Here is a 56,370-nt window from a genome sequence, read left to right on the forward strand (position 1 = left end):
GCGGGGCTCCCCCCCCGGCGCGGCCCCCCCCCCCCCCGCCGCCCCCGCCCCCCCCCCGGCGTTCAGGTGCGGCGGGGCTTCAGTGGCCCGGGCCCTGCTCCTTCAGACGGCGGAAGGACTCCTCGATCTCCGTCTCGGCCTCGGTGCGGCCGACCCAGTTGGCGCCCTCGACGGACTTGCCGGGCTCGAGGTCCTTGTAGACCTCGAAGAAGTGCTGGATCTCCAGCCGGTCGAACTCGCTGACGTGGTGAATGTCACGCAGGTGCTCCACACGCGGGTCCGACGCGGGCACGCACAGCACCTTGTCGTCGCCGCCGGCCTCGTCCGTCATGCGGAACATGCCGATCGCCCGGCACGTGATGAGGCAGCCGGGGAAGGTCGGCTCGTCCAGGATGACCAGCGCGTCCAGCGGGTCGCCGTCCTGGCCGAGGGTGTTCTCGATGAAGCCGTAGTCGGCCGGGTAACTGGTCGAGGTGAAGAGCCTGCGGTCCAGGCGGATACGACCGGTCTCGTGGTCCACCTCGTACTTGTTCCGCGAACCCTTCGGGATCTCGATCGTGACGTCGAACTCCAAGGCCCTACTCCTCCATGATCAGCGCATACTGCGGGTGATTAAGTGTCTCCCACGCATGTGGGTGGTCGCGAAAGGGGCTGGTCGGGGGTGCCGCACGGCAAGACGTGGCAGGTCGTGGCGGGGTCGGCCGCGATAGGTCTGGCGGTGGCGGCCGGGGCGGTGGCCGCGGCAGGCCCGTGGGACGCAGGCCAGCGTACGGCCGAGCGCGAGCACGCGGCCGGCCGGGACCACGTCGTGGCCTCGGGACCGCGCACCGCCGCGCCCACGCCCCGGATCACCCCGCCCGCGCCGTCCGCCGCTCCCGTACTGGCCCCGGTGCGCGCCGCCGCGCCCGGTACGGGCAAGGGCTCGTCCGCCGGTACGCCGCCGGACCCGGCCGCCCTCAAGGCCCTCCTCGACCCGCTGATGAACGCCGACGGGCTCGGCACCGTACGCACCGGGACCGTCATCGACGTGGCCACCGGGACCGTCGTGTACGACCACCGGGCCGGTACGCCGTCCACCCCCGCCTCCACCACCAAGCTCGCCACCGCGACGGCCGCGCTCGGCATGCTCGGGCCCGGCCGCCGCCTCACCACGACCGTGGTGGTCACCGCGGCCGGCCGGGTCGTCCTGGTCGGCGGCGGCGACCCGACCCTCGAACTCGGCGGGCTCGCCGACGACACCGCCGCCGCGCTCAAGGCGCGCGGCACCACGTCCGTACGGCTCGGCTACGACACGTCCCTGTTCAGCGGCACCGCGCTCCACCCCATCGGGCCCAACGAGAACCTCGCGCCGGTCACCGCGCTCATGGTCCGCGAGGGGCGGCTCGACCACAGTTCGAGCGGGCCCGCGCAGCGCGCCGACGATCCGGCCGAGTCGGCCGCCGACGCCTTCGCGGACCTGCTGCGGGACCGGGGGATCAGGGTCAAGGGCGAGGCGGCGCCCGCCAGCGGGCACGGGGGTACGCGGCTGGCGGCCCATCAGTCCGCGCCGCTGTCGGAGCTGGTGGAGCGGATGCTGACCGACAGCGACAACGACGTGGCCGAGGCGCTGGCCCGGCATGTGGCCCGCGCGCTCGGGCGGCCCGCCAGTTTCGCCGGGGCGGCGAGCGCCATTCCCGACGCCCTGCGGCGGCTCGGGGTGCCGCTCGCCGGTGCCGCCTTCCACGACGGGAGCGGACTCGACGGGGACGACGCGCTGTCGGCCACCACGCTGGCCCGGATTCTCGCGCTCGCGGCGAGTCCCGCGCATCCCGAGATGCGGTCGGTCCTGACCGGGCTGCCGGTCGCCGGTTTCACCGGCACGCTCGCCGACCGCTTCCGGGGCGGTGGGGGCGCCGGGGTGGTCCACGCCAAGACCGGGACGCTCACCGGGACCAACACGATCGCCGGCACCGCCGTGTCCCCCGCGGGGCGCCTCCTCGCCTTCGCGTTCCTCACCCACGGCACGGATTCGCCTGGCGGCGCGCAGAAAGCCCTCGACCACCTGGCCGCCGCCCTCACCACCCACCCCTAGCCCGCACCCCCGATGTCCTCAATCGCCGGACGGGCTCGAAGAAACGGGGTTGGGGCACTGGCGGGAGTCCTCAATCGCCGGACGGGCTTGAAGAAGCGGGCGCGGGCCACGGGCCGATGTCCTCAATCGCCGGACGGGCTGAACCATTGTTTTTGGCGCGACCGCCAGGCGCTGGCTTTGGCCTTGAACGACGTCTCCGGGTGGGGTGCCCCCCGGCAGGGGGAAGGGCGGGTGGGTGGGGGGAACAGCCCCGCCGGCGTTTGAGGCGGCGTTAGCCGGAGGGGCTGAAGCCGTATTTCGGGGGGCGGCCGGAGGGGGAACCTGTTGGTGGGGGAGCCCAAAGGGGGAGCGGCAACGTACCGTGAAGGCATGACGAGCATCGGTGGAAGCGAGATGGTCGACTGGAACCTCGCCGTGGCGACCGCGCAGCGGTTGACGCGGCCGGGGCCTGAGGTGAGCCGGGACGAGGCTCGGGCCATCGTGGCGGAGCTGCGGGCGCACGCGCAGGAGTCGGAGGCGCACGTCAGGGAGTTCACCCGGATGTACGGGGACGCGGAGGTGCCACCGCACGGCACCCCGGTGCTCATCGTGGACCGGGCGGGCTGGGTGAAGGCCAACGTGGCCGGGTTCCGGGAGGTGATGAAGCCCCTGCTCGGAAAGATGCAGGCGCGCCGCCCCGGCGGCCCCGGCGGAGTCGTGCTCGGCACGGTCGGCGGCAAGGTGACCGGCGTCGAGGTCGGCATGCTGCTGAGCTTCCTGTCCTCGCGGGTGCTCGGCCAGTACGAGACCTTCGCGCCGCCGAGCCGCGACATGCCCGCGGGACCGGTCAAGCCGGGCCCCGGCGAGTCCCGCGCCGGACGGCTGCTGCTGGTCGCGCCGAACATCGTGCACGTCGAGCGCGAGCTGGACGTCGACCCGCACGACTTCCGCCTGTGGGTGTGCCTGCACGAGGAGACGCACCGTACCCAGTTCTCCGCGGTGCCGTGGCTGCGCGACCACATCGAGGGCGAGATCCAGGCGTTCCTCGGCGAGACCGAACTGGACGCCTCGACGGTGATCGAGCGGGTCAGGGAGGCCGTGCAGTCCTTCACCGGCTCCGGCGGCGGCAAGGAAGAAGACGCCGACAAGGACCGCGACGAGGACCGCAGCCTGGTCGACCTGGTGCAGACCCCCTCCCAGCGGGAGATCCTGGCCCGGCTGACCGCCGTGATGTCGCTGCTCGAAGGCCACGCGGACTTCGTGATGGACGGCGTGGGGCCCGAGGTCGTGGCGACCGTCGCCGAGATCCGGGAGAAGTTCAGCCAGCGCAGGGCCAGCGGCGCGGGCCGCCTGGACCAGGCGCTGCGCAAGCTCCTCGGCCTGGACGCCAAGCTCCGCCAGTACCGCGACGGCGAGCGCTTCGTCCGGGCGGTCGTCGACGAGGTCGGCATGGACGGCTTCAACCGGGTGTGGACCTCGCCCAACACGCTGCCCACCAAGGCGGAGATCGCCAAACCCGCCGAGTGGGTCGCGCGGGTGCACAGCCGTAGCGAATCGTGAGGGCGTAACCGCTCATGAAGGCCGTGTCCGCCCTCGGGTTCACCCGTCCGAGGGACCGTAGGCGCAGGGTAGCGCGTGCGATGCTCGGGTAAGCCCCGAGCTTCTGTCACCATCTGGATACCCTGCGTCACTTCGGCGCTTTCCTCATAGCCTCCTCAGGAGGGAAACCGGACATGGGACCCCACCCCACGGTCGCGGCGATACGCCTGGCGGTCCGCCGCGTCCTGCACGACGTCCTCACCGCGTCCACCGACCCGCACCCGTTGGTGCTCGCCGCGTGCAGCGGCGGAGCCGACTCCATGGCGCTGGCCGCCGCCCTCGCTTTCGAAGCACCCCGGCTCGGCGTGCGCGCCGGAGCCGTCACCGTCGACCACGGCCTCCAGGCGGGCTCCGCCGGCCGCGCCCAAGAGGTCGCCGGGCGGCTGCGCGGCCTCGGCCTCGACCCGGTCGACGCGATCGGCGTCACCGTCGGCCGCCAGGGCGGTCCCGAAGCCGCCGCCAGAGACGCCCGGTACGCGGCGCTCGACTCCGCCGCCGAATCGCACGGCGCCGCCGCCGTCCTGCTCGGCCACACACGTGACGACCAGGCAGAAACGGTGCTCCTGGGCCTCGCCCGCGGCTCCGGCACCCGCTCGCTGGCCGGAATGGCCGCGGTCTCCGGTACCGGCGGCCGGTACCGGCGGCCCTTCCTGCTGCTGGACCGCGACACCGTACGCAAGGGCTGTCTCGCCCAGGGCATCACCGTGTGGGAGGACCCGCACAACCACGACCCCGCGTACACCCGCTCCCGCGTCAGACACGAAGCCCTGCCCGTCCTGGAGAAGTCCCTCGGCAAAGGCGTCGTCGAGGCGCTGGCCCGCACCGCGCAGCTCTCCAGGGACGACGCCGACGCGCTGGACCAGTGGGCCGCGGACGCCGAGGCCGACGCGGCGGGCGACGACGGCAGCCTGGACGCGCTGCGGCTGCACGGCCTGCCCGCCGCCGTACGCCGCCGCGTCCTGCGCCGCGCCGCCATCGCCGCCGGCTCGCCCCCCGGCTTCCTCTTCGCCCGGCACATCGAGGAGGTCGACCGGCTGGTCACCGGCTGGCACGGACAGAAAGCCCTCAACCTGCCGGGCGGCGTCGCCGTTCTCAGGGCCAATGGCAGACTGGTGTTCTCGCCGTCGTAGAGCTGCCGTCGCCCAGCGACCCGGGAGCCGACTACTTGAGGGACATACCGCGCAGTGAACGAGAACGACATGGGCGCCGATCTTGAGAAAGTGCTCATCTCCAAGCCAGAGATCGACGCGAAGCTCAGCGAGCTCGCCGCGCAGATCGACCGGGACTACGCGGGCAAGGACCTGCTGATCGTCGGTGTCCTCAAGGGCGCCGTGATGGTGATGGCGGACCTCGCACGGGCGCTGTCGAGCAACGTGACGATGGACTGGATGGCGGTGTCCTCCTACGGCGCCGGCACCAAGTCCTCGGGTGTGGTGCGCATCCTCAAGGACCTGGACACCGACATCGCGGGCCGTGACGTCCTGATCGTCGAGGACATCATCGACTCCGGGCTGACGCTGTCCTGGCTGATCAGCAACCTGGGCTCGCGCGGCCCCGCCTCCCTGGAGGTCTGCACGCTGCTGCGCAAGCCCGAGGCGGCCAAGGTCCAGCTCGACGTGAAGTACACCGGGTTCGACATCCCCAACGAGTTCGTGGTCGGATACGGCCTGGACTATGCGGAGAAGTACCGCAATCTCCCGTTCGTGGGCACACTCGCCCCGCACGTATACGGTGGCTGACTCCCGTCGGCCCGCCGCCGGCGGTGCGGCGCGGCACAGTCATGACGTCGGCCACACCCCGTTCGGCCCCGGGAACCCCTGTCGGTTTCCCGCCGTTGGAGCAGGGGAAGGCGGGATTGTTAACGGTCGGCGGCAACCTCGGGTGACAATGCTGGGGTACCGTCCGAAGGTCGGGTCATACACCGGCATGCACGCGCGGCCAGCAGGCGGCGGTGCCTCACTGTGGCAGGAGGGACGGGGCGACTTCGCCCCGCATGGATGGACGTGAAGCGCTATTTCCGTGGGCCAGTCATGTGGATCGTGCTGGCTGTCCTCGCCGTGGTCGTGTTGATGCAGGTCGTCGGGTCCGGCGGCGGCTACAAGACGGTGGATACCGGCGAGGTTCTACATGCGATCGAATCAAACCAGGCCAAGTCCGCCGAGCTGACGACAGGCGACGACAACTCCATCAAGATCCAGCTCAGGGACGGATCCAAGGTCGAGGGCAGCTCCAAGGTCCGCGCCAGCTACATCGGCAACCAGGGCTCGGCCATCGCCGCGGAGCTGCAGAACATCGTCGACGGCAAGGTGAAGGGGACCACCCTTCCCGACGGTTACACCGTCTCGCCGTCGAAGCAGAACGCTTTCGTCGGCATTCTGCTGTCGCTGCTCCCGTTCGTCCTCATCGTCGTGGTCTTCCTGTTCCTGATGAACCAGATGCAGGGCGGCGGCTCGCGCGTCATGCAGTTCGGCAAGTCCAAGGCGAAGCTGATCACCAAGGACACGCCGAAGACGACGTTCTCCGACGTGGCCGGCTGCGACGAGGCGGTGGAGGAGCTCCAGGAGATCAAGGAATTCCTCCAGGAGCCCGCGAAGTTCCAGGCCGTCGGCGCCAAGATCCCCAAGGGCGTGCTGCTGTACGGCCGTCCGGGTACCGGCAAGACCCTGCTGGCCCGCGCTGTCGCGGGTGAGGCGGGCGTGCCGTTCTACTCGATCTCCGGCTCCGACTTCGTCGAGATGTTCGTGGGTGTCGGCGCCAGCCGCGTCCGCGACCTGTTCGAGCAGGCCAAGGCGAACGCCCCGGCCATCGTCTTCGTCGACGAGATCGACGCCGTCGGCCGGCACCGCGGTGCGGGTCTGGGCGGCGGTCACGACGAGCGCGAGCAGACCCTCAACCAGCTCCTGGTCGAGATGGACGGCTTCGACGTGAAGGGCGGCGTGATCCTCATCGCCGCCACGAACCGGCCCGACATCCTGGACCCGGCGCTGCTGCGTCCCGGCCGTTTCGACCGGCAGATCGCGGTCGACCCGCCGGACCTCCAGGGGCGCGTGGAGATCCTCAGCGTGCACCAGAAGGGCAAGCCGGTCGCACCGGACGTCGACCTCATGGCCGTCGCCCGCCGCACCCCCGGCTTCACCGGCGCCGACCTGAGCAATGTGCTCAACGAGGCGGCGCTGCTGACCGCGCGCAGCAACAAGAAGGTCATCGACAACGCCACGCTGGACGAGGCGATCGACCGCGTCGTGGCCGGTCCGCAGAAGCGCACCCGGATCATGTCGGACAAGGAGAAGAAGATCACCGCGTACCACGAGGGCGGACACGCCCTGGTCGCGGCGGCCTCGCCGAACTCCGACCCGGTCCACAAGGTGACGATCCTGTCCCGCGGCCGCGCGCTGGGCTACACGATGGTGCTGCCCGACGAGGACAAGTACTCCACGACGCGCAACGAGATGCTCGACCAGCTCGCCTACATGATGGGCGGCCGGGCGGCGGAGGAACTGGTCTTCCACGACCCGACCACCGGCGCGTCGAACGACATCGAGAAGGCCACCGCGACCGCCCGTGCCATGGTCACGCAGTACGGCATGACCGAGCGGCTGGGCGCGATCAAGTTCGGTTCCAGCGACTCGGAGCCGTTCCTCGGCCGTGAGATGGGTCACCAGCGCGACTACTCGGAAGAGGTCGCCGGGCTGGTGGACGAGGAAGTCAAGAAGCTCATCGAGACGGCGCACAACGAGGCGTGGGAGATCCTGGTCGAGAACCGGGACGTCCTGGACAACCTCGTTCTGAACCTGCTGGAGAAGGAGACCCTGAACAAGGAGCAGATCGCCGAGATCTTCGCTCCGATCGTCAGGCGTCCCCCGCGTCCGGCCTGGACGGGCTCCGCCCGTCGTACGCCGTCCACCCGGCCGCCGGTGCTCTCTCCCAAGGAGCTGGCACTGACCAACGGCTCGCAGCCGGCCAACGGCATCACGACGGGTTCGGTCAGCACGACCAAGCCCGTCGCGGAGCCGGTCGACCGTCCCGAGGACGGCACGCCGGAGAGCTGACCGGCGCGAGCCGGTCAGGCACGAGAACAGGCAGTCCGGGCCGGACCCGGAATGCAGGCAGTGGCCCCAGGGTTTTAACCTTGGGGCCATTGCCGTTTTTGGGCCAGCTTTCCCACTTCGCCGAACTTCGGAGGAACGAGGCATCATGACCGACCCCGTGACGATCGACGGCGAGGGTTCGATCGGCGAGTTCGACGAGAAGCGGGCCGAGGCCGCGGTGCGCGAGCTGCTGTACGCGGTCGGCGAGGACCCCGACCGGGAGGGCCTGCGGGAGACCCCGGCGCGGGTGGCGCGCGCGTACAAGGAGATATTCGCCGGGCTCTGGCAGACGCCGGAGGACGTGCTGACCACCACCTTCGACCTCGGGCACGACGAGATGGTGCTGGTGAAGGACATCGAGGTGATGTCGTCCTGCGAGCACCACCTGGTGCCGTTCGTCGGCGTCGCGCACGTCGGCTACATCCCGGCCGTCAGCGGCAAGATCACCGGCCTGTCCAAGCTGGCCCGGCTGGTCGACGTGTACGCCCGCCGCCCGCAGGTGCAGGAGCGGCTGACCACGCAGGTCGCCGACGCCCTGATGCGCATCCTGGAACCGCGCGGGGTGATCGTGGTCATCGAGTGCGAGCACATGTGCATGACGATGCGCGGGGTCCGCAAGCAGGGCGCCAAGACCATCACCTCCGCCGTACGCGGCCAGCTCCGCGACCCCGCGACCCGCGCGGAGGCGATGAGCCTGATCCTCGGGCGCGGCTGACCGGGCACGCGGCTGACCGGGCACGGGCTGCCTCTGAGCGCGGGCCTGCTCGGGCACGGGCCTGGCGGCCCCGGTAGGCACGGTGCGCTACCGGGCCGCCGTAGCCGTTACGTAGACGCGCCGTAGCTGTCACAGTTGCGTTGCCCGCGAAGGAACCCACAGACAGGGTTTCGCGTCCTACTGGGCGCCACTCACTCGCTCGTACTGGACCCTGGTGAAGCATGTCCGCTGACCGTGCCTGTGCCCCGCGTTCGCGCCGCTGGCGGCTGCGACCCTCCGCCGTCCCGGGGATCATCGGCAGCGCCGCCGCGGTCATCGGGCTGCTGGACGTGGTCTCCGCGGTCTTCCCGGCCTTCCGCAACGGCCGGATGCACCACATGGCCGCGGTCTTCCCCGGCACCGTCAGCTCGCTCGCCGCCGCCACCGCGGTCGTCACCGGCGTCCTGCTGCTGATGCTCGCGCACGCGCTCAAGCGCGGGAAGGTCCGCGCCTGGTGGGCGGCCGTCGTGCTGCTGCCGGTCGGCGCGGCCACCCAGCTCGTCTACCGGCACTCGATCTTCGGCGCGCTGGTCTCGCTCGGCCTGCTGTGGGTGCTGATCTCCTACCGCGACGAGTTCACCGCGCTGTCCGACCCGCGCACCCGCTGGCGGGCCCTGCTGAACTTCGTCGGCCTCAGCACCGTCGCCTTCTCCCTCGGCCTGGTCATCACCAGCGCCCACCCGTCCTCCGAGCGCGGCAACCCCGGCTTCCTCGACCGCTGCGAGCACGTCCTGCTCGGCCTGTTCGGCTTCGAGGGACCCGTCACGTACACCAGCGACCGGGTCAACGACCTGGTCGGCTACTCGCTGGGCGGCCTCGGCCTGCTCATCGCGATCTCCACCGCCTTCCTCGCGCTGCGCCCCGGACGCCCGGTCGCCGAGCTGAGCGAGGCCGACGAGGACCGGCTGCGCGCGCTGCTGGCCCGGCACGGCGCCCGCGACTCGCTCGGCCACTTCGCGCTGCGCCGCGACAAGTCCGTGGTCTTCTCGCCCAGCGGCAAGGCCGCCGTCTGCTACCGCGTGGTGTCCGGCGTCATGCTCGCCAGCGGCGACCCGATCGGCGACGTCGAGGCGTGGCCCGGCGCCATCGAGCAGTACATGGAGCTGGCCCGCGCGCACGCCTGGCTGCCCGCCGTCGTCGGGTGCAGCGAGACCGGCGGCGAGGTGTGGACCCGCGAGACCGGCCTGGACGCCCTGGAGCTGGGCGACGAGGCGATCGTCACCACCTCCGCCTTCACCCTCCAGGGCCGCGCCATGCGCAATGTCCGCCAGATGGTCAAGCGCATCGAGCGGTCCGGATACGTGTGCCGGGTACGCCGGGTCCGGGACCTCAGCGAGGACGAGAAGCACCGCGTACGGCTGGCCGCGGACGCCTGGCGCGGCACCGACACCGAGCGCGGCTTCTCCATGGCGCTCGGCCGCTTCGGCGAGGATCTGGACGGGGACTGCGTGGTCGTCACCGCGCACAAGGACCGCGAGCCCGGCGCCCCGCACCCCGAACTGGGCGACCTGCGGGCCGTGCTGCACTTCGTGCCCTGGGGCGCGGACGGCATGTCCCTGGAGCTGATGCGCCGCGACCGGGCCGCCGACCCCGGCCTGAACGAACTGCTGATCGTCGCCGCGCTCCAGGAGGCGCCCGCCCTCGGCATTGCCCGCGTGTCGCTGAACTTCGCGATGTTCCGCTCCGCGCTGGCCCGAGGCGAGCGGATCGGCGCGGGCCCGGTGCTGCGCGGCTGGCGCGGTCTGCTGGTGTTCCTGTCCCGCTGGTTCCAGATCGAGTCGCTGTACAAGTTCAACGCGAAGTTCCAGCCCGAGTGGGTGCCGCGCTTCCTGGTCTTCCCCAACTCCCGTGACCTGCCCAGGATCGGCTTCGCCATCATGCAGGCCGAGGGCTTCGTCACGCTGTCCCTTCCGCTGCCCGACGCCGTCCAGCGTTTCCTGCCCGGGCGCGCCACCCGCCCCCCGCACCGGCACAAGCCCGGCTACGCGACGTCGGTGGACGCGACCGAGCGGAGTGCGGTGGCGTAGGGCGTAGCCCCTACGCTGGGCGCATGAGTACGTTGCTGGGCCGCGTCAGGCCCGTCGGACTGCCGGAGTGGGACCGCTGCGCGGTCATGGGCGTGGTGAACGTCACGCCCGACTCGTTCTCCGACGGCGGGCGGTGGTTCGACCCGGAGCTGGCCGTCAAGCACGGCCTCGATCTCGTGGCGCAGGGCGCCGACATGGTGGACGTGGGCGGCGAGTCCACCCGGCCCGGCGCCAAGCGGGTCGACGAGGCGGAGGAGTTGCGCCGGGTCGTGCCGGTGGTGCGGGAGCTGGCCGCGGCCGGGGTGCTGGTCAGCGTCGACACGATGCGCGGCTCGGTCGCCGAGCAGGCGGTCGCCGCGGGCGCCCGGCTGGTCAACGACGTGAGCGGCGGCCTCGCCGACCCCGCGATGGTCCCCGCGGTCGCCGCCGCCGGGGTGCCGTTCGTCGTCATGCACTGGCGCGGCCAGAGCATCGACATGAACAACCGGGCCGTCTACGCCGACGTGCTCGGCGAGGTCGTCACCGAACTGCGCGCGGGCCTGGACCGGGCGGTGGCCGGCGGCATCGACCCCGGCCTGGTGATCCTCGACCCGGGCCTGGGCTTCGCGAAGACCGCGGACCACGACCTGACGCTGCTGGCCCACCTGAGCGCGCTGCGCGAACTGGGCCGTCCGCTGCTGGTCGCCGCCTCCCGTAAGCGGTTCCTCGGCCGCATCCTGGCCGGTGACAACGGCGAACCGCCGCCCGCCAGGGAACGCGACGCGGCCACCGCGGCCGTCACCGCGATCGCCGCCCGCGAGGGCGCCTGGGCGGTCCGCGTCCACGAGGTGCACGCCAGCGCCGACGCCGTCCGCGTCGCCCGCGCCATCGAGATCGGGGGGGTCCGCGCATGACGCCGCGCACCGCGGAGGCCCGCGCCGTCGAGCGGGCCAACCAGGCGTTCTACGACGCCGTGGAGACCTCGGACCTGGACGCGCTGGAGTCGGTGGTCCTGGACGGGCCGCTGGCCGAGTCGGTGGCCGTCGTGCACCCCGGCTGGCCGGTGCTGCGCGGACGCCGCGAGGTCATGCGGTCGTACGCGCTGATCATGGCCAACACGGACTACATCCAGTTCTTCCTGACCGACGTGGAGGTCGCCGTCGACGGCGACAGCGCGGTGGTCACCTGCACCGAGAACATCCTGACCGGCGGCCCCGCCGAGGAGGACGGCTCCGCGGGCTCGCTCGTCGGCGGCCTGGTGGTGGCCACCAACGTCTTCCGCCGCACCGCCGACGGCTGGCGGATGTGGGTCCACCACGGCTCGCCGGTGCTGGCCGAGGACGACGACGAGGACGACGAGGACGGCGAGGGCCCCGGCGGATCCGGCGGTCCCGGCGACGATCTGCTGGACGACGAGGGCTTCGACGGGACGGCGGGAGCGTGACCGGGGGCCGCCCGTGACCGGCTCTGTCGGTGACCGACGGTAGATTCGGAGCAGACGACGGGGCGGACCGCCCCGTCCGCCGCCGGCCGGGACACCCCGGACGGCGGCCGTCCGACCGACCGGCGGGAGAGAGTTCGTGGATCGTGTCACGCTGCGGGGCCTGAAGGCCCTGGGCCACCACGGTGTGTTCGAGCACGAGCGCGAGGACGGCCAGGTCTTCGTCGTGGACCTCGTGCTGGGCCTCGACACGGCCCCCGCGGCGGCCGATGACGACCTCACCAGAACCGTGCATTACGGTGTGGTCGCCGAAGAGGTCACGGCCGTCGTCTCCGGCGAACCGGTCGACCTCATCGAAACCCTCGCCCAGCGCATCGCCGACACGTGCCTGGCGCACGACGTCGTGCAAGAGGTCGAGGTGACCGTGCACAAACCGGACGCGCCGATCACCGTGCCCTTCGACGACGTGACCGTGACCATCACCCGGAGGCGCCCGTGAACTCCCCCCGTCGGGAGCACGCCCACAAGCCCGCGTTCGACCCGACCGTGCAGCCCGTACCGGCCTCCGTGGTCGCGCAGGTCGACGCGGCGGACTTCACCCTGAACAACCCCAAGACCGCGGTGATCGCCCTCGGCGGCAACCTCGGCAACCGGCTGGAGACCCTGCAAGGCGCGGTCGACGCGCTGGAGGACACCCCCGGCGTCCGGGTCAAGGCCGTCTCGCACGTGTACGAGACCGAGCCCTGGGGCGTCCCCGAGGGCTCCCAGGCCACGTACTTCAACGCGGTGGCGCTGGTGCGCACCACGCTGCCGCCCGAGTCGCTGCTGGAGCGCGCCCAGGCCATCGAGGAGGCGTTCCTGCGGGTGCGCACCGAGCGCTGGGGGCCGCGCACCATCGACGTCGACATCATCGCGTACCAGGACGTGGCCTCCGACGACCCGGCGCTGACACTTCCGCACCCGCGCGCCCACGAGCGTGCCTTCGTGCTCGTGCCGTGGTACGACGTGGACCCGGCGGCCGAACTGCCGGGGCACGGCCCGGTCGCGGAACTGATCGGGGCGGTCGGCTCCGCGGGGGTGCGACGGCGCACGGACGTGGAACTCCGGCTGCCCGAATAATCGTTGGGACCTGCGTACCGCGCATCCGCCACGGGCGGGCGCGGGCGGACGAGCGCACACAGGCGCGCGGACGGCGCACTGCACAGAAAGTGGAGGCGGGCACTCGGTGAGGACGCTGCGGATCAGGACGCTGGCGGGGCTCTTCGCGGTGGCGGGCGTGCTCTCATGGGCCGCCGCGCGGCTGTGGGACCACGTCGGGACGCTGCCGGGCGTGCCGGTCGCCGCGCCGATCGTGCTCGCGCTGATCGCCGTCGCGCTCCTGGCCACCGCGCTGTCGCTGCGCGCCCGGCTCAAGGCGCAGCGCGAACGGCACCCGGGCGCCAAGGGCGTCGACCCGCTGGCCGCCGCCCGCGCGGTCGTCTTCGGCCAGGCCAGCGCCCTCGTCGCGGCCCTCGTCGTCGGCATGTACGCGGGCACCGGGCTCTACCTGGTGATGTACGACCTCGACATGGACCCGCGCCGCCAGCAGGCCATCTACGCGGGCCTGGCCGTCGTCGCCGGGATCGCGGTGATCGCCGCCGCGATCTTCCTTGAGCGGGTCTGCCGCCTCCCCGAGGACGACGACACGGTGCCGCACGGCACGACCCCGCACCGCCGCTGACCCGCGCCCGAGGCGCGCGCGTCCCGGCCGCACCTCCCGCCCCCGGGTACGTATCCCGCATCCTGAGACGTATCCGACACCCGTGGTCCCCGCCGTTGCGGGGCCGACGCCACCACTCGGACGTCCGGCTTGACCGGTGGGCGGGTGGCGTGGTTCAGTCCGCTACGTGAGCGAACCCGGATGGCATCTGCACCGGAAGGTCCACCTGGACCTCGTCCGGTACGCGGGCTGCATCTGTACGACCGCGCGCTGACGCGCGCCTCCGACGTCCTTCGTTCATCTTTCGCGTCGTAGCCGCAGCCCCGGCCTGATTTTCGTACGAACCCGGCACGCTTCATTCTCAAGGGATCTCTCGTACGCACGCCCCCGCTGCCCGCCGACGCGGCGTATCCCCGGGTGGTGTCCCTTGAATTCCGCTGCTCCCTCGTCCGAACCCGCCGCCGCTTCCGCCTCCGCCGTGTCCACTGTCTCCACCGCGCCCTCGACCGCTCCCGCCGCGCCCACCGCCGCCGATCTCCTCGACTTCGCCCGCAAGGTGGCCGCCGACCCCGCCGTCGTCGGCGATCTGCCGCTCGACCCCGAAGGCCGCACCTGGGTACGGCTGGAGGGCCCCGGCGGCGCGGAGGCGTGGCTGATCGGCTGGCCGCCCGGCGCCGAGACCGGCTGGCACGACCACGGCGGCTCGTACGGCGTCTTCGTCACCGCCGCCGGTGAGCTGACCGAGCAGTCGCTGTCCGTGCCGCTGCCCTCCGAGGGCTGGCGCTCCCTGGAACTGGCCGAGGGCCTGGACCGCAGGCGCGTGCTGCCGGAAGGCGTCGGCCGCGCCTTCGGCCGCAACCACGTCCACCAGGTCACCAACAGCTCCCCGTCCTCGCACGCCGTCTCGGTGCACGCCTACTACCCGCCGCTGCCGCTGATCCGCCGCTACAGCCGCAAGGGCAGCACGCTGCGCCTGGAGCTGGTCGAGCGCCCGGAGGAGTGGTGACCGCGCTCGACGCGCGCCTGGCGGCCGTACGGGCCCGGCTGGACCGGCTGGGCCCCGAGGCCGCCGCCCGCGCCGCGGAACACGACGGCGCCCTGCTGGTCGACATCCGCTACGGCGCGCTGCGCGACCGCGACGGCACGATCCCCGGCGCCGTCATCGTCGAGCGCAACGAACTCGAATGGCGGCTGGACCCCGAGGGCACCCACCGCCTCCCGCAGGCGACGGGCCCCGGCCTGACCGTCGTGGTGATCTGCAACGAGGGGTACGCGTCCTCGCTCGCCGCCGCCTCCCTCCAGGACCTCGGACTGCGCGCGGCCACCGACCTGGACGGCGGTTTCCAGGCGTGGCGCGCGGCGGGCCTGCCGGTCACCGCGCCGGACGGCACCCCGACGGTCCCCACCGCGCACATCGCGGCACCGGCCGAAGGCGCTTTCTGATCCCGCTACCGATCGCGACTCTGATCGCGGCACTGATCCCGTCGCGGGGAAGCTCAAGATCAAATTCCCGGAGTGCGTCGGGGAATACCCCAACAACCCCTTCCGCGAACCGGAGTTGACGTCGGACCCAGGTCGCCGAACCTGGGTATCGGCGCCGCCGTAATCGCCCCCGTTGGGCCCGGCACCGGACCCCGCGCCGGGCCCAACGGGGGCGGCCCCGGGGCCCGGTGGGGCGGCGCGGGCGGGCCTCGGCGCCGCCGCGGCGGCACATGAGGACGGCATTGGCCGACGGCACATGGGGGGACACATCGTGCAGCGCCGAATGCCCTCCGTATTCGCCGGACGAATCGCCGTGAGAATCCGCCCAGATATTCGGGACCCGCCTCCCCACGATCCCTTCACACACGCTAAATTTCTGGCCATGCCCCGTGGACGTCACCGCCATTCGCAGCCGCTGCACCGGATGCTGCCGCCGCTGACCGTCGTCGGCAGCGCCGCGGTCCTCGCCGCCGCCGCCCTGTTCTCCGGCGATACGGGCGTGATCCGGGTGCTCACCGTCGCCACCGCGCTGACCGCGTGCGCGGGCGCCGCCCTCGCCCGCACCTGGGACCGCTCCGCCGGCCGTACGGTCGCCGAACTCGAAGCGGCGCGCGTCCGCGAGGAGTGGCGGACCGACGAGCGGGCCGCCGAGTTGGAGACGGACCTGGAGGAGTCCCGCGAGATACGCGGGCGCCTGGAGAAGAAACTCCGGGCCAAGCGCGGGGAATTGGCCAGGCTCCGCACCGAGCACGCCGACCTGCTCCGCCGGTACGCCACCGCCGAGAGCGAGCGCGCCCAGGTGCTGGAGAGCCGCCGTCAGCTCCAACTGGACTCCGCCCCGCGGCAGCTCGCCCTCACCGGCGGTGCCTCGCCGGTCGGCCCCGCCGCCTTCCTCAAGGCCGATCAGGCGCTGCGGGACCTCGGCCGCAACGCCGCCCGCCAGCAGGCCAGGCGCACCGTCGAGGACGCCCGCCGCCGCGACACCGCGGGCCCCGAGGACGAGCCGCAGGGCCGCCACGCGGCGGAGACCGAGAGCCACACCCGGACCGCCGCGCCCGCCACGTCACCGGCCGGACTGCCGGTCCGCGAACACCGCCTCGTCCCGGCCGTCGCCGCCGCCGTCCTGCCCTACGCGCAGCCCCAGCGCTCACCGGGCGCCCCCGGCGGCAACGGCAGCCGGGCCATCGGCGGCTTCGACTTCTTCGGCACGCAGAAGCCCGCGGGCGGTGCGGACCCGGAGGACGTCTCCGAGGTGGACGCGCTGGACGACGTGGCCGACCTGGACGACGTCGTGGGGGACGAGGCCGTCGCGGAACACGCCCAGGCCGTCGCGGAGTCGGGCCCCGAGGTCATCGACCTCACGGCCCACGACGAGACCGAACAGCTCGACATGTCGGAACTGCGCGCCCAGGCCTGACGGCGCGGGGGATTCACGCCAGCGGGCGCACGTCCAGCGCGGCCAGCCGCCCCGGCTCGGTGACGATGTCGACGGCCGTGATCCGCCCGTCCGCCGCCGAGACCGCGAAGGTCAGGACCCGCGCGTCCGCGGTGTCCAGGTCCACCGCCGCCGCCAGGAGCCCGTCGACCAGCACCAGCCGCGCCGTGGAGGCCATCGCGGCGTAACTGACCGCGCCGCGCGCGACGTTGGCCGCGCCCCGGCGGGTGGAGGTGACGCCGGGCCGCCCGGGGACGTCGGAGCGGACGGTGACCTCGGGGTCCAGGACCGCGAGGAGCGCGTCGAAGTCCCCGTCGCGCGCCGCGGCGAGGAACGCCTCGACGGCCGCGCGCCGCAGCGCCGGGTCGGGGTCGGAGACCTCGGTGCCGCCCTGGACGCGGCGCCGGGCGCGGCTGGCGAGCTGGCGGGCGGCGGCGGGGGTGCGCTCCACGATGGGCGCGATGTCGTCGAAGGGCACGGCGAACATGTCGTGCAGCACGAAGGCGAGCCGTTCGGCCGGGTCCAGGGTCTCCAGGACGACGAGCAGGGCGAGCCCCACCGAGTCGGCCAGCAGGGCCTGTTGCTCGGGCCCCGGCGCGGGCAGCGTCACCGCGCCCACGTACCCGTACTCGTATCCGTCCGGCGCGGTGATCGGCTCCTCGCGGCGGGTGCGGCGCGAGCGCAGCATGTCCAGGCAGACCCGGCCGACCACCGTGGTCAGCCAGCCGCCGAGGTTGCGGACCTCGGCGGCGTCGGTGCGGTTCAGCCGCAGCCACGCCTCCTGGACGGCGTCGTCCGCCTCGTCGGCCGAGCCGAGCATCCGGTAGGCCACGGCCCGCAGATGGGCGCGGTTCGCCTCGAACCGCGCCGCCAGCAGCTCTCTGTCGTCCTTGCCGTCTTCAAGGCCGTCGTGCCCACCGTCGTCCAAGCCGTCGTCCATGGGTGCGTCCATCGGTCGGTCCTCCGTCACATGCCGTCACTCTCCTGACGGACCAGTGACCCCGAATGTGACGCGCGGACCGCCCGGCGGCGCTACTTGTCGACGTCGCCGACCACGAAGAACATCGACCCGAGGATCGCGACCATGTCCGACACCAGCGTGCCCGGCAGCAGCACCGCCAGCGCCTGGATGTTGTTGTACGACGCGGAGCGCAGCTTCAGCCGGTACGGCGTCTTCTCGCCCTTCGACACCAGGTAGTAGCCGTTGATGCCGAGCGGATTCTCGGTCCACGCGTAGGTGTGCCCCTCGGGGGCCTTGAGCACCTTCGGCAGCCGCTGGTTGATCGGCCCCGGCGGCAGCTCCGCCAGCCGGTCCAGGCACGCGTCCGCGAGGTCCAGCGCGTTGTGCGTCTGCTCCAGCAGCACCTCGAAGCGCGCCAGGCAGTCGCCCTCGGTCCTGGTGACCACCCTCAGGGTGTCGCCCAGCTCCCCGTACGCCAGATACGGCTCGTCGCGCCGCAGGTCGAAGTCGACGCCGGAGCCGCGCGCGATCGGCCCGCTGACGCCGTACGCGTGCACGGCCTCGCGGGACAGGACGCCGACACCGCGGGTCCTGCCGCGGAAGATCTCGTTGCCGAGCACCAGGTCGTCGAAGCGGCCCATCCGCGACCGCACCCCGGCGACCGCCTGGCGCACCCGCCCCTGCCAGCCGTTGGGCAGGTCCTCCTTCAGGCCGCCGACCCGGTTGAACATGTAGTGCATCCGGCCGCCGGAGACCTCCTCCATCACGTGCTGGAGGTTCTCCCGCTCGGAGAAGGCGTAGAAGATCGGCGTGATCCCGCCCAGCTCCAGCGGGTACGAGCCCAGGAACATCAGGTGGTTCAGCACCCGGTTCAGCTCCGCGAGCAGCGTCCGCGTCCACACCGCGCGCTCCGGCACCTCCATGCCGAGCATCCGCTCGACCGACAGCACCACACCCAGCTCGTTCGCGAACGCCGACAGCCAGTCGTGCCGGTTCGCCAGCATCACGATCTGCCGGTAGTCCCGCGCCTCGAACAGCTTCTCCGCGCCCCGGTGCATGTATCCGACGATCGGCTCCGCGCTGCGGATCCGCTCCCCGTCCAGCACCAGCCGCAAGCGCAGCACCCCATGCGTGGACGGGTGCTGCGGCCCGATGTTCAGCACCATGTCGGTGCCCTCGGCCGCCCCGCCGACTCCGATCGTGGTCTCCGTCATGCCGCCATCCTCTCAGGACTCCCCGCCCGTATCCCACGGGCGGTGCCGGGCCCGCGGGCTCAGCGCGACCGCGGCGACCGCTGTGCCTCCGCCGAGTCCTGAGCCGCCGCCAGGACGCCGGTCACGCCGACCTCCGTCACCAGCCAGGTGAAGTCGCCGAGGCCGCCGCGGGCGGTCAGTTCGGCGGCCTCGCCCGCGGCGGCGAGGCCGCGGACGTAGGCGGCCGGGTCGGCGGCGGCCAGGGCGAGCGGGGGGCGGGCGGCGGAGAGGCCGAGGGAGCGCAGGGCGGCGCGTTGGGGGAGCGCCGTGCCCGGCAGGGCGTCGAGGGCGACATGGGCGGTGAGGTCGCGGGAGCCGTCGGGGACGGGCTCCACCTGGCGGCCGTCGCGGTAGCCGGTGAGCGTGCCGTACGGGGGCCGCGCCGCGCGCGTGTGGGCGTAGTCGACGGCGACGGCCGCCCCGGCGTCCAGCGAGCCGACCGCCTCGGCCCAGGCGGCCTCGCGCGGCAGCCCGATCTCGGCGCGGGCGCCGGGCTCCGGCGACGGCGGCCACCACCGCTCCAGCCACCGCGCGTCGGCGCCGCGCACCGGCTCGCCGAGGCGCTCCGCGCCGTCGGCCGGGCGGACCAGCACCTGGCGGGGCACGCCCGCCCCGTCCGTCTCGGCGACGTCGAGCGGCACATTGTCCAGCCACTCGTTGGCGAAGAGCAGGCCGCGCACACCGCGCGGCGGCCGGTCGCTCCAGGTGATCCGCGGGTCGAGCCCCGGCGGGCGCGGCGCGCGTTCGACGGCGTGGACGCGTACGCGGCCGGCGACCGGCGCGGGGAGCGCGGCCAGCACTCCGGAGCACAGCTCCGCGCGGCCCGCGCCCATGTCGGTGAAGGCCAGCTCGGCCGGGTGCCCGAGGGCCGCGTCGACCCGGACCAGCAGCTCGGCGACGGCCCCCGCGAAGAGCGCGGAGGCGTGCACGGAGGTACGGAAATGCGCCGCGGGCCGCTCCCGTACGAAGAAGCCCTCGGGGCCGTACAGGGCGCGGTCCATGGCCTCCCGCCAGGGCACCCACCGCTCCCGCCACTCGCTGTCCACGGGGTTAACGGTACGTGTCCGGTGAAGTGTGCCTGCTCACAGGGGAACCTTCCTGACCTGGAGATGCGTCGAAGGCTTGAGCGGGGTGTCTCTCGGGGCCGGTAGTGTTCCGGAGATACCACAGGCGCCGCGACGGCGTGTGCAGCGTGTGTGCAGTGCAGTGAGGGAGTGGACAGCGGATGACTGCCGGAAACGACGGCGCCCCTGAGAACGACGACCCGTTCGGTTATCTCTACCGGTCGGAGGGCGGCGAGCAGCAGCCCGAGCAGGCCCCGGTGCAGCAGCCGGGCATGCCGCGTACCTCGCACCACCAGATCCAGCGGGTCGGTGAGCGTCGTCCGCAGCCGCCGCAGACGCCCTCGGGCTACGGCTACCCGCAGCAGCAGTCGCCCTCCGGCTACGGCTATCCGCAGCAGACCCAGCAGCAGACACAGGCGTACGGCCAGCAGCCCGGCCAGCAGCAGTACGGCGGCCAGCAAGGGCAGCAGGGCCAGCAGGGATATCCGGGTCAGCAGGGTTATCCCGGTCAGCAGCCTCCCGCGCAGCCCCCGCACACCCGTCGCGCGGGCGGCGGCGGCCAGCAGGGCGGCGGCGCGCCCAACCGCAAGGGCCTGCTGATCGCGGCGGTCGCCGTGGTCGCGGCCGTGGCCATCGGCATCGCCTTCGCGATGACCAACGGCTCGGGCGACGGCGACAAGAAGGCCAGCGACAAGCCGTCCAGCCCGGCGGTCACCTCGGCCGCGCCCACCGAGACGACGCCTTCGGCCTCCGCGGAGCCGACCCCCTACGACTCGAAGAAGACCGACGCCTCGACGCTCGTCCTGACGGGCGGCGCGCAGACGAGCACCGAGCACCCGGGCGCGAGCGCGGCGGGCGGCACCTATGTCGACCACCTGACGCAGGTCGGCGCGACCGTGACGTGGACGGTGACGGTGCCGAAGGACGGCCCGTACACGCTCTTCACGTACTACGGGAACGCGGGCGACGACGCGACGCTCACCCTCGGGGTGAACGGCAAGGCGCGCAGCGGCCCCGTCAATCTGAAGAACTACGGCCACTACACGGACTGGGCGAAGGCGTGGAACAACCACACCTACTCCTGGATCGACCTCAAGGAGGGCTCCAACACCGTGACGCTGAGCTGCCAGCAGGGCAATCAGTGCGCGGTCAACCTGGACCAGTTCGAACTCAAGCAGGGCCAGGTCACCGAGTAGCCGCCGCCGGGGCCCGCCCTCACACCGCCGCGCCGGGCTCCGCGGGCACCACCGTCACCTGGGGCAGCAGCTCCGCGTAGACGGCCGCGTCGAATTCGCCCGCCGCGGGCGCCGCGACCGTGGCCGCCGACAGCGCGACGGCCCGCGCCAGCCGGCGCGGCCACGTCAGGCCCTCCGCGAGCCCGGACAGCAGCCCCGCCACCGCCGAGTCGCCCGCGCCCGTCGGATTGCCCGCCAGGCGCGCGGGCGGCAGCGCCTGCCAGCCGCCCTCCTCGGTCAGCGCCAGCATCCCGTCCTCGCCGAGCGAGGCGGCCACCGCGCGGGCGCCGCGCCGCCGGGCGTCACCGGCCGCGCGGGCGGGTTCGGAGAAGCCGGTCAGGCCGGTCAGCTCCACCGCGTTCGGCTTGATCAGGTCGGGGCGCGCGGCCAGCCCGCGGCGCAGCGGCTCCCCGCTGGTGTCCAGCAGCACGAACACCCCGGCGGCCCGCGCCTCGCGCACCAGCTCCGCGTACGCGCCCACCGGCAGTCCCGGCGGCAGGCTGCCGCACAGCGCCACGGCCGTCGCGCGGCCGTCGGCGAGCAGCGCGCGGTAGCGCTCCAGGAACCCGCCCCACTCGCGCGGGGTGACCGTGGGCCCCGGTTCGTTGAACATCGTCGTGTCGCCGGTCGTGTCGTCCACGACGCCCACCGTGCGGCGGGTGGTGCCCGCGATGGGCACCAGCGCGTCGGTCAGCAGCCCGTCGTCGTACTCCGCGGCCCGCTCGGCGAGCCGTTCGCGCAGCTCGGCGCCGACCGGGCCGCCGACGAAGCCGGTGACGACGGCGGGGCGGCCGAGCGCGGCCAGCACGCGGGCGACGTTGAGTCCCTTGCCGCCGGGGCGTTCCGCGGTGTGGGTGACCCGGTGGGTGGAGTGCGGTCGGAGCGACGGGACCCGGTAGGTCACATCGAGGGCGGCGTTCAGCGTGACGGTGATGATCACCTGACGATGATGACAAAAGTACGGCGGTCGGCCCAGTGCGCGCCGACCGCCGTTACGCAGCTTTTAGCGAGAATCCGCGAAAATCGGGTGAACTCACCGCCCGGGCGCCCCCGAACTCACCGCCCGGACGCCCCCGCACACGCCTGCCGGACACCCCCAACACGCCTGCCGGACGCCCCCAACACACCTGCCGGGCGCACCCTCCGGCGACGGCTAGTCGGGCCGGACGACCCACTCGCCCTTGCGCATGACGCCCACCAGGTCGTACGCCGCGTCCAGCACCACCAGGTCCGCGTCCTTGCCGGGCTCCAGCGTGCCGATGCGGTCGTCCAGGCCGAGCAGCCGCGCCGGGTTGGTGGAGATGGCGCGTACGGCGTCGGTCAGCGACAGCCCGTCCAGCGTGACGGCCCGCTTGAAGGCGGTGTCCAGGGTGAGCGTCGACCCGGCGATCGAGCCGCCCTCGACCAGCCGCGCGACCCCGTCGAGCACCTCGACCTTCATCGGGCCCAGGTCGTAGTGGCCGTCGCCGAAACCGGCCGCGTCCATCGCGTCGGTGATGAAGGCGACCCGCCCGGCGCCCGCGCTCCCGAAGGCCAGTTCCAGGACGGCCGGGTGCAGATGCGTACCGTCGTTGATCAGCTCGACGGTCACCCGCTCGTCCTCCAGCAGCGCCGCGATCGGGCCGGGCGCGCGGTGCTGGAGCGGCGGCATCGCGTTGAACAGGTGGGTGGCCACGGTCGCGCCCGCGTCGATGGCCTCCAGCGTCTGCTCGTACGTGGCGTCGGTGTGGCCGATCGCCGCGATCACGCCGAGGTCGGCCAGCAGCCGTACGGAATCGATTCCGCCGGGCAGTTCGGCCGCCAGGGTGACCATCCGGACGGCCCCGCGGCCCGCCTCGACCAGCTTGCGCACATCGGCCGGGTCGGGGTCGCGCAGCAGCGCCTCGTCGTGCGCGCCCTTGCGGCACGGCGAGATGAACGGGCCCTCGTAGTGGATTCCGGCGAGGTCGCCCTGCTCCACCAGCTCGGCCAGCAGCCCGGCCTGCTTGGCCAGGACGTCCAGCGCGTTGGTGACGGTCGAGGCGACCACCGTGGTCGTGCCGTGCGCGCGGTGGGTGCGCACACCGGTGAGGATGTCGTCGGCGGTGCCCGAGGTGAAGGACGCGCCGCCGCCGCCGTGGTTGTGGATGTCCACGAAGCCGGGCACGACGGTGTGGCCCGCGAGGTCCACGGTGGCCGTCGAGACGTGCTCGTCGGCCTCGTTCGCCGCGATCCGGGTGCCCTCGACGGTCAGCCGGCCGCCTTCCACCACACCTGACGGCAGGACCACACGGGCACCCGCCAGCACCGTGCGCTGCGTTGTCGTTACGGGGGCCATCAGGCGGTTACCTCCACGGAGAGTAGATCCCAGGCGAGCAGGCCGGCGCCCAGGCATCCAGCGGTGTCCCCCAGCGCGGCGGGGACGATGAGGGGGAGTTTCTGGAAGGTGATACGTGCCTCCACGGCCGCGCGCAGCGGCCCGAAGAGGGTGTCCCCGGCCTCCGCGAGCCCGCCGCCGATGATCAGCACGCGCGGGTCCAGAAGGGTGAGCCCGGTGACCAGGCCGTCGGCCAGCGCGCCGATCGCCTCGCCCCACACCGCGAGCGCCCGCGGGTCGCCGGTCTCGACGGCGCGCGCGCAGTCCGCGGCGTCCGCGTCCGGGTCGCCGCTCGCCTCGGCCCAGGCGCGCGAGACCGCGCCCGCCGAGGCCAGCGCCTCGAGACAGCCGCGCTGCCCGCAGCCGCACTCCGGTCCGCCGGGGCGGACCACGATGTGCCCGATCTCGCCCGCGTAGCCGTGCGCGCCCGCCTCGATCCGGCCCTCGATGCCGATGGCGCCCGCGATGCCGGTGCCCAGCGGGAGGAAGAGGAAGCGGTCGGCGCCGTTGCCCGCGCCGATCCGGCCCTCGGCGAGGCCGCCGGTGCGGACGTCGTGGCCGAGCGCGACCGGTACGCCGTCCAGTCGCTCGGACATCAACGCCCGCAGCGGGACGTCCTTCCAGCGGAGGTTCGCGGCGTAGACGGCGATCCCGTTGACGTCGTCGACGATGCCGGGCACCGCGACCCCGGCCGCGGCGGCGGGTTCGCCGTACTCGCGCACGCCGTGGTCGCGCAGTTCGGCCGCGAAGTCGAGGATCGCGGCGACCACGGCGTCGGGGCCGCGTTCTCTGCCGGTCGGACGGCGCGCCTGGTGCAGGAGCGTTCCGTCCGCGCCGACCAGCGCGGCCTTCATTCCGGTGCCGCCCACATCGAGAGCGATGACATGTCTCACGGGGACAGTGTCGCGGCTAACACCTAAAAAGGTCTAGTCCACTCCGCGAGGAAAGATCACGCGTCAGGCGGCGTTTGCGGAGCAACGGGACACTCGGGCGCGCCGCGACGGGACATCCGGGGGACACACGACGGACGCCCGCCGGACGTACGCCGGTTCCGTGCCGCTTTCCGTGCCGCTTTCCGGGCCGGTCCCGCGCAGGTCGCGTGCCGCTCGCGTGCCGGTCTCCCGCCGGTCCCGGAGCGCGCCCGTCGCCGGTCCGCGCGCGGACCCGTTGCGCAAGCGATACCACTCATGGTGTAGACCTTGGGCAAAGGTGTGGGGAAGACTCGACGCTTCCGTAGCGGTACGCGAGCAAGTGTGCAAGAAGGCGGTAGGAACGGTGCAGCGGCGACGACTTCACGGCTTGGCGGCGATCGGCATCACGTCGGCCCTGGCGATCACCACTCTTACGGCGTGCGGCAACAGTTCACCGCTGAACAGCGACGTCACCCTGCACTTCGTCGCCGCCGACTACGGCGACCCGAAGACGAACAACAGCTCCAAGACGTACTGGGACGACCTCGCGCGCTCCTTCGAGGCGCGCAACCCGCACATCAAGATCAACGTCGAGATCATCGACTGGGACCACGTGGACGACAAGGTCGCCCAGATGGTCAAGGCGAACAAGGCCCCCGACGTCGCGCAGATCGGCTCCTACGCGGCCTACGCCGCCGGCAAGCAGCTCTACAGCGCCGACGAGCTGTTCCCGATCAGCATGCAGTCGGACTTCATCCCCTCGATGGTCAACGCCGGTTCCGTGGACCGCACCCAGTACGGCATACCCTTCGTCTCCAGCTCGCGCATGTTCTTCTACAACAAGAAGCTCTTCAAGAGCGCGGGCATCAAGCACGCCCCCGAGACCTGGGACGAGCTCAAGGCCGACGCGGTCAAGCTCAAGGCCGACGGCGTGAAGGTGCCCTACGGACTGCCGCTGGCCCCCGAGGAGGCGCAGGCCGAGTCCCTGATGTGGATGCTCGGCGCGCAGGGCGGCTACACCGACACCGTCGGCAGCTACACCTTCGACTCCGCGCCCAACGTCGAGGCGTTCGCCTGGGTCAAGAAGAACCTCGTCCAGACCGGCCTGGTCGGCCCGACCGACCCCGCCAAGACCAACCGCCGCGACACCTTCGCCGCCTTCCTGGCCGGCAAGGCGGGCATGGTCATGGGCCACCCCACCCTGCTCACCCAGGCCAAGGCCGCCGGTATCGACGTCGGCGTCGTCCCGCTGCCCGGCCAGAGCGGCCCCAGCAGCGACACCCTCGGCGTCGCCGACTGGATGATGGCGTTCAAGCAGAACGGCAACCGGGACGCGGACGGCAAATTCCTCCAGTTCGTCTTCAACGAGCAGAATTCGCTGAAGTTCCTCAACCAGTACGGGCTGCTGCCGGTGACCATCACCGCGTCCCAGGCGATGCGGAAGAACCCGGCCAACAAGGACCTGGTCCAGTTCCTGAACCTGCTGCCCGACGCCGTGTTCTACCCGGTCAACAAGACCTCGTGGGGCCCGGTCAGCGACGAGGTCAAGAAGAACATCGGCCAGGCCGTGCACGGCGACCCGAAGACGGTCCTGTCCGACCTCCAGCGCTTCGCGCTCACGACGGACTCCGGCAAGTAGCGGCCCGCGGCGGTACGGTGACGGCCGTCGGGTACGCCGACGGCCCGACCGCACCGACAGGGGAGAGGGGCGCCATGACACGGGAAGAACCGCTCTCCGCGCGCGACATCGCCGTCCTGGCCATCGCCGCCCGCACCTGGACCGGACCGGGACCGCGCGAACGGGCCATACGCGAACGCCTCGGCATGTCCCCGACCGCGTACTTCCAGCTCCTCAACGCCCTGCTGGACGACCCCCGGGCCGTCGCCCACGACCCGGTGACGGTCAACCGGCTGCGCAAGGAGCGCGACGCCCGCCGCGACCTGCGCTGACGGCCCGCGCGGGGCGCGCGTGCCACCGTACGCCGGGCATGCGCCCGGGGGACGCGGGTAGGGTCGGCTGCATGGCCTCCGCCGACATCCCCGCCCCCACCACGCCCGAGGGAAAGGAAGGTCTCGCGGCCCTGCTCGCGCGGCCGGAACGCGCCGTCGTCGCCCTTGACTTCGACGGCACCCTCGCCCCGATCGTGCCCGACCCCGAGCAGGCCCGCGCCCACCCCAGCGCCGTCCCCGCCCTCGTCAGGCTCGCCCCGCACCTCGCCGCCGTCGCCGTCGTCACCGGCCGCCCGGCGGGCGTCGCCGTACGCTACGGCGGCTTCGCCGGGGTCGCGGGACTCGAACACCTCGTCGTGCTCGGCCACTACGGCGCCGAGCGCTGGGACGCGCCCACCGGCTCCGTCCACACCCCCGGCGACCATCCCGGCGTCACCTCGGTCCGCGCCGAGCTGCCCGGCTTCCTCGACCGCAACGGCGCCTGGCGCGGCACCTGGGTGGAGGACAAGGGCCGCGCGGTCGCCGTCCACACCCGCCGCGCCGAGGACCCCGACGCCGCCTTCGAGGCGCTGCGCGGTCCGCTGGCCGAACTCGCCGCCCGGCACGGCCTCATGGTCGAGCCCGGCCGCTTCGTCCTCGAACTGCGCCCGCCCGGCGTGGACAAGGGCGTCGCCCTGGCCGCCTACCTCCGCGAGGTCGGCGCCGGCTCGGTGCTCTACGCGGGCGACGATCTCGGCGACCTCGCCGCCTTCGCCGCCGTCCAGGCCCTGCGCGAGGACGGCCTGCCTGGCCTGCTCGTCGCCAGCGCCGCGCCCGAGACGCCCGAGGAAGTCCTCCGCGCCGCCGACCTCGCCGTCCCCGGCCCCGAGGGCGTCGTCTCCCTCCTCGACGCCCTCGCGGACGCCCTGGACTGAGTCCGGACCCGGTGCTCAGCCGTCCAGGGCGTGCAGCTGGTCCAGGAACCAGCGGGACGGGGGGAGCGCGGTGGCCGCGTCGGCGAGGCGCTTGGTGCGCTCGGCGCGGTCCGCCTCCGGGAGGGTGAGGGCCGTGTGCAGGGCGGCGGCGGTCTCGCGGATGTCGTACGGGTTGACGACGATCGCGTCGTCGCCCAGCTCGGCGAAGGCGCCCGCCTCGCGGGACAGCACCAGGGCCACCCCGTTGTCGGAGACGACGGGGACCTCCTTGGCGACGAGGTTCATGCCGTCCCTGATCGGGTTGACCAGGGCCACGTCGGCGAGCCGGTAGGCGGCCAGGGAGCGGGCGAAGTCGTCGTCGACCTTGAGTAGCACCGGCTGCCAGTCGGGCGTGCCGAATTCGGCGTTGATCTCCTCGGCCAGCCGGGCGACCCCCTCGGTGTACTCGCGGTAGACCGCGAGATCCTGCCGGGAGGGGTAGGCGAAGGCGACGTGGACGACCCGGCTGAGCCATTCGGGGTGCTCCTGGAGGAGCTGCCGGTAGGCGAGCAGGCCGCGCACGATGTTCTTGGACAGTTCCGTACGGTCCACGCGCACGATCAGCTTGCGGTCGGCACCCGTCTCCGACCGCAGCCGCGTGATGCGCTCGGCGACGTCCGGGCGGTGCGAGCGCTCGCGCAGGAAGTCGCCGTCGGCGCCGAGGCCGTGCACGCCGAGCCGGGTCGTACGGCCGCGGTGGGTGACCGCCCGGCCGTCGTCGCCGAGCGTGGCGCCCAGCACGCTGACGCAGCACGCGGCGAAGGCGTCGGCCCAGCGGCGGGTCAGGAACGCGGCGCGGTCCGCGCCGAGGATGCCTTCGAGCAGTTCTGCGGCGATGTCGTCGGGCAGCAGCCGGAAGTAGTCCGGCGGCGCCCACGGGGTGTGCGTGAAGTGGCCGATCCGCAGGTCGGGGCGGCGGGCCCGGAGCAGCGCCGGGACCAGCGACAGGTGGTAGTCCTGCACCAGGACGTGCGCGCCGTCCGCCGCCTCCTCCGCCAGCGCCTCGGCGAACGCCTCGTTGTACGCCTGGTACGCCGCCCACTGGCCGCGGAAGTCCTCGTCGAAGAGCGGCTCGAACGGCGTCTGGTAGAGCAGGTGGTGGACGAACCACAGCACCGAGTTGGCGATGTCGTTGTACGCGGCCTCGAAGACGCTCTCCTCGACGGCGATCATCCGGGCGCCCGGCTCGCCGACCCCGCGCCGTACCGCCTCACGGTCGCCCTCGCCCAGGGCCGCGCACACCCACACCGCGTCCGCCTCGGGGCCGATCGCGCTCAGGCCCGACACCAGGCCGCCGCCGCCGCGTCTGCTGCTCAGCTCCCCGTCGTCCCCCAGCGCATACGAAACCGGCCCCCGATTCGAAGCGACCAGAATCCGTGCCGCACGCGTTTCGACCATGCCGCCAGCCTAGCCGCGCGGGCTCCGCCCCAAACGTCGTGGACCCTCCTGCTCCGTAGGAGACCGCGCCGGTCAGCCCCGCGGCCCCGGCGGCGCGGGCGCCTGGCGGGGGAGCCGTCAGGCGGCGCGGCGGGCGAGATATTCGGGCAGGTGGGCCATGGGCGGACGTTCGTCGACGTCGACGGGGTGGGTGAGCGGGGTGAACCCCCCGGAGGGGTCCCGGTGGAACTGGGTGAGGCGGGGGCGGACCAGGGGCGCCCGGGACAGCCGCAGGCTCGCCGTGCGATAGATGGCGGCCGACATCCGCCCGAGCGCCTGCCCGTCCTGATGCCGGTGGTGCCGGACGCCCACGTCCACCTGCCCGAGCGCGTCGAGCCCCGCCAGGGACAGGGCGTCGATGAGCATGCCCAGCTCCACGCCGTACCCGACGGGGAACGGCAGCCGCTCCAGCAGCGAGCGCCGCGCCGCGTACTCCCCGCCCAGCGGCTGGACGAAGCCCGCCAGCCGCGGCCAGTGCAGATTGAGCAGCGGCCGGGCGACCAGCTCGGTGACCCGCCCGCCGCCCGCCGGCACCACCGCGCCGCCGGTCTCCAGCGGCCGGTCGTACATCGCCTTGACCAGCTCCACGTCCGGCTCGGTGAGCAGCGGCCCGACGATCCCCGACACGAAGCGCGAGTCGAACGAGCGCAGGTCCGCGTCCACGAAACAGACGATCTCGCCGCGGGTGACCAGCAGCGACCGCCACAGCACCTCGCCCTTGCCGGGCAGCGCGGGCAGCCGCGGCAGGATCGCGTCGCGCTGCACCACCCGCGCCCCGGCCCGCGCCGCGACCTGCGCCGTACGGTCGCGGGAGCCGGAGTCGACCACGATCAGCTCGTCGACCAGCGGCACCTCGTCGGTCATCAGGTCGCGGCGGATCGCCGCGACGATCTCGCCGACCGTCGCCTCCTCGTCGAGCGCGGGCAGCACCACGCTGACCGTGCCCTGCGGCCCCGCGGCCCGCTTCGCGGCGAGCAGCAGGTCGAGCGGCCGGTCGGCGGCGGACCAGGACCGCCGCTCCAGCCACCGCTCCACCTCATCGAGCACGATCCCGTCCCCTTTTCGTACGGTGGGAGCCCTCAGAAACCAGCCGGACGGCCGCCCCAGCGGCCATCTCGCCGTTCGGACGACTATCTCAACTGTCACGCTTGTCGGTTACAGTCTTGAACAACGCGTATGACCGCCGCATGCCGGGGGTCATAGCGCGGGACAAACGCGTCGCCGCCGCACAGAAGGCGGGCAGGCGCCATACCGCTCATCCAGAGGGGCAGAGGGAACGGCCCGTTGAAGCCCCGGCAACCCTCCCGCCGACCGCGAGGTCACACGGTGGGGAAGGTGCCAATTCCGTCTTGTGGCGACGTACGTCACAAGGAAGATGAGGAGAAAGGGCCTCGCCATCATGGCTGTGCAGACCGTCGCCAGCACCCACGACAGCACCAGCACTCCCCCCTTCGGACCCGCCTCCGCGCTGTCCTGCCGGGAGTGCGGCACCCGCTTCCCGCTGAGCCCGATCTTCGCCTGCGAGGAGTGTTTCGGGCCCCTCGAAGTCGCGTACGACCTGCCGCTCGGCGACCCCGAGTCGCTGCGCAAGCGGATCGAGGCGGGACCCACCAGCATCTGGCGGTACGCGCCGCTGCTGCCGGTCCCCGCCGACGTCACCGACAAGCCCAACCTCCACCCGGGCTGGACCAAGCTCGTCAAGGCCGACAACCTCGCCCGTGAACTGGGCATCACCGGCGGCCTGCACATCAAGGACGACTCCGGCAACCCGACGCACTCCTTCAAGGACCGCGTCGTCGCCATCGCCCTGGAGGCCGCCCGCACCTTCGGCCTCACCACGCTCTCCTGCTCCTCCACCGGCAACCTCGCGGGCGCCGTCGGCGCCGCCGCCGCGCGCGCCGGTTTCCGCTCCTGCGTGTTCATCCCGCACGACCTGGAGGCGGGCAAGGTCGTCATGGCCGCGGTCTACGGCGGCGAACTGGTCGGCATCGAGGGCTCGTACGACGACGTGAACCGCTTCTGCTCCGAGCTGATCGGCGACCCGATCGGCGAGGGCTGGGGCTTCGTCAACGTCAATCTGCGGCCCTACTACGGCGAGGGCTCCAAGACCCTGGCGTACGAGATCTGCGAACAGCTCGGCTGGCGCATCCCCGACAACCTGGTGATCCCGATCGCGTCCGGCTCCCAGCTCACCAAGATCGACAAGGGCCTGCGCGAGCTGATCGCGCTCGGCCTGGTCGAGGACAAGCCGTACAAGATCTACGGCGCCCAGGCCGAGGGCTGCTCGCCGGTCTCGGCGGCGTTCAAGGCAGGGCACGACGTGGTGCGGCCGGTGAAACCGGACACCATCGCCAAGTCGCTGGCGATCGGCAACCCGGCGGACGGCCCGTACGTGCTGGACATCGCCCGGCGGACCGGCGGCGCGGTCGACGACGTGAACGACGAGCAGGTCGTGGACGCGATCAAGCTGCTCGCGCGCACCGAGGGGATCTTCGCGGAGACCGCGGGCGGGGTGACCGTGGGGGTGCTGAAGAAGCTGATCGAGACCGGGCAGCTCGACCCGGCCGCCGAGACCGTCGTCCTCAACACCGGCGACGGACTGAAGACTTTGGACGCGGTGGCACCGACCACCGGCCCGACCGCCACCATCCGCCCGACCCTTGACGCGTTCCGAGAGGCTGGCCTCGCATGAGTGCTTCTGTTCGTATCCCCACCATTCTCCGCACCTACACCGGCGGCCAGGCCGAGGTTCCGGCCGAGGGCGGCACGCTGGCCGAGGTGATCGACTCGCTGGAGAAGAATCACGCGGGCATTTCGGCGCGCGTTCTCGACGACACCGGAAAACTCCGTCGTTTCGTGAACGTCTATGTCAACGACGACGATGTTCGCTTTTCCGACGGTCTCGCCACCGCTGTCCCCGACGGCGCGAGCGTTTCGATCATTCCGGCGGTAGCGGGCGGCTGATCAACTTCCCGTAACGGCCCGGCTACACCTGCTGTTTTGTGCCCCATTCACCCTTTTGTGGTGGATGGGGCACAGTGCTGTAGGGGGGCCGGACCGGGCCGAACGGCCGTGTCCGGGGCGGTAGTTGAAAGGTTGTACTGTTGCCACGGGCAAGTTGCCGCCGCGAACGGTCAGTGCGGCGATTTATCGCCAAATTCACGTGTGGATTGTCGCATAGGCGACGTATGTCCGGTCCGAGATGCCCCGCCATAGCGCCCTATTCTGGTGTATTTCCGATCGGTCGCTCCCCGAATTCTCGTCCGATTGACCTGTTGCAGAGGGCATCCGTGCAGATACATTCAGCCGCGGTCGACGCGTTCCGGCGCACACCATCAGGGATCCCCTGTCGCTCAGACAACGGCTTCCCCGGCGGTGAGGTCTGACCCGGACCCGCGGAGTGCGGGGCCGCGATAGGGCCAGTAATAGGGGAGTTAGGAATGGCTCAGGGCACCGTCAAGTGGTTCAACGCGGAGAAGGGCTACGGCTTCATCGCGGTCGACGGTGGTGCGGATGTCTTCGTCCACTACAGCGCGATTCAGATGGACGGTTACCGCACCCTCGAAGAAGGCCAGCGGGTCGAGTTCGAGATCTCGCAGGGTCAGAAGGGGCCGCAGGCGGACATGGTCCGGCTGGCCACCGCCTGACGGCCCGGCGCGCTCGGCGACCGACACGACGCACTCACGCACCAAGGGTCCGTACCTCTCAGGGGGGACGGGCCCTTCGTGCGTGGCCCGGAGTTGTCCACAGGCGCTTGCACTCGATGGGGTCGAGTGCTAATCATTGGCGTTAGCACTCTCCTAGTGAGAGTGCTGAAGGACCGGGTCGGTGAGGCCCGCCCGGCCGCCGGGAAGGAACCGGCGACCAGGTCGGCCGTCCGTCGCGGGCACCACACGGTCCGAGCCGTCGCCCCCTGCTCCGGTGGGGGAACCCCAGTCCGCGGAGGACACTTCACATGGCAAAGATCATCGCGTTCGACGAGGAGGCACGGCGCGGTCTCGAGCGCGGGATGAACCAGCTCGCCGACGCCGTCAAGGTCACCCTCGGCCCGAAGGGCCGCAACGTCGTCCTCGAGAAGAAGTGGGGCGCCCCCACGATCACCAACGATGGTGTGTCCATCGCCAAGGAGATCGAGCTCGAGGACCCGTACGAGAAGATCGGCGCCGAGCTGGTCAAGGAGGTCGCGAAGAAGACCGACGACGTCGCGGGTGACGGCACCACCACCGCGACCGTCCTGGCCCAGGCCCTGGTCAAGGAAGGGCTGCGCAACGTCGCGGCCGGCGCCAACCCGATGGCCCTCAAGCGCGGCATCGAGAAGGCCGTCGAGGCCGTCTCCGCCGCTCTGCTGGAGCAGGCCAAGGACGTGGAGACCAAGGAGCAGATCGCTTCGACCGCCTCCATCTCCGCCGCCGACACCCAGATCGGCGAGCTGATCGCCGAGGCCATGGACAAGGTCGGCAAGGAAGGCGTCATCACCGTCGAGGAGTCGCAGACCTTCGGGCTCGAGCTCGAGCTCACCGAGGGCATGCGCTTCGACAAGGGCTTCATCTCCGCCTACTTCGCGACCGACCTGGAGCGTATGGAGGCGTCGCTCGACGACCCGTACATCCTGATCGTCAACTCCAAGATCTCCTCGGTGAAGGACCTGCTCCCGCTGCTGGAGAAGGTCATGCAGTCCGGCAAGCCGCTGCTGATCATCGCCGAGGACGTCGAGGGCGAGGCCCTGTCGACCCTGGTGGTCAACAAGATCCGCGGCACCTTCAAGTCCGTCGCCGTCAAGGCGCCCGGCTTCGGTGACCGTCGCAAGGCCATGCTCGGCGACATCGCCATCCTCACCGGTGGCACCGTCATCTCCGAAGAGGTCGGCCTCAAGCTGGAGAACGCGGGCCTGGACCTGCTCGGCCGCGCCCGTACCGTCGTCATCACCAAGGACGAGACCACCATCGTCGACGGTGCCGGTGACAGCGACCAGGTCGCCGGGCGGGTCAACCAGATCCGCGCCGAGATCGACAACAGCGACTCGGACTACGACCGCGAGAAGCTCCAGGAGCGCCTGGCGAAGCTGGCCGGCGGCGTGGCCGTCATCAAGGCCGGTGCCGCCACCGAGGTCGAGCTCAAGGAGCGCAAGCACCGCATCGAGGACGCGGTGCGCAACGCGAAGGCCGCCGTGGAAGAGGGCATCGTCGCCGGTGGCGGCGTGGCTCTGCTCCAGGCGACCGCGGTCTTCGAGAAGCTGGAGCTCGAGGGCGACGAGGCGACCGGTGCCAACGCCGTGAAGCTCGCGCTGGAGGCCCCGCTGAAGCAGATCGCCGTCAACGGTGGTCTCGAAGGCGGCGTCATCGTCGAGAAGGTGCGCAACCTGCCCGTCGGCCACGGCCTCAACGCCGCGACCGGTGAGTACGTCGACATGATCGCCGAGGGCATCATCGACCCGGCGAAGGTCACGCGCTCCGCGCTCCAGAACGCGGCCTCCATCGCCGCGCTGTTCCTCACCACCGAGGCCGTCATCGCCGACAAGCCGGAGAAGGCCGCCCCCGGCGGCGCTCCGGGCGGCATGCCCGGCGGTGACATGGACTTCTGATCCACGGGGCGCGAGCCCGGATCAGCAGGACCGCACGACGGCACCCCCCGGTCACCCGGGGGGTGCCGTCTTTGTGTCCGGCGCATTGTTCGGAACAATTCACCAAGACTGTCCCAAAACGGGGCAATTTTGAATTACCGTCAGATGCCGGTAGCAGGACAAGTACGGGGGGTACCGGGGTCAAACCTGCTGCTAGGCTCTCATTGCTTGGCAAGTGTCATGCGCAAGTGTTCCGCATTTTTGTTCGGATTTGAAAGAGATTCCGCAAATGGCGGCCCCTCGCCTGAAGAGAGCCTCATGACGTCCTACTTACATGATCCAGCACTTTGGGGCCTGATCGCAGGTACTCCTGTCGCCGCGACCGCGATTGCGCTCAGCCGGAAAACTAATGCGAAGCTCCGTGCCGCGCTCGCCGAGCAGTCGGCGCGCCGCGCCTCCCTGGAAGTCGGCCGCGAGCAGATCGTGGATGAGGCCAGACGCCGGGCCGAGGAGGGCACCAAGAGCGTGCTCAAGGCCGCCATGCGCACCCTCCAGGGTCTGGCGGGCGAGCAGCAGGTCGCCATCGCGAAGCTCCAGCGGGAGAACGGCGAGCACGCGGCGCTCCAGGGCCTGTTGGACGTGGACCACGGCAACGCGCAGTTCACCCGGCGCGCCCAGTCCATAGCCGTGCTCTGCGACGGCTGGCTCGGCCGCCGCAAGAACGCGGCGTCGGTCTACGACGTGGTCCGCAGCGCCAAGGGCCGCATCCGGCATTTCACGCGCGTGGAAATCCGTTCGCAGAGCAATTTCGCGGTGGTGAGCCGCGCGGTCGAACCGGTCGCACTCGCCCTTTCCGAACTGCTCGACAACGCCACGAGTTATTCGGCCCCTGAAACGTCCATCGAAATCAATATCCAGCCCGTGCCCAAGGGCGTCTGCATCGTCGTCGACGACGCGGGTGTCGGCATGAGCGACGAAGAGAAGACGCTGGCGGGAGAACTCCTCACCGGCCAGCGCACTCCGGGTGTCTCCGGCCTCGGAAATCCGCCGCAATTCGGTTTCGCGGTGATCGGCGTACTCGCCAACCGTTACGGATTCAGCGTCTCGGTGGATTCCACCTCGCCGTACGGCGGAGTGCGCGCCGTGCTGCTGCTCCCCGACGAACTCCTCACCACCACCATCGAGCCCGAGGAGACTCCCGTCGTGGGTGAAGCGTCCGAGCCGGTGGAGCAGAGCGCGCCCGAGCCGGTGGTGCCCGCCACCACCTTCGGCGGCCTGCCCAAGCGGCGGCGCTTCCGGCACCCGATCTCGATAGTGCCCACGGCCGAGGAGCGGTCCGACGACAGAACCGGTGACAGAGCCGGGGACAGAGTCGAGCGGGCGCCCGAGCCGGTGCGCGACAGCCACGAAGTCGCCTCCCGCATGGGCGCGTTCCAGCGGGGCACTCAGTCCGGCCGCCGTTCCATCGGCGCGAGCAGCGAAGGGCAGGACGCCCAATGAGCCCAATGATCGGAAGAGATCTGTCGTGGATGCTCGACAGCGCCCTTGAGGTGCCCGAGGCCCGGCACGCGATCCTGGTGTCGGCCGACGGCCTGCTGATGGCCCGCTCCAACGAGGTCGGCAGGGACCACGCCGACACCGTCGCGGCGGCGATGAGCGGCATGCAGTCGCTGAGCCGTACGGTGTCCGACTTCGTCGGCGGCGACGACCGCCGCCAGGAGTGGCGGCAGACCCTGGTGGAGTTCGACCACGGCTGGGTCTTCCTCATCTCGGCAGGTGAAGGCGCCTATCTCGCGGTCTCCGCGTCCCCGGACGCGGACCTCGCGGAGATCACCTTCCGGATGCAGCAGCTCGTCGGCCAACTCGGCAAGGTGCTGACCACACCTCCTCGCGAGAACGCTGACGTCAATTGACGGGCGAACCGGAGCTGGAGTTAGAAGCCACGGAATTAGTACGCCCGTATGTGATCACCAACGGTCGCGAGCTTCCGGTCGACGGCGGCTTCACGATGATCACACTGGTCGCCGTATCCGAAAACGCGCCCCGGACAAGGGTTCTTGATCCCGAGAAGCTGCGGGTGATGGAACTGTGCTCGGGCGGCTATCTCGCGGTCGCGGAGATCGCCGCGCACACCGGGCTGCCGATGGGCGTGGTCAAGATCCTTCTGTCGGATCTGGTGGAGGACGGGTATCTGCTCGCGCGGGCACCCGTTCCCCGCGCGCAGTTGGTCGAGAGGGAACTGCTGGAGGAGGTGCTGCATGGGCTCCGGGCTCGCTTCGGATAGGGACAGTGCTCCCCAGACGCCGCGCGAGAACGTCTATCTGCCCAGTTCGGTACGGACGGTCGCCAAGATCCTCGTGGTCGGGCACTTCGCCGTGGGCAAGACGACGTTCATCGGCACCATGTCGGAGATCCCGCCGCTGCGCACCGAGGAAGTGATGACGCAGGCCAGCGCGGACATCGACGACCTCAGGGGCGCGCCCAACAAGACCACCACCACGGTCGCGATGGACTTCGGCCGGCTGACCCTCAGCGACGAACTGGTGCTGTACATGTTCGGTACGCCGGGCCAGCAGCGGTTCGTGCGGCTGTGGGAGGACCTGTCGCGCGGCGCGCTCGGCGCGCTCGTGCTGGTCGACCCGCTGCGGCTCCAGGAGTCCTTCCCCGTGATGGACCTCGTGGAGCGGCACGGTCTGCCGTACGCCATCGCCGTGAACCGCTTCGACGGTGCGCCCCCGCACTCGCTCGAAGAGGTGCGCGAGGCGCTGGATCTGCTTCCCGAGACCCCGGTGGTCTCGTGCGACGCACGCGACGAGCGGTCATCGGCGGGTTCACTGATCGCTCTGGTGCAGTATTTGCAGTCTCGCCTCAACTAGTAGGTCACCGCAGGTAGTTCAGGTAGCTCAGGTATTTCAACGAGGAGCACAGGCATGCAGACCCCTCCGGACTTCCAGGCCCCGCCGCCCGGCTGCCCCGCGCACGACAGCGGCCAGAGTGTGCCGCTGTACGGCCCGGAGTTCGCCGCCGCTCCGGAGGCGTTCTACTCCTACATGCGGCAGTTCGGCCCGAGCGCTCCGGTGGAGCTGGCGCCGGGCGTGGAGGCCGAACTCGTCACGGACTACACGGAGGCGCTGCGGGTCCTCCAGAACCCGGGCACCTTCGCCCGCGACTCGCGCCGCTGGCGCGCGATGAACGAGGGTCAGATACCGGCGGACAGCCCGGTGATGGGGATGATGGCCTACCGGCCGAATCTGCTGTTCTCCGACGGCGCCGAGCACATGCGGCTGCGGCAGGCGGCGACCGACAGCCTGGCCATGGTCGACTCGCACCGGCTGAGCCGGCACGTCGACCAGGTCGCCTCGTATCTGATCAGCCAGTTCAGCGCCAAGGGGCGGGCCGACCTGGTCGCCGACTACGCGCAGCAGGTGCCGCTGCTGGTCTTCAACGACCTCTTCGGCTGCACCGAGGACATCGGCAACCGGCTGGTGTTCGGGATCTCCGGCATCTTCGATGGCATCGATGTCGAGAAGTCGCTGGAGGTGCTGACCGGGGCGCTGGTCGAACTGGTCGAGCTGAAGCGGACCACGCCGGGCGAGGACATCACCTCCTGGATGATGCAGCACCGCTCCGCGCTGACCACCGAGGAGATGATCCACCAGCTCTTCCCGATGATCGCCGCGGGTACCGAGCCGGTGCAGAACATGATCTCCAGCGCGCTGCGGCTGCTGCTGTCCGACGACAAGTACGCCGACAGCCAGCACATGGCGGGCCTGCTGGTCGAGGACGCGCTCAACGACGTGCTGTGGAACTACCCGCCGATGGCCAACTACGGCGTGCACTACCCGGTGCACGACGTGGACCTCGCCGGGATCACGCTGCGCGCGGGCGACCCCGTGGTGATCAGTTACGCGGCGGCCAACACCGACCCGAGCCTGGGCGGCGGCGGCCAGACGATGAGCAAGCGGGCGCACCTGGGCTGGGGCGCGGGTCCCCATGTCTGCCCGGCCAAGGACCCGGCCACGCTGATCTCGCTGCGGGCCATCGAGAAGCTGCTCAACACGCTGCCGGACATCGACCTGGCGGTGCCGGTGGAGAGCCTGACCTGGCGTCCGGGCCCCTTCCACCGCGCGCTCACCTCGCTGCCCGCCCGGTTCACCCCGGCGCGGCAGCCGGTGCGCTCGCAGGAGAGCCAGTCGGCTCAGGCTCCGGCCGACCACACGCAGGGCAAGCCGAAGGCGGCCAGCCGCTGGAGCTCGTTCCTCAACTGGCTCAAGGCGTAACACGCGGCGACGCACAAGTCGAAAACCGGCCGACCGCGGCTTTGCGGTCGGCCGGTTTCGATAAAGAACGGACCTGGCCGGAAATCATCGCCGACGGTGTGACGCTTGCCACAATTACGAGCAGTGTCCGATCGGATACGCATCTCGTGCCCAGGGTATGCAGGACAGGTCAATCCGGCCTGGCATTGAGGACCAAGGAGAAATGCCGCCATGGTCACACCGTATTCGGTCGCCCCCACCGACCGGCGAAGAGTTGTATCACTTTTTTCCCGACTCCGTAAGCCCGGCGGACAGGAAAGTCCGCTGCCTCTTTACGACGAGCTTCGCTCGATGGGGGATGTCGTCCCAGCGCCCTGGGGCGGCCACCTGATCACGTCGTTCGGCCTCAGTGACCAGGTGCTGAGGGACCGGGCCTGGCGTGTGACCGACAACGAATGGGCCGCCAGGCAAGGCCAGGGAACGCGCTGGAGCGCGCCTTCCTCACGGCAGATCGGTCAGACTCTGGTCCGGCTCAATCCACCGCATCACACATTGATGCGCCGCTCGGTCGGAAATATGTTCGACCGGAGGGCGCTCGGTGACATTCGGATATCGGTGGAAAAGACAACGGACCGCCTGGTCGGCCGGCTCGCGGAACGCCTGCGCGACGGAGTGGCCGATTTTGTCTCACTGGTGAGCGAGGAGCTGCCGGTGCGCGCGATAGGGGAGTGGATGGGTTTGCCCTCCGCTGACTTCCCCCTTTTGCGGGACTTGACCCACGCCCAGGTGTTCACCCAGGAGCTGCTGCCCACCCCGAGCCAGCTCGCGATCTCCGACGAAGCCACCGTGACACTGCACCAGTACTTCGCCGCGCTGGTGCGCGAAAGGCGCAGGTCACCGGGGGACGACCCGGTCTCGCAGTGGCTGCGCACCTGGGACGGGCTGGAGCCGGACCGCGACCGCGCCGACGAGGCCGTCTACTACCTCGCGCTGCTGGTGGTGCTCGCCGCCCTGGAGACCACCTCCAATCTGCTGTCCACCATGACGTGGCTGATCGCCGAGCACCCCCGCCAGATGGGCTGGCTGCGCGCCCACCCGCAGGACATCCCCGGCGCCGTCGAGGAGGTGCTGCGCTACGACCCGCCGATACACGTCGTGACGCGGGTCGCGGGCGACGACATGACGCTCGCGGGCATCGAGGTGCCCAAGGACGAGACCGTCCACCTGATGCTCGCCGCCGCCAACCACGACCCCGCGCAGTACGCCGACCCGCACATCTTCGACATCCGCCGCAAGGTCAGCCACCTCAGCTTCGGCGGCGGCATCCACTACTGCGTCGGCGCCCCGCTGGCCAGGATGGAGGCCACCGCGCTGCTGACCGCGCTGCTCAGGAAGCTGCCGGGACTGAGCGTCCACCGCGACCCCGAGTGGGCGCCGCGGGTCGCCTTCCGGCGGATGACGACACTGACGGTGTCCGACTCCGCGTCCGCCCGCGTCCCCGAACAGGCGGGCCCCAGAGACCTGTAGGCCGCACGCGGCACGACCGTACGAGAGAACCGGTGGCGAACGACAGCATGATGAACTACTTCAAGGTCCTGCGCGTCAGCCAGGAAGGAGCGCTGCTGCGCGTACGGCTGAACACCCCGGAGACCGGGAACGCCGTCACCGGCCCGGTCCTGGACGAACTGCTGGCCGTACTGCGCTCGGTGCAGGACCACCCCGGCATACGGGTGCTCGAACTCTCCGGCGCCGGCGAGCACTTCTGCCTCGGCGGCGACCGCAGGGAATTCGCCGAGTCGCTGGCCGCCGACCCCACGGGGTCCGGCCTGCGGACCATGGGCAACAAGGCGCGGCAGGTGTGCGAGGCGCTCGCCACGCTCGGCGCCGTCACCGTCGCGCGGGTGCACGGCGACGTGATCGGCGCGGGCGTGGCGCTCGCGATGTTCTGCGACCTGCGGGTCGGCGCCGACACCAGCCGGTTCCGGCTGCCCGAGCTGGCGTTGGGCCTGCCGCCCGCCTGGGGCGGCATCCTGCCCCGGCTGCTCAACGAGGTGGGAGCCGCCCGCATCCGCGAACTCGTCCTCACCGGCGAGGCGTTCGACGCGGCCAGGGCCGTCGAGCTGTCCGTCCTGCACAAGGCCGTGCCCGAGGCCGGGCTGGACGCCGCCGTCGACCAGTGGGCGCGGCCCATGCTCCGCCGCTCCCCGGCCGCGCTGCGCGCCGCCAAGACGATGCTCAACGCGTACGGCGGCGCCCACCGCCTGGCGGACGCCACCCTCTTCGACGGCGAATGGCTGGCCTCGGTGCTGATGGCGGCCGAGTCGGCCAAGCGCCAGTGAACTCCCGCTCCCGCGCGGCTACTTCGGCGCGGCCTCCAGCGCCTGCCGCAGGTGGCCGCCCGACTCCGTCAGCAGCCGGGCCGCCGTGGCCGCGTCCACATGGGCGAGCAGCGTCAAGATCGCGTGCTTGACCTCGCCGTCGGTGGCGGTCAGCGCGTCCTCGATCGCCTCCTCGTCCGCGCCGGTGGCCAGCGCGACGATCCGCCGCGAGCGCGCCCGCAGCTTCTCGTTGGAGGCCCGCACGTCGACCATGAGGTTCCCGTACGTCTTGCCGAGCCGGATCATCGTGATGGTCGAGAGCATGTTGAGCACGAGCTTCTGCGCGGTGCCGGACTTCAACCGGGTGGAACCGGCGATCAGTTCGGGCCCGACGACGACCTCGATGCCGTGGTCGGCCGCCGCCGCGAGCGGCGAGTCCGCGTTGCAGGACAGGCCCACGGTGAGCGCCCCCGTGGCGCGCGCGTACTCCACCGCGCCGACCGCGTAGGGAGTGCGCCCGGAGGCGGAGACGCCGACGACGCTGTCGGCCGGGGTCAGTCCGAGCGCGGCGAGGTCGGCGGCGGCCAGCTCCTTGCTGTCCTCCGCGCCCTCGATGGAGGTGATCATCGCGGACGGGCCGCCCGCGATCAGTCCGAGCACCTCGCGTCCGGGCGTGGTGTTGAAGGTCGGCGGGCACTCGCTCGCGTCGAGCACGCCGAGCCTGCCCGCCGTACCGGCGCCCGCGTAGATCAGCCGTCCGCCGCGTTCCATCCGGGCGGCGATCCCGTCGATGGCGGCGGCGATCACGGGCAACTGCCCGGCGACCGCGGCCGGAACGGTGGCGTCCTCACCGTTCATGGTCCGCGCGATCTCCAGGGTGGGCATCCGGTCGATCTCGGCGAGCTCGGGCCGGAACGCCTCGGTGGTGAGGGTCTCCAGCTCGCGGCGCAGCTCGGTGTAGTGCGACATATGCGGCTCGTTCATCCTTCTGCTGTGGGGGTCGTGGAGTGGTGCGGACCGGCCGTCAGGCGCGGCCCGAGCGGGGACTGTGCCGGTGCGCGAGCGCTTCGTACGAGGCGGACAGCGCCGGGGCCGCGGTCTCGTAGGTGCGCTGCGCGACGCCGATGAACAGACAGTCGACGACGAGGAGCTGACTCGTACGACTGGACATCGCGGCGGGCCGCAGCTCGCTCTCGCGGGAGGTGGACGTGGTCAGCACCAGATCGGCGTACTGCGTGACCGCGCCGTCCGCCCGGCCGGTGATGGCGATGGTCGTCGCCCCCCGGTCGAACGCGGCCCGCAGCGGCTCGATGACGTCGTGCGTACTGCCCGAGTGCGTGATGGCCAGGGCCACATCGCCCGGCTTGAGCTGTACGGCGTTGGTGACCGCCAGGTGCGGGTCGGCGTGCGCGTGCGCGATCAGGCCGATCCGCAGCAGCTTCTGCGCCAGGTCCTGGCCGACCAGCGCGGACGCGGCTATCCCGTAGATGTCGGTCCGCCGGGCCGCGGCCAACGCGGCGACGGCGGCCTCCAGTTGGCCCATGTCGAGCTGGGCGGCGGTGTCGGCGAGGGTCTGCTGCTCCTCCATGGCCAGCTTGGTGACCACGTCGGCGAGCGGGTCGTCGACGGCGATGTCGGCGGTGACGGCGGGCGGCGCCCCGGTGGCCTGCTGGGCGGCGAGCGCGGCCAGCGCCAGCCGCAGATCGCGGTAGCCGGGGTAGCCCAGCAGCCGGGCGGTGCGGACGACGGTCGCCTCGCTGGTGCCGGTACGCACCGCGAGCGCCGTGACGGTCAGATGGGCACAGCCCGCCGGATCACCCGCGACGGCTTCCGCGACCCGGTGCATGGACCGGGTCATCGACGGCGCGAGGGTGCGGACCTTGGCGGCGAGGGCCCCCGGGTCGGGGGGCGTGACGGGGAGGACGGGCGCGCCGGACACGCCGCGGAGGGCGCGGACGCTCGGGGAGAAAGTTTCCTTCACGCTATAGGTCACCTTCTGAAAGGTATTTTCAGAGACGGCCGTACGTCAAGGCACCCGACGATCACGGCGTCCGCGTCCGCCGGGCTTGCGACAATGGAGGGATGGAAGGTGAAACCGTGCTGCATGGTGCCCGCGCTCTCGTGCTGTCCGACCTCAGCGCCCGCGGTGTCGCGGAGGCCGATATCGTCTCGCTGGTCGAGGACGCCGTCAGCAAGCGCCGCTGGTGGCTGGAGCAGTGGCCGGACGGCGCGGAGTACATCCCCGGGCTGCTCGCCCAGGACGTCCAGGACGCCCTGCTCGAACGCTACGGGCGCTGGCCGCTGTGCCCCGACTGCGACGACCCGCACGCCCTGGCCGTCGAACCCGAGCTCGGCCCCGACCCGCGCTGGGTCTGCGAGGCCCGCGGCGCCGTCGTCGCCCCCGTCGGCGCCCTGACCCCGGTGAACCCGGTATGACCCACGACACCGAGTCGGACCCCTCATGACCCTCTACATCGACCCGCCGACCTGGCCCGGCCACGGCCGCCACTGGTCCCACCTGGTCAGCGACGTCTCCTACGCCGAACTGCACGCCTTCGCCGCCCGCCTCGGCGCCCCGTCCCGCGCCTTCGAACGCGACCACTACGACATCCCCTCCGAGCGGTACGCCGACGCGGTCGCCCTCGGCGCGGTCGAGACCGGCAGCAAGGAGATCGTCCGCCTGCTGACCGCCGCGGGCCTGCGGCGGCGCAAATACGTCAGGCCGTGAGCAGGTCCGGCTCCGTCAGGCCGTGAGCAGCTCCAGCTCCGTCGTCAGATTGCGGCGGGCCGTGCGCTCCCACTGGTCCTTGCCGTAAGGGGTGCGGAACAGGGCGGGGAGGGCGAGGAGTTGGCGCAGGACGGCGGCGCGGCCGGCGCGGAAGGCGTCGTCGGGGACGAAGCCGTACTCGGAGCGGACGGCGGCGGCGTAGGCCGCGTAGGCGGCGGGGTCGCCGGCCAGGACGGCGAGGTCGGCGTCGCAGAGGACCTCGCCGTTGTGGTCGCCCTCGGCCGGGTCGTGGGTGACCGTCAGACGCACCAGGCGGGCGACCTCGGCGGTGCGGTCGGCGGCCACGCCCGCCTCGGGCAGGGCGCGTTCGGCGAGGTGGGCGCTGCGCTCCTCGTTCTCCGAGCGGTCGGGGCGGTAGACCGCGTCGTGGAACCAGGCGGCGAGGGCCACCGCGTCCGGATCGGCGGCGTACGCGGTCAGTTCGGTGGCGTGGTCCAGGACCGCCTGGAGATGGTCCAGCGTGTGGTAACGCCGCTGCGGTTCGGCCCAGCGGCCGAGCAGATCGGCGCCGTACGGCGCGGGGTCGGGGGCGGGCGCGTCGTCCGCTGTCGGCTCCTGGCAGCGGCGCAGCAGGTCGCACCACTCGGCGAGCAGGGCGTCGTAGCGGGGGTGAGGGGCGGCGGGCGTGAAGGACATGCCGGTAATTGTGCGCTACACGTCTCGCGCGGGAGTGACGCATGTGGCACCCTTGCTCATATGTCTAGACCAATCTTCGAGGTGATCGCCCTCGGCGCGGACGATGCCGTAGCGGCCCGGGACGGCGGCGCGGACCGCCTCGAACTGGTCACCGATATGGCCGCGGACGGGCTCACCCCCTCCCGCGCCACCTTCGGGGCGATCAGGGCGGCCGTCGACATCCCGCTGCGCGTCATGCTGCGGCTGTCCGACGGATTCAGCGCCGGTGACGCGCGCGACCTCGACGCCCTGTGCGCCGCCGCGCAGTCCCTGCGGTCCGAGGGCGCCGACGAGTTCGTCCTCGGCTTCCTCGACGACGGCGGGCGCGCCGACCTCGACGCCGTGCACGCGCTGGTCGACGTCATCGACGGCTGCCGCTGGACCTTCCACCGGGCCATCGACCGCGCCGCCGACCGCGACGCGCTCCGCCTCCAGCTCGCCGGGCTGCCGGGCCTCGACACATACCTCACCGCGGGCGCCGCGGACGGCGTGCCCGCCGGGCTCCCGGTGCTCTGCGACGAGGCCGCGCGCACCGGCGAGCCGGGGTACGAACCCCAGCTCCTCGTCGGCGGCGGCCTGCTCCTGGAGCATGTGCCGCACCTGCGCGGCGCCGGGCTCGACGGCTTCCACGTCGGCGGCGCCGTGCGCCCCGCGGGCTGGGCCTCCCCGGTCGACGTCCGCGCCGTCGCCCGCTGGCGCACCGCCCTGGACACCCCGGTCCCGGTCTCCTGAGGCCGGGCGGTACGGCCGTCGCGCCGCCCCGGACGGTCCCGCCGGGCCGGGGCGCGTACCGGCGGTTGTCGTACCCCCGCGCCACAATGGAGCCATGAGCGTCATGGACCTGGGCGAGCTGCGGCTTCTCCGGCGTGCCCGCGACCGTATGGACCGCGAGTACGCCCAGCCGCTCGACGTCCCGGCCCTGGCCCGGACCGCGCTGATGTCGACCGGCCACTTCAGCCGCCAGTTCCGCGCGGCGTACGGCGAGACCCCGTACTCCTACCTCATGACCCGCCGCATCGAGCGCGCCACCGCCCTCCTGCGGCGCGGCGACGTCAGCGTCACCGACGCCTGCTTCGCCGTCGGCTGCACCAGCCTCGGCTCCTTCTCCGCCCGCTTCACCCAGATCGTCGGTGAGACCCCCAGCGCCTACCGCGCCCGCGACCACAGCGACTTGGAGGTCGTCCCCGGCTGCCAGGTCATGCTGGTGACCCGCCCCCGCAAGACGGGAGGCGCCGCCGCGCGTTCGCCGCTGTGAGCCCGCGCCCGTCGCCTCCGATATCGGCCGCACAGCCCCTAGCATCGGCCGTATGACCGTTTCCATCAGTGCCGTGCACGTCTTCGTCGACGACCCCGACGCCGCCCTCGTCTTCTACCGGGACACCCTCGGTCTCACCGTGCGCAATGAGGTCGAGCACGACGGCTTCCGGTGGATCACGCTGACGACCAAGAGCCAGCCGGAGATCCAGATCGTGCTGTCGCAGCCGCACGCGGGGCGGTCGAAGGAGGACGGGGACACGCTGGCGGCGCTGCTGGCCAAGGGGGAACTGCGGCCGCTGCACTTCCGCAGCGACGACCTCGACGCGACGTTCGAGGCCGTCGCGGGGGCGGCGGGGGCCGAGGTGCTCCAGGAGCCCGCCAGCCAGCCGTGGGGGGTACGGGACGGCGCCGTACGGGATCCGGCGGGCAACTTCTTCCGCATCGAGCAGGCGTAGCGCGCAGCGGCGCGCCAGCCAGACGAGACCTTGCGGACGCGGCCTAGGCCGGGGCCAGGGCCTCGGGGAGCGGCGCGGTGTGCAGCACCGCGAGACCGGAGACGGCGCGGGTGAGGCAGACGTACAGGCGTCGCAGGCCGGTGCGGACGTCGGGCTCGGCGGCCACGATGTCCGCGGGCTCGTCGAGCACGACGTAGTCGTACTCCAGGCCCTTGGCCAGGGACGCGGGCACCAGCGTGACGCGGGCCTCGGCGGAGGTCTCCTCACCGGGCGAGACGTACTGGATTCCGGCGGCCTCAAGTGCCGTGGCCAGTACGGGAATCCGCGGGTCGGCGGCGATCAGGCCGACGGACCCCTCGTGCCGGAGCGCCGTGTCGCAGGCCGCGAGCACGGCCGCGTCCAGCGCGCCGGCGGCGACGGCCCGTACCGACATCGTGCCGGCCGCCTCACGGACGGACGTGGCGGGCGCGAGGCCCGGCGCGATCTGCGGCAGCAGCCGCGTGGCGTACGCGATCACTTCGCGCGGCACACGGAAACCGGCCGTCAACTCCTCGACGCGGGCGTCCGGTTTGCCGAGATGACCCAGCGCTTCGGCCCACGAGCCGGTGGCCCAGGGCGTGGTGCCCTGCGCGAGGTCGCCGAGCACGGTCGCGGACCCGGTCGAGCAGCGCCGCCCCACCGCGCGGTACTGCATCGGCGACAGGTCCTGCGCCTCGTCCAGCACCACATGCCCGAGCGACGACGTCCGCTGCACGAGGTCGTACGCCTCGTCGATCAACACCGCGTCGGCGGCTGACCACTTGGCCGACGCGAGCCCCCGCGCGGGCTTCGCCCACAGGATCGTCCGCTGCTCCTCGGCGTCCAGCACCCCGTCCGCCGCCTCGGCCAGGAACTCCGGGTCCGACAGCAGCCGCAGCACCGTCTTGGCCGGATCGACCGCGGGCCAGCACGCCTTGACGGCCGCCTTCACGGCGGGAGTTCGCGCCACCGCGTCCTGCACGCGGTCGTCCGGCGCCTCGCCCGAGCGCTCCATCTGTACGAGGACGACGTGCGCGATCCGCTGCGGCAGCGCGTCGTGCGCGGCGCCGTACCGGATGTCGCGGGCCGCCAACTCCTTGACGATCTCCTCCAGTTCGTACGCCGGGACCCGCCAGCGCCGCGAGCCGCGCACCACCATCACCGGCTCGGTGGGCATCCGGATGCCGGACCGCACCGCCCGTCGCAGCACCTCCGCCATCCGCGCGTCGCCCTTGACCGTGGCCGCCGCCGCCGAGTCGGTGCCGCGCACCTCGACATGGGCCACCAGGTCGTCCACGGTGGCCTGCTTGACCTGCAACTCGCCCAGCGCGGGCAGCACTTGCTCGATGTACTGGAGGAAGGACCGGTTCGGCCCGATCACCAGCGTGCCGGTCCGCGCCAGCCGCTCGCGGTGCGCGTAGAGCAGATACGCGACCCGGTGCAGGCCGACGGCGGTCTTCCCGGTGCCGGGCGCGCCCTGCACGCAGACGCTGCCGGTGATGTCGGCGCGGACGATCTCGTCCTGCTCGGGCTGGATGGTGGCGACGATGTCGCGCATGGGGCCGACGCGGGGCCGTTCGATCTCGCTCTGGAGCAGCTTGCTCGACGTCCCCGGATCCGCCGCGCCCTCCGGCGGGTCGGTGAGGTACTCGTCCTCGTACGCGGTCAGGTCCCCGCCGGTGTAGCCGAACCTGCGGCGCAGCCGTACGTCCATCGGCTTGCGGCGCGACGCCTGGTAGAAGGGCTGCGAGACCGGCGCGCGCCAGTCGATCACCATCGGGTCGCCGTCCGCGTCGTGCACATGGCGGCGGCCGATGTAGAACTGCTCGCCGGTCGCGCCCTCGGCCAGTTCCGTGCCGGGCGCGTGCAGGTAGTCCAGGCGGCCGAAGAAGAGCGGGGTGTCGGCGAGGTCGGAGAGCGCCTTGATGCGGTCGTCGATCTCGGCGGCGAGGATCTTGGCGTTGACCCAGTTTCCCGTCACGTCCGTGATGTCGAGCGACTCCACGTCGTGCCGCATGGCGCGCAGCGCGGTACGGGACGAGGCGAGGTGGGAGCGTTCCCTGCCGAGCGGGTCGGGGGAGTGGGCGGTGCGGTCCTGCGGGCTGGGGCTGCTGCCCTGGGTCGGGACGTGCGAGGGCACGGCTTTGCCTCCGGCTGATAGGAGTGCGTACGCGAGGGGTCGTCGGCGAGGCGACGAGCCGACCGGTTTCCGTCCGGCCGGCGGCACTCCCGTGGGGAGGCGGCAAGACCGGCGATCATACGCGTCCGCGCGGGGAGCCGCGAATGAATTTCACCCCCCGTTCGACCTGCGGTCGGGCCGGGCGGGGGCGGGGCTCGGGCGGGGCGGGGACGCGGCGCGGGCGGGGCCTGGGCGGGGCCTGGGCGGGGCTCGGGCGGGGCTTTGGCGGGGTGCGGTCGGCGCGGCGGCGCGGGGGATCGGGGGCCCGGGGGAGCCGCAGGTCGTAGGGCCTCAGGGGTGACCCTGATACCCGGGTCAGGGTCCGGTGTCAGACCAGAGTCGGACACGGAGCGTGCGAGTTAAGCCCTGAGCCCGATGTAGGCCGTATGCCTGATTTCGTACGGTGGATTCATGACCACCACCACCGTTTCCCCAGGTCCCACCGTCCACGGCGGCACCGCTCTCGGTGCCCGCCCCGATCACCCCCGCCACCTGCTGGGAAGCACGCTGCGCGCGGTCCGTGTCTTCGCCGTCACGGCCGTCGAAGTGGTGCTGCTCGGCAACGAGGGCAAGCGCCACTGAGCGGCGGCCCCGCGCCGCGTTGACGATCACCGGCGGGCAGGTCCACTACTGTCGCCGCGGTGACCGCTCCCGCGCTCGGCCCGGCGCCCCCCGCCGACCGTCCCGCCGACCCTCGCCGTCCCCGTAGCGCCCGCTGTCCCGGCACCACCGCGCTGGCGCTCGCCGCGCTCGCGCTCTCCCTCGCCCTCTTCGCTGCCTGGTGGCTCCGCCGCCCGGTCCCGATGGCCGACCTTCAGGTCTACCGCGCCGAAGGCGCCGCCGTACTCGGCGGCCGGGACCTGTACGGATTCCGCGCCACACGCTGGCGGCTGCCCGCCACGTATCCGCCCTTCGCGGCCCTGCTCTTCACCCCGGTCGCCCGGCTCCCGCTGTCGGCCGCCCGCGCGGCCTGCGTCGCCGCCAATCTGGCCCTGCTGGCCGCCCTCGTCCGCCTCTCCCTGCGGCTGGCCGCGGACACCGGGACCGCCGCCGACGCCGTACGGTCCCGGCGGTACGCGGCGCCCGTCCTGCTCGGCACCGCGGGCGCGCTCTGGCTCGAACCCGTCTTCCAGACGGTGGTCTTCGGGCAGATCAACCTCGCCGTCGCCGTCCTCGTCCTGTGGGACCTCACCCGCCCCGAGGGCACGCGCGGCAAGGGTTTCGCGCTGGGCCTCGCGGCGGGCGTCAAGATCACGCCCGCGCTGCTGGCCGTGCACCTCGCGCTCACCGGCCGCCGCCGGGAGGCGGCCCGCGCCGCCGCCGGATTCGCCGCGAGCGCGGCGCTCGGGCTCGCCGTCCTGCCCGGCGCCTCGCTGGACTTCTGGACCGCCCGGCTCTACGAGACCGACCGGGTCGGCGAGGTCTGGATCGTCGACAACCAGTCCCTCCAGGGTCTGCTCGCCCGCGTCCTGCACACCCCGGCCCCCGGCCTGCTCTGGGCCGCGTCCGCCCTGGTCACCGCCGCCGCGGGACTCGCCGTCGCCGCCCGCGCCCACCGCGGCGGCCGGCCCGCGCTCGGCCTGCTCTGCGCGGCCGTCACCGCGCTGCTGGTCTCGCCGGTGAGCTGGTCCCACCACTGGGTCTGGTGCGTGCCCCTCCTGGCGTTCCTGGCCACGCGCCTGTCCGCAGAGGACCCAGGCCCAGGCCCGGACAGCGGCCCCGGCCCCGGCTCCCGTACGGCACGGTCGCGCGGCCCGCGCGCCGCCGTCCTGCTCGGCCGCCGCGCCGCGCTCCTCGGGTGCGCCGCCGTCTTCTACGGCCGCAGCATGTGGCTCGTGCCGCACCAGGGCGACCGCGACCTGCGCTTCTCCTGGTGGGAACAGCCTCTCGCCGCCCCCTACCCCCTGCTCGGCCTCGCCCTGCTGGCCGGCACCGCCCTGAGTACCCGCCCACGCCGACCTGAGTACGACGCCGGATCCGGCCCGGCCGTCCGGTCCGTTGAATGGATGACATGACCAACAGCCGCCCGTACGTCCCGCAGGACCCGTACGGCCCGCCGCAGCCGCACGAGTGGCAGCACGGCGCGGGCGCCCGTCCGCAGGTCCGGCAGAGCCCCGCCTACGGCCCCGCCCCCGTCATGCCTCCCTTCGTGCCCCGCTTCAGGCCGCCGGACCACGACAGCCACGCCTACGTCGCCCCGCTGATCGCCACCGTCCTCGGCGGCCCGGTCATCGCCTTCTGCGGCCTGATCGCGATGTTCTCCCCGATGGCGACGGACTCCTGCACGCCGAACGGCTGCCAGGCGCTGACCACCATGCTCCTGGTCGCCCCCGCCGTCCTCCTGCTCGCCGTCGTCGCGCTCGTCGTGTCCTGGGCCCTCCCCTGGCGCCTGCGCCACCGCACGACCCGCGCCGTCGCCTCCCTCGCCGCCCCGCTCCTCGCCGTCACCACCCTCCTGATCTACTTCCACCTCCCCGCCGCCGGCTGAGCCCCGTCGTCATGACGCCGGGCCCGCACGGCAGCGGTCAGCGGCGGCAGTCGCTGCCGCGGACTCCCGCCTCCGCCTGGATCTACGGCGGCGGCCACTGGACTCCGCTTGCCGCCAAGCGGTTCCGGTGCCGCGCGAGTCTGAGCCGCGCGATGCCGAGCCCGATCAGGTACACGGCGAAGAAAGCCAGCCATACGCCCGCGCCGACGAGGACGTGACGCACGGTGTATCCGGGAAAGAAGAGGACGACCGCTATGACGACGAGCAGCACCAGGATGTTCTTCAGTACCCGTCGCCCGTAGCGCAGGCACGCGTCGACGACCATCCGCGAATGGATCAGGCGCACGTCACCCGCCGCCGACTTCGCGGGCCGCAGTCCGCGTCCCTCGACCATCCCCGGCAGCGGACCGCCCCCGGCCGGGTCGGGATACCGGGCCGCGGTCCGCGCGGCGAGATCCCCCGACTCCGGGCTCCGCCGGAAGGTCATCAGCGGCTGGTTCATCGAACGGCTGCCGGGCGCCGGGCCCGCGTACCGGTAGCCGAACTGCTCGGCCACATAGGCGTAGGCGGCGAGTTTCCTCAGGCCCGGAGAGGTGAGCCGCACCTCATACTGGTCGCGTCCGGTGGCGACGGCGTCCCTCAGCGCGGTGAGCGCAGTCCCGTGTGGCATGAAGCGCTGCTCACCGCCCTCTCCCCGGTCGTCGGACGCCGTGCCCGCGCATACGGAGATCCCCTTCGTGGCCTTGGAGATCGGGAACGGCCCAGGAGATCGGAAACGGTCTAGGCCGTCTCGCCTTCCAGGAGGCCGTCGGCGTCGATGATGCGATAGGCGTAGCCCTGTTCGGCGAGGAAGCGCTGGCGGTGGGCGGCGAAGTCCTGGTCGATGGTGTCGCGGGCGACGACGGAGTAGAAGCGGGCCTCGTGACCGTCGGCCTTGGGGCGCAGGACGCGGCCGAGGCGCTGGGCCTCCTCCTGGCGGGAGCCGAAGGTGCCGGAGACCTGGATGGCGACGGTGGCCTCGGGGAGGTCGATGGAGAAGTTGGCGACCTTGGAGACGACCAGGACGGAGATCTCGCCGTTGCGGAAGGCGCCGAAGAGCTTCTCGCGCTGGGCGTTGGTGGTCTCGCCCTTGATGACGGGGGCGTTGAGGTGCTCGCCCAACTCGTCGAGCTGGTCGATGTACTGGCCGATGACGAGGGTCTGCTGCCCCTTGTGCTGGGCGACCAGGGCCTCGGTGACGCGCCGCTTGGTGGCGGTCGTGGCGCAGTAGCGGTACTTCTCCTCGGGCTCGGCGGTCGCGTAGGCGAGCCGCTCGGAGTCGGTGAGGTTGACGCGGACCTCGACGCAGTCGGCGGGCGCGATGTAGCCCTGCGCCTCGATCTCCTTCCAGGGCGCGTCGAACCGCTTCGGGCCGATGAGGGAGAAGACGTCGGACTCGCGGCCGTCCTCGCGCACCAGCGTCGCGGTCAGGCCGAGCCGCCGCCGGGCCTGGAGGTCGGCGGTGAACTTGAAGACCGGCGCGGGCAGCAGGTGCACCTCGTCGTAGAGGATCAGACCCCAGTCGCGGGAGTCGAACAGCTCCAGGTGCGCGTAGACGCCCTTCCGCTTGGTCGTCAGCACCTGGTACGTGGCGATGGTGACCGGCCGGATCTCCTTGCGGGTGCCGCTGTACTCGCCGATCTCCTCCTCGGTCAGCGACGTCCGCTTGATCAGCTCGCTCTTCCACTGCCGCGCCGAGACGGTGTTCGTCACCAGGATCAGCGTGGTCGCCTTGGCCTCGGCCATCGCGCCCGCGCCGACCAGCGTCTTGCCCGCGCCGCAGGGCAGCACGACGACACCGGACCCGCCGTGCCAGAAGTTCTCCACGGCCTGCCGTTGGTACGGCCGCAGCGCCCAGCCGGTCTCGTCCAGCTCGATCGGGTGCGCCTCGCCGTCCACGTAACCGGCGAAGTCCTCGGCGGGCCAGCCGAGCTTGAGCAGCACCTGCTTGATCTGGCCGCGCTCGGAGGGGTGCACCAGCACCGTGTCCGGGTCGATCCGGGCGCCCACCAGCGGCTGGATCTTCTTCGAGCGCAGGATCTCCTCGAGGACCGGGCGGTCGGTGCTGGTCAGCACCAGGCCGTGGGTGGGGTGCTTGCTCAGCCGCAGCCGCCCGTAGCGGTCCATGGTCTCGGCCACGTCGACCAGCAGCGCGTGCGGCACCGGATAGCGCGAGTACTCGACCAGCGCGTCCACCACCTGCTCGGCGTCGTGGCCCGCCGCCCGCGCGTTCCACAGGCCGAGCGGGGTCAGCCGGTAGGTGTGGATGTGCTCGGGGGCGCGCTCCAGCTCCGCGAAGGGCGCGATCGCGCGGCGGCAGGCGTCCGCCTGCTCGTGATCGACCTCCAGGAGGAGCGTTTTGTCGCTCTGCACGATGAGACAGGACACGCATTACCTCCGCTGACGGGACCGAACAGAGAATTGTACTGCGAATGGCGGTCAAGACCGCGTGTCGCGGTTCACCCCGATGGCGGCCAACCCTGCGCGCAACCGTTCGCCATCCGAGCGAAGCTGCGCCGATCGCGTACGTGGCGACCGGCGCGTCGCACCCGACCTGCTGTTATCTGCCCGCTATGGACAACCCACTGTCTCCTCCCCCCGCGCTTCCCCCCGCAGACCCGCGTGAGCGGGGGAAGCTGCGGGCCGTAGCGGCCTCCACAGCCGTCGTCGGCGCCGCGGTCATGGCCGCGGCCGGGCTGCTGCTCCCCGGTTCGGCGGCCGGCGCGGCCCCGAGCCCGGCGGACGGGCCCTCGTACAGCGATACGGGATGGTCGTCCGCCCCCGACACCGGGTGGCCGTCGCCCAGCGAGAGCACGTCGTGCCCGCCGACGACCCCGCCGTACTCGTCACCTCCCACGACGCCTCCGACCTCGCCTCCCACGTCCCCGCCCACCACGCCGCCGACGACGGGCTGGACGACGCCTCCGACGACCCCGCCGACCACGCCGCCCACCTCGCCTCCGACCACGCCCCCCACGACCCCGCCCACGACGGGCTGGACGACGCCGCCCACCTCGCCGCCCACCTCGCCTCCGACCACGCCTCCCACGACGCCCCCGACGTCCCCGCCGACCACGCCCCCCACCTCACCTCCGACGACACCCCCCACGACGCCCCCCACCACTCCGCCCACGACGGGCTGGACGACGCCCCCGACCTCCCCGCCCACGTCTCCTCCGACCTCGCCCCCCGGACACCTCCCGCACACCGGTGCGGAGACCGAGTGGCTGGCCGTCGCGGCGGCCGGAGCGCTGGGAGCGGGCGGGCTGCTCGTCGCGGCGACGCGCCGCAGGGGCCGCCACGGCTGAAGTCCCCTGCCGCCCAAGGAGATCGGCCGTCCGAGTCGTCGTGTGCGGACGGCGTACGGCGGCCGGTCGCGGGTATGCGCCGCCATGACGGTGCCTATCCGAGGGGGGCAAGGGTTCATGGCGGTGAGGATGGCGCTGTTCCGCACGGCGCCGAAGGAACCGAAGGACGGGCCGAAGGCGAAGGCGCCGAAGGCCACGGCGGACCCGGCCCCCACGGCGAAGTCCGCGGCCAAGCCCGCACGCACCCCCGTACGCAAGGCCGCCCAGCCGCGTACCAACGCCCAGGCCAGGACCCGTCAGAAGGCACCGGCGAAAGCACCCGCGAAGACGGCACCGACGGCACGGACGACGGCTCGGGACACGGCGCCCGCCCGGACCTGGCCCTGGACGAAGGCCGCGCCCCCGGCCGCCGAGGCCGGTCCGAAGGCGACCCCGCAGCCCGAGCCGAGGCCCACGCTGAAGTCCAGGTTCGGGCCGAAGCCCAAGGCCGCGCCCGTCGTGGAGCCCGAGCCGGTCGAGGAGCCGTACGTCCCCCTGCTGCAACGCCGTTCGTGGGGCGCGACGCTCGCCCGCGTGGTGGTGCTCGCGGCGGCGATCGTCGGGATGGTGGCCTTCGCGGTGGCGCTGGCGAAGGTCACGCTGGTGCCGTCACCGGCGTCCGTCTCGCTGATCCACTCCAATCTGCATCCGGGCCACTCGATCAGGGCCTACCTCAACGGGCCGAGCACGCGCGACGCGGTGAAGCAGATCGGCGGGAACATCCTGCTCGGCGTGCCCTTCGGAATCCTGCTGCCGATGCTGTTCCCGAAGGCGCGCGGCCTGCTCAGGGTGGGCGTGCTGACCGGTCTGGTGATGCTGACGGTGGAGACCACCCAGGGCGTCATCATCGTGGGCCGGTCCTTCGACATCGACGACGTCATCCTCAACACCGCGGGCGCCCTCATCGGCTACCTGCTGCTGGGCCTGCGCCTCGGCCGCGCCCTCTACCCGCGCCGCCACCACTGGTGGCAGCGCAGGCGCCCGGACAGCGGACCGCGCCAGGACGGGCGCCGCGACGGACGCCGGGACGTCCGGCGGGGCCTGCGGCAGGAAGGGATCGCGCGGCCGGAAGGGACCGTGCGGGCGCGCGTCAGGCCGGGTCGTCGGCCAGCTCCGAAACGCCCGTGACCCGGTGCAGCGCGAAGGTGCGCACCTCGTCCACGGTGTGGTCGTACGCCGTCACATAGCCGCCCTCGACCCGTACCGGCGCGATCACCCGCTGACTCGCCGCGCCGTCCGCGTTGACGTAACCGATCCACAGCGACTCGCCGCTCAGCACCGCCGCCTGCATGGTGGCGAGCGTGTCGGCGGCTGGCGTACGGGGCAGGCCGCCGTCCGCGCTCCCGGCGGCGGTCGAGGACACCGCGGAGTCCGGCGAGCGGCGCACGGCGGTCGAGGCGCGGTCGCCCGCGCGGACCGCCTTCACCGCGGCCCCCAGCAGCGCCTCCGCGGGCACCGGCGGCCCGTCCGTGACGGGCGTGGGCGGCGTACGCGGCGGGGTGCGGCGGGCGTCGGCGCGGGTGATCAGCACATCGCCGTCCGCGGACTCGGCGGCCGGCGCCAGACCCATCGCGCGCAATTTGTCGAGCAGCACGGCCGGTTCGGACTGGGCCGCGAGCACCGTCGGCGCCAGGCGGCGCAGCCCGAGGCCCGACGCACGCCGGTCGGCGAGCAGTTCGGTCAGCAGCGCGTCGTCGTCGCAGCGCAGATACGCCGACGCGGCCCCCACTCGCAGCGTGCCGTGCCTGCGCGCCACGTCGTCGATCAGGTAACTCAGCGGCTGCGGCACCGGCGTGCGCGAGTGCGAGGTCAGGAAGTCCTGGAGCTCCGCCGCCGTGCGCCCGGCGTCCAGGGCGCGCCGTACCGACTCCGGTGTGAAGCGGTAGACCGTCGCGCCGCCCTTGGACTCGATGTCGGCCAGCACCCCGAGCGTCTCGGCGAGCGGCGCCATCAGCGGCCCCGGCGCGACCGCCGTCAGGTCGGCCTGGAGCAGTACGTGGTCCAGCGGCTCGGGCAGCAGCGGCGCGAGCAGCCCGGCCGCGGCACCGGCCGCCGCGGCGGACTCCGCCGCCGTGCGGGTCCCCGCGCCGCCCAGCAGCGGCCTGGCGTGCGCGGCGAGCGCCCCGCGCCCGGTCAGGCCCAGATTCTCGGCGTCCTGGAGCGTCCAGCGCAGCAGGTCGGCGCGGAGCGCGTCCGCGCCGGGCCGCAAGGGCCGTTCCCAGCGCAGCCGGGCCAGCAGTTCGTCGGGGGCCGCCGCCGAGCCCGGCGGCAGATCGGCGAGGACGCGCAGCGCGCGGCGGCGCACCCGGGGCG

At 72.2% G+C, this 56,370-nt stretch carries 55 protein-coding genes, 2 pseudogenes and 1 riboswitch (1 of these 58 only partly in view); of the genes and pseudogenes, 40 read left to right on the plus strand and 17 right to left on the minus strand.

Annotated features, from left to right (window positions below; translation table 11 throughout):
• Positions 1-79: 79 nt before the first annotated feature.
• Positions 80-574: an inorganic diphosphatase gene (locus ABZX65_RS12600; RefSeq protein WP_188283474.1), complete on the minus strand. Its 495-nt coding sequence runs from the start codon at positions 572-574 to the stop codon at positions 80-82.
• Positions 575-661: 87 nt separating this feature from the next.
• Between ABZX65_RS12600 and dacB the strand changes: the two genes are divergently transcribed.
• The 15 genes from dacB (at position 662) to ABZX65_RS12675 (ending at position 16,536) form a co-directional block, all read left to right on the plus strand.
• Positions 662-2,071, plus strand: coding sequence for a D-alanyl-D-alanine carboxypeptidase/D-alanyl-D-alanine-endopeptidase (gene dacB / locus ABZX65_RS12605; RefSeq protein ID WP_355337271.1), 1,410 nt, complete (start codon positions 662-664; stop codon positions 2,069-2,071).
• Positions 2,072-2,440: 369 nt separating this feature from the next.
• Positions 2,441-3,610 carry a zinc-dependent metalloprotease gene (locus ABZX65_RS12610; protein ID WP_355337274.1) on the plus strand — a complete coding sequence of 390 codons (1,170 nt, stop codon included), beginning with the start codon at positions 2,441-2,443 and terminating at the stop codon, positions 3,608-3,610.
• A gap of 173 nt (positions 3,611-3,783) precedes the next feature.
• On the plus strand, positions 3,784-4,779 hold the full coding sequence (gene tilS / locus ABZX65_RS12615; RefSeq protein ID WP_355337277.1) for a tRNA lysidine(34) synthetase TilS: 996 nt from the start codon (positions 3,784-3,786) through the stop codon (positions 4,777-4,779).
• Between the two features lie 54 nt (positions 4,780-4,833).
• On the plus strand, positions 4,834-5,388 hold the full coding sequence (gene hpt, locus ABZX65_RS12620) for a hypoxanthine phosphoribosyltransferase (protein WP_355337280.1): 555 nt from the start codon (positions 4,834-4,836) through the stop codon (positions 5,386-5,388).
• Positions 5,389-5,646: 258 nt separating this feature from the next.
• On the plus strand, positions 5,647-7,698 hold the full coding sequence (ftsH, locus tag ABZX65_RS12625; protein ID WP_355337283.1) for an ATP-dependent zinc metalloprotease FtsH: 2,052 nt from the start codon (positions 5,647-5,649) through the stop codon (positions 7,696-7,698).
• A gap of 145 nt (positions 7,699-7,843) precedes the next feature.
• On the plus strand, positions 7,844-8,452 hold the full coding sequence (gene folE / locus ABZX65_RS12630; RefSeq protein ID WP_188283469.1) for a GTP cyclohydrolase I FolE: 609 nt from the start codon (positions 7,844-7,846) through the stop codon (positions 8,450-8,452).
• Between the two features lie 221 nt (positions 8,453-8,673).
• The gene (locus ABZX65_RS12635; RefSeq protein ID WP_355337286.1) at positions 8,674-10,518 is read left to right on the plus strand and encodes a phosphatidylglycerol lysyltransferase domain-containing protein; all 1,845 of its coding nucleotides are present in this window, start codon (positions 8,674-8,676) and stop codon (positions 10,516-10,518) included.
• A gap of 23 nt (positions 10,519-10,541) precedes the next feature.
• On the plus strand, positions 10,542-11,411 hold the full coding sequence (gene folP, locus ABZX65_RS12640; RefSeq protein WP_355337289.1) for a dihydropteroate synthase: 870 nt from the start codon (positions 10,542-10,544) through the stop codon (positions 11,409-11,411).
• Positions 11,408-11,941: a nuclear transport factor 2 family protein gene (locus ABZX65_RS12645; RefSeq protein ID WP_355337292.1), complete on the plus strand. Its 534-nt coding sequence runs from the start codon at positions 11,408-11,410 to the stop codon at positions 11,939-11,941. The genes folP and ABZX65_RS12645 overlap by 4 nt, the downstream gene beginning before the upstream one ends.
• A 136-nt stretch (positions 11,942-12,077) precedes the next feature.
• The gene (folB, locus tag ABZX65_RS12650; RefSeq protein WP_355337295.1) at positions 12,078-12,437 is read left to right on the plus strand and encodes a dihydroneopterin aldolase; all 360 of its coding nucleotides are present in this window, start codon (positions 12,078-12,080) and stop codon (positions 12,435-12,437) included.
• Positions 12,434-13,057, plus strand: a complete 624-nt coding sequence (gene folK, locus ABZX65_RS12655; protein ID WP_355337298.1) for a 2-amino-4-hydroxy-6-hydroxymethyldihydropteridine diphosphokinase — start codon at positions 12,434-12,436, stop codon at positions 13,055-13,057. The genes folB and folK overlap by 4 nt, the downstream gene beginning before the upstream one ends.
• A 106-nt stretch (positions 13,058-13,163) precedes the next feature.
• Positions 13,164-13,658 carry a DUF3180 domain-containing protein gene (locus ABZX65_RS12660; RefSeq protein WP_355337301.1) on the plus strand — a complete coding sequence of 165 codons (495 nt, stop codon included), beginning with the start codon at positions 13,164-13,166 and terminating at the stop codon, positions 13,656-13,658.
• Positions 13,659-14,115: 457 nt separating this feature from the next.
• On the plus strand, positions 14,116-14,643 hold the full coding sequence (locus ABZX65_RS12665; protein WP_355337304.1) for a cysteine dioxygenase: 528 nt from the start codon (positions 14,116-14,118) through the stop codon (positions 14,641-14,643).
• Positions 14,640-15,080 carry a rhodanese-like domain-containing protein gene (locus tag ABZX65_RS12670; protein WP_355337307.1) on the plus strand — a complete coding sequence of 147 codons (441 nt, stop codon included), beginning with the start codon at positions 14,640-14,642 and terminating at the stop codon, positions 15,078-15,080. Before ABZX65_RS12665 ends, ABZX65_RS12670 begins: the two co-directional genes overlap by 4 nt.
• 421 nt (positions 15,081-15,501) lie before the next feature.
• Positions 15,502-16,536 (plus strand): hypothetical protein, encoded by a 1,035-nt coding sequence (locus tag ABZX65_RS12675; RefSeq protein ID WP_355337310.1) that lies wholly within the window; start codon positions 15,502-15,504, stop codon positions 16,534-16,536.
• Positions 16,537-16,549: 13 nt separating this feature from the next.
• Here the strand turns inward: ABZX65_RS12675 and ABZX65_RS12680 are convergent, their stop codons facing one another.
• The 3 genes from ABZX65_RS12680 to ABZX65_RS12690 all read right to left on the minus strand — a co-directional run bounded on the left by ABZX65_RS12680 (position 16,550) and on the right by ABZX65_RS12690 (position 19,769).
• Entirely contained in the window at positions 16,550-17,494 is a 945-nt protein-coding gene (locus ABZX65_RS12680; protein ID WP_355338025.1) for a sigma-70 family RNA polymerase sigma factor, read from the minus strand.
• A gap of 92 nt (positions 17,495-17,586) precedes the next feature.
• Positions 17,587-18,729: an NADH-quinone oxidoreductase subunit D gene (locus ABZX65_RS12685; protein ID WP_355337313.1), complete on the minus strand. Its 1,143-nt coding sequence runs from the start codon at positions 18,727-18,729 to the stop codon at positions 17,587-17,589.
• Between the two features lie 59 nt (positions 18,730-18,788).
• Entirely contained in the window at positions 18,789-19,769 is a 981-nt protein-coding gene (locus ABZX65_RS12690; RefSeq protein ID WP_355338028.1) for an SAM-dependent methyltransferase, read from the minus strand.
• A 224-nt stretch (positions 19,770-19,993) separates the two neighbouring features.
• Between ABZX65_RS12690 and ABZX65_RS12695 the strand changes: the two genes are divergently transcribed.
• Entirely contained in the window at positions 19,994-21,028 is a 1,035-nt protein-coding gene (locus ABZX65_RS12695) for a carbohydrate-binding protein (protein WP_355337316.1), read from the plus strand.
• Between the two features lie 19 nt (positions 21,029-21,047).
• On the opposite strand, the gene ABZX65_RS12700 is transcribed toward ABZX65_RS12695, so the two are convergent.
• The 3 genes from ABZX65_RS12700 to ABZX65_RS12710 form a co-directional block, all read right to left on the minus strand.
• Positions 21,048-22,007: a 1-phosphofructokinase family hexose kinase gene (locus ABZX65_RS12700; RefSeq protein ID WP_355337319.1), complete on the minus strand. Its 960-nt coding sequence runs from the start codon at positions 22,005-22,007 to the stop codon at positions 21,048-21,050.
• 213 nt (positions 22,008-22,220) lie between these two features.
• Positions 22,221-23,384 (minus strand): N-acetylglucosamine-6-phosphate deacetylase, encoded by a 1,164-nt coding sequence (gene nagA / locus ABZX65_RS12705; protein WP_355337322.1) that lies wholly within the window; start codon positions 23,382-23,384, stop codon positions 22,221-22,223.
• On the minus strand, positions 23,384-24,316 hold the full coding sequence (locus ABZX65_RS12710; RefSeq protein WP_355337325.1) for an ROK family protein: 933 nt from the start codon (positions 24,314-24,316) through the stop codon (positions 23,384-23,386). Before ABZX65_RS12710 ends, nagA begins: the two co-directional genes overlap by 1 nt.
• A 406-nt stretch (positions 24,317-24,722) precedes the next feature.
• On the opposite strand from ABZX65_RS12710, the gene ABZX65_RS12715 reads away from it, so the two are divergent.
• From ABZX65_RS12715 to otsB, 3 genes are all read left to right on the plus strand, one after another.
• A complete protein-coding gene (locus ABZX65_RS12715; protein WP_355337328.1) occupies positions 24,723-25,973 on the plus strand; it encodes an extracellular solute-binding protein in 1,251 nt (416 codons plus the stop codon).
• A gap of 74 nt (positions 25,974-26,047) precedes the next feature.
• The gene (locus ABZX65_RS12720; RefSeq protein WP_188285385.1) at positions 26,048-26,284 is read left to right on the plus strand and encodes a DUF3263 domain-containing protein; all 237 of its coding nucleotides are present in this window, start codon (positions 26,048-26,050) and stop codon (positions 26,282-26,284) included.
• Between the two features lie 71 nt (positions 26,285-26,355).
• On the plus strand, positions 26,356-27,198 hold the full coding sequence (otsB, locus tag ABZX65_RS12725) for a trehalose-phosphatase (RefSeq protein ID WP_355337332.1): 843 nt from the start codon (positions 26,356-26,358) through the stop codon (positions 27,196-27,198).
• A gap of 15 nt (positions 27,199-27,213) precedes the next feature.
• Here the strand turns inward: otsB and ABZX65_RS12730 are convergent, their stop codons facing one another.
• Positions 27,214-28,635, minus strand: a complete 1,422-nt coding sequence (locus ABZX65_RS12730) for a trehalose-6-phosphate synthase (protein ID WP_355337335.1) — start codon at positions 28,633-28,635, stop codon at positions 27,214-27,216.
• 117 nt (positions 28,636-28,752) lie between these two features.
• Complete coding sequence (locus ABZX65_RS12735) at positions 28,753-29,721, minus strand: glucosyl-3-phosphoglycerate synthase (protein WP_355337338.1); 969 nt, start codon at positions 29,719-29,721, stop codon at positions 28,753-28,755.
• A gap of 205 nt (positions 29,722-29,926) precedes the next feature.
• Positions 29,927-30,056, plus strand: a riboswitch (SAM riboswitch).
• A 17-nt stretch (positions 30,057-30,073) separates the two neighbouring features.
• Between ABZX65_RS12735 and thrC the strand changes: the two genes are divergently transcribed.
• The 11 genes from thrC (at position 30,074) to ABZX65_RS12790 (ending at position 40,832) form a co-directional block, all read left to right on the plus strand.
• Positions 30,074-31,366, plus strand: a complete 1,293-nt coding sequence (gene thrC, locus ABZX65_RS12740) for a threonine synthase (protein WP_355337341.1) — start codon at positions 30,074-30,076, stop codon at positions 31,364-31,366.
• A complete protein-coding gene (locus tag ABZX65_RS12745; RefSeq protein ID WP_188285379.1) occupies positions 31,363-31,638 on the plus strand; it encodes a MoaD/ThiS family protein in 276 nt (91 codons plus the stop codon). The genes thrC and ABZX65_RS12745 overlap by 4 nt, the downstream gene beginning before the upstream one ends.
• A gap of 476 nt (positions 31,639-32,114) precedes the next feature.
• The gene (locus ABZX65_RS12750; protein ID WP_093715500.1) at positions 32,115-32,321 is read left to right on the plus strand and encodes a cold-shock protein; all 207 of its coding nucleotides are present in this window, start codon (positions 32,115-32,117) and stop codon (positions 32,319-32,321) included.
• A gap of 308 nt (positions 32,322-32,629) precedes the next feature.
• On the plus strand, positions 32,630-34,255 hold the full coding sequence (gene groL, locus ABZX65_RS12755) for a chaperonin GroEL (RefSeq protein ID WP_188285378.1): 1,626 nt from the start codon (positions 32,630-32,632) through the stop codon (positions 34,253-34,255).
• Between the two features lie 297 nt (positions 34,256-34,552).
• On the plus strand, positions 34,553-35,734 hold the full coding sequence (locus tag ABZX65_RS12760; RefSeq protein WP_355337346.1) for an ATP-binding protein: 1,182 nt from the start codon (positions 34,553-34,555) through the stop codon (positions 35,732-35,734).
• Positions 35,735-35,742: 8 nt separating this feature from the next.
• Complete coding sequence (locus tag ABZX65_RS12765) at positions 35,743-36,147, plus strand: roadblock/LC7 domain-containing protein (RefSeq protein WP_355338031.1); 405 nt, start codon at positions 35,743-35,745, stop codon at positions 36,145-36,147.
• Complete coding sequence (locus ABZX65_RS12770; protein ID WP_355337348.1) at positions 36,144-36,518, plus strand: DUF742 domain-containing protein; 375 nt, start codon at positions 36,144-36,146, stop codon at positions 36,516-36,518. The genes ABZX65_RS12765 and ABZX65_RS12770 overlap by 4 nt, the downstream gene beginning before the upstream one ends.
• Positions 36,493-37,110, plus strand: coding sequence for an ATP/GTP-binding protein (locus ABZX65_RS12775; protein WP_355337351.1), 618 nt, complete (start codon positions 36,493-36,495; stop codon positions 37,108-37,110). The genes ABZX65_RS12770 and ABZX65_RS12775 overlap by 26 nt, the downstream gene beginning before the upstream one ends.
• A 54-nt stretch (positions 37,111-37,164) precedes the next feature.
• Positions 37,165-38,514 (plus strand): cytochrome P450, encoded by a 1,350-nt coding sequence (locus ABZX65_RS12780; RefSeq protein WP_355337354.1) that lies wholly within the window; start codon positions 37,165-37,167, stop codon positions 38,512-38,514.
• 594 nt (positions 38,515-39,108) lie between these two features.
• Entirely contained in the window at positions 39,109-40,020 is a 912-nt protein-coding gene (locus ABZX65_RS12785; RefSeq protein ID WP_355337357.1) for a cytochrome P450, read from the plus strand.
• A 47-nt stretch (positions 40,021-40,067) separates the two neighbouring features.
• Positions 40,068-40,832, plus strand: a complete 765-nt coding sequence (locus tag ABZX65_RS12790) for an enoyl-CoA hydratase/isomerase family protein (protein WP_355338034.1) — start codon at positions 40,068-40,070, stop codon at positions 40,830-40,832.
• An 18-nt stretch (positions 40,833-40,850) separates the two neighbouring features.
• Here ABZX65_RS12790 and murQ read toward each other — a convergent pair whose 3' ends face one another.
• Entirely contained in the window at positions 40,851-41,795 is a 945-nt protein-coding gene (gene murQ, locus ABZX65_RS12795; RefSeq protein WP_355337360.1) for an N-acetylmuramic acid 6-phosphate etherase, read from the minus strand.
• Positions 41,796-41,835: 40 nt separating this feature from the next.
• Positions 41,836-42,750: a MurR/RpiR family transcriptional regulator gene (locus ABZX65_RS12800; protein WP_355338037.1), complete on the minus strand. Its 915-nt coding sequence runs from the start codon at positions 42,748-42,750 to the stop codon at positions 41,836-41,838.
• A 143-nt stretch (positions 42,751-42,893) separates the two neighbouring features.
• On the opposite strand from ABZX65_RS12800, the gene ABZX65_RS12805 reads away from it, so the two are divergent.
• Positions 42,894-43,247: a hypothetical protein gene (locus ABZX65_RS12805; RefSeq protein ID WP_355337363.1), complete on the plus strand. Its 354-nt coding sequence runs from the start codon at positions 42,894-42,896 to the stop codon at positions 43,245-43,247.
• 25 nt (positions 43,248-43,272) lie between these two features.
• Positions 43,273-43,539 carry a DUF4031 domain-containing protein gene (locus ABZX65_RS12810; protein ID WP_355337366.1) on the plus strand — a complete coding sequence of 89 codons (267 nt, stop codon included), beginning with the start codon at positions 43,273-43,275 and terminating at the stop codon, positions 43,537-43,539.
• A 15-nt stretch (positions 43,540-43,554) separates the two neighbouring features.
• Here the strand turns inward: ABZX65_RS12810 and ABZX65_RS12815 are convergent, their stop codons facing one another.
• The gene (locus ABZX65_RS12815) at positions 43,555-44,235 is read right to left on the minus strand and encodes a hypothetical protein (RefSeq protein ID WP_355337369.1); all 681 of its coding nucleotides are present in this window, start codon (positions 44,233-44,235) and stop codon (positions 43,555-43,557) included.
• Positions 44,236-44,295: 60 nt separating this feature from the next.
• Between ABZX65_RS12815 and ABZX65_RS12820 the strand changes: the two genes are divergently transcribed.
• The 3 genes from ABZX65_RS12820 (at position 44,296) to ABZX65_RS12830 (ending at position 45,986) form a co-directional block, all read left to right on the plus strand.
• Positions 44,296-45,006: a copper homeostasis protein CutC gene (locus ABZX65_RS12820; RefSeq protein WP_355337372.1), complete on the plus strand. Its 711-nt coding sequence runs from the start codon at positions 44,296-44,298 to the stop codon at positions 45,004-45,006.
• A 103-nt stretch (positions 45,007-45,109) separates the two neighbouring features.
• On the plus strand, positions 45,110-45,529 hold the full coding sequence (locus ABZX65_RS12825) for a helix-turn-helix transcriptional regulator (protein ID WP_355338040.1): 420 nt from the start codon (positions 45,110-45,112) through the stop codon (positions 45,527-45,529).
• A 52-nt stretch (positions 45,530-45,581) separates the two neighbouring features.
• Positions 45,582-45,986 (plus strand): VOC family protein, encoded by a 405-nt coding sequence (locus ABZX65_RS12830; RefSeq protein WP_188285367.1) that lies wholly within the window; start codon positions 45,582-45,584, stop codon positions 45,984-45,986.
• Positions 45,987-46,029: 43 nt separating this feature from the next.
• On the opposite strand, the gene ABZX65_RS12835 is transcribed toward ABZX65_RS12830, so the two are convergent.
• Complete coding sequence (locus ABZX65_RS12835) at positions 46,030-48,144, minus strand: AAA family ATPase (RefSeq protein ID WP_355337377.1); 2,115 nt, start codon at positions 48,142-48,144, stop codon at positions 46,030-46,032.
• 450 nt (positions 48,145-48,594) lie between these two features.
• Here ABZX65_RS12835 and ABZX65_RS12840 point away from each other — a divergent pair, with 450 nt between their 5' ends.
• Genes ABZX65_RS12840 through ABZX65_RS12850 form a run of 3 tightly spaced genes read left to right on the plus strand, consistent with a single transcriptional unit; the run spans position 48,595 to position 50,671 of the window.
• Positions 48,595-48,765 (plus strand): hypothetical protein, encoded by a 171-nt coding sequence (locus ABZX65_RS12840; protein ID WP_355337380.1) that lies wholly within the window; start codon positions 48,595-48,597, stop codon positions 48,763-48,765.
• Positions 48,766-48,824: 59 nt separating this feature from the next.
• Positions 48,825-50,198: a glycosyltransferase 87 family protein gene (locus tag ABZX65_RS12845; protein ID WP_355337383.1), complete on the plus strand. Its 1,374-nt coding sequence runs from the start codon at positions 48,825-48,827 to the stop codon at positions 50,196-50,198.
• Positions 50,195-50,671, plus strand: coding sequence for a hypothetical protein (locus ABZX65_RS12850; RefSeq protein ID WP_355337386.1), 477 nt, complete (start codon positions 50,195-50,197; stop codon positions 50,669-50,671). Before ABZX65_RS12845 ends, ABZX65_RS12850 begins: the two co-directional genes overlap by 4 nt.
• A gap of 82 nt (positions 50,672-50,753) precedes the next feature.
• Here the strand turns inward: ABZX65_RS12850 and ABZX65_RS12855 are convergent, their stop codons facing one another.
• From ABZX65_RS12855 to ABZX65_RS12865, 3 genes are all read right to left on the minus strand, one after another.
• Positions 50,754-51,341, minus strand: coding sequence for a hypothetical protein (locus ABZX65_RS12855; RefSeq protein ID WP_355337389.1), 588 nt, complete (start codon positions 51,339-51,341; stop codon positions 50,754-50,756).
• A 110-nt stretch (positions 51,342-51,451) separates the two neighbouring features.
• The gene (locus ABZX65_RS12860; protein ID WP_355337392.1) at positions 51,452-53,098 is read right to left on the minus strand and encodes a DNA repair helicase XPB; all 1,647 of its coding nucleotides are present in this window, start codon (positions 53,096-53,098) and stop codon (positions 51,452-51,454) included.
• Positions 53,099-53,270: 172 nt separating this feature from the next.
• Positions 53,271-53,786, minus strand: a complete 516-nt coding sequence (locus ABZX65_RS12865) for a hypothetical protein (RefSeq protein WP_355338108.1) — start codon at positions 53,784-53,786, stop codon at positions 53,271-53,273.
• Positions 53,787-53,898: 112 nt separating this feature from the next.
• On the opposite strand from ABZX65_RS12865, the pseudogene ABZX65_RS12870 reads away from it, so the two are divergent.
• Together ABZX65_RS12870 and ABZX65_RS12875 are read left to right on the plus strand one after the other, a co-directional pair.
• A pseudogene (locus ABZX65_RS12870) lies at positions 53,899-54,018 on the plus strand (LPXTG cell wall anchor domain-containing protein); the annotation flags it as partial.
• A 534-nt stretch (positions 54,019-54,552) separates the two neighbouring features.
• Positions 54,553-55,014, plus strand: a pseudogene (locus ABZX65_RS12875) (VanZ family protein); the annotation flags it as partial.
• 133 nt (positions 55,015-55,147) lie between these two features.
• Here the strand turns inward: ABZX65_RS12875 and ABZX65_RS12880 are convergent.
• Positions 55,148-56,370, minus strand: the end of a protein-coding gene (locus ABZX65_RS12880; protein ID WP_355337395.1) for a helicase C-terminal domain-containing protein. Its footprint extends 1,306 nt past the window's final position; 1,223 of the gene's 2,529 nt are visible here — the last part of the coding sequence; its start codon lies off the right edge, out of view; the stop codon is at positions 55,148-55,150.

Origin of the sequence: Streptomyces sp. NPDC003300 (assembly GCF_040610915.1) — a bacterium.
In the GTDB taxonomy this organism is placed as follows: Bacteria; Actinomycetota; Actinomycetes; order Streptomycetales; family Streptomycetaceae; genus Actinacidiphila.

Coding starts and splice junctions, on each gene's coding strand:
- folP (WP_355337289.1), top strand. CDS start 10,542: ATGAGTACGTTGCTGGGCCGCGTCAGGCCCGTCGGACTGCCGGAGTGG.
- nagA (WP_355337322.1), bottom strand. CDS start 23,384: ATGGCCCCCGTAACGACAACGCAGCGCACGGTGCTGGCGGGTGCCCGT.
- ABZX65_RS12810 (WP_355337366.1), top strand. CDS start 43,273: ATGACCCTCTACATCGACCCGCCGACCTGGCCCGGCCACGGCCGCCAC.
- ABZX65_RS12610 (WP_355337274.1), top strand. CDS start 2,441: ATGACGAGCATCGGTGGAAGCGAGATGGTCGACTGGAACCTCGCCGTG.
- ABZX65_RS12760 (WP_355337346.1), top strand. CDS start 34,553: ATGACGTCCTACTTACATGATCCAGCACTTTGGGGCCTGATCGCAGGT.
- ABZX65_RS12775 (WP_355337351.1), top strand. CDS start 36,493: ATGGGCTCCGGGCTCGCTTCGGATAGGGACAGTGCTCCCCAGACGCCG.
- tilS (WP_355337277.1), top strand. CDS start 3,784: ATGGGACCCCACCCCACGGTCGCGGCGATACGCCTGGCGGTCCGCCGC.
- ABZX65_RS12780 (WP_355337354.1), top strand. CDS start 37,165: ATGCAGACCCCTCCGGACTTCCAGGCCCCGCCGCCCGGCTGCCCCGCG.
- ABZX65_RS12685 (WP_355337313.1), bottom strand. CDS start 18,729: ATGACGGAGACCACGATCGGAGTCGGCGGGGCGGCCGAGGGCACCGAC.
- otsB (WP_355337332.1), top strand. CDS start 26,356: ATGGCCTCCGCCGACATCCCCGCCCCCACCACGCCCGAGGGAAAGGAA.
- groL (WP_188285378.1), top strand. CDS start 32,630: ATGGCAAAGATCATCGCGTTCGACGAGGAGGCACGGCGCGGTCTCGAG.
- ABZX65_RS12830 (WP_188285367.1), top strand. CDS start 45,582: ATGACCGTTTCCATCAGTGCCGTGCACGTCTTCGTCGACGACCCCGAC.
- ABZX65_RS12750 (WP_093715500.1), top strand. CDS start 32,115: ATGGCTCAGGGCACCGTCAAGTGGTTCAACGCGGAGAAGGGCTACGGC.
- ABZX65_RS12745 (WP_188285379.1), top strand. CDS start 31,363: ATGAGTGCTTCTGTTCGTATCCCCACCATTCTCCGCACCTACACCGGC.
- murQ (WP_355337360.1), bottom strand. CDS start 41,795: ATGAACGAGCCGCATATGTCGCACTACACCGAGCTGCGCCGCGAGCTG.
- ABZX65_RS12825 (WP_355338040.1), top strand. CDS start 45,110: ATGGACCTGGGCGAGCTGCGGCTTCTCCGGCGTGCCCGCGACCGTATG.
- ABZX65_RS12815 (WP_355337369.1), bottom strand. CDS start 44,235: ATGTCCTTCACGCCCGCCGCCCCTCACCCCCGCTACGACGCCCTGCTC.
- thrC (WP_355337341.1), top strand. CDS start 30,074: ATGGCTGTGCAGACCGTCGCCAGCACCCACGACAGCACCAGCACTCCC.
- ABZX65_RS12805 (WP_355337363.1), top strand. CDS start 42,894: ATGGAAGGTGAAACCGTGCTGCATGGTGCCCGCGCTCTCGTGCTGTCC.
- ABZX65_RS12840 (WP_355337380.1), top strand. CDS start 48,595: ATGACCACCACCACCGTTTCCCCAGGTCCCACCGTCCACGGCGGCACC.
- ABZX65_RS12855 (WP_355337389.1), bottom strand. CDS start 51,341: ATGCCACACGGGACTGCGCTCACCGCGCTGAGGGACGCCGTCGCCACC.
- ABZX65_RS12720 (WP_188285385.1), top strand. CDS start 26,048: ATGACACGGGAAGAACCGCTCTCCGCGCGCGACATCGCCGTCCTGGCC.
- folE (WP_188283469.1), top strand. CDS start 7,844: ATGACCGACCCCGTGACGATCGACGGCGAGGGTTCGATCGGCGAGTTC.
- ABZX65_RS12645 (WP_355337292.1), top strand. CDS start 11,408: ATGACGCCGCGCACCGCGGAGGCCCGCGCCGTCGAGCGGGCCAACCAG.
- ABZX65_RS12850 (WP_355337386.1), top strand. CDS start 50,195: ATGACCAACAGCCGCCCGTACGTCCCGCAGGACCCGTACGGCCCGCCG.
- ABZX65_RS12820 (WP_355337372.1), top strand. CDS start 44,296: ATGTCTAGACCAATCTTCGAGGTGATCGCCCTCGGCGCGGACGATGCC.
- ABZX65_RS12680 (WP_355338025.1), bottom strand. CDS start 17,494: ATGGACGACGGCTTGGACGACGGTGGGCACGACGGCCTTGAAGACGGC.
- ABZX65_RS12635 (WP_355337286.1), top strand. CDS start 8,674: ATGTCCGCTGACCGTGCCTGTGCCCCGCGTTCGCGCCGCTGGCGGCTG.
- ftsH (WP_355337283.1), top strand. CDS start 5,647: ATGGACGTGAAGCGCTATTTCCGTGGGCCAGTCATGTGGATCGTGCTG.
- ABZX65_RS12690 (WP_355338028.1), bottom strand. CDS start 19,769: ATGGACCGCGCCCTGTACGGCCCCGAGGGCTTCTTCGTACGGGAGCGG.
- ABZX65_RS12730 (WP_355337335.1), bottom strand. CDS start 28,635: ATGGTCGAAACGCGTGCGGCACGGATTCTGGTCGCTTCGAATCGGGGG.
- ABZX65_RS12695 (WP_355337316.1), top strand. CDS start 19,994: ATGACTGCCGGAAACGACGGCGCCCCTGAGAACGACGACCCGTTCGGT.
- ABZX65_RS12675 (WP_355337310.1), top strand. CDS start 15,502: ATGCCCCGTGGACGTCACCGCCATTCGCAGCCGCTGCACCGGATGCTG.
- ABZX65_RS12790 (WP_355338034.1), top strand. CDS start 40,068: ATGATGAACTACTTCAAGGTCCTGCGCGTCAGCCAGGAAGGAGCGCTG.